Source organism: Limosilactobacillus galli (genome assembly GCF_947381495.1).
GTDB classification, from domain to species: Bacteria; Bacillota; Bacilli; order Lactobacillales; family Lactobacillaceae; genus Limosilactobacillus; species Limosilactobacillus galli.
Genome location: NZ_CANCWK010000011.1, coordinates 1 through 43799 on the forward strand (window position 1 = coordinate 1; position 43799 = coordinate 43799).

37 protein-coding genes, 1 riboswitch and 1 other annotated feature are annotated in these 43799 nt (G+C 54.0%); of the genes, 17 read left to right on the top strand and 20 right to left on the bottom strand.

What is annotated here, in order from left to right:
* Positions 1–139: 139 nt before the first annotated feature.
* On the top strand, positions 140–1534 hold the full coding sequence (locus tag QOS10_RS03740; protein ID WP_283593819.1) for an amino acid permease: 1395 nt from the start codon (positions 140–142) through the stop codon (positions 1532–1534).
* Between the two features lie 46 nt (positions 1535–1580).
* On the opposite strand, the gene QOS10_RS03745 is transcribed toward QOS10_RS03740, so the two are convergent.
* The 6 genes from QOS10_RS03745 to QOS10_RS03770 all read right to left on the bottom strand — a co-directional run bounded on the left by QOS10_RS03745 (position 1581) and on the right by QOS10_RS03770 (position 7173).
* Entirely contained in the window at positions 1581–2525 is a 945-nt protein-coding gene (locus QOS10_RS03745; RefSeq protein WP_283593820.1) for a sugar-binding transcriptional regulator, read from the bottom strand.
* A gap of 63 nt (positions 2526–2588) precedes the next feature.
* Positions 2589–3242, bottom strand: coding sequence for a deoxyribose-phosphate aldolase (gene deoC / locus QOS10_RS03750; protein WP_283593821.1), 654 nt, complete (start codon positions 3240–3242; stop codon positions 2589–2591).
* Positions 3243–3387: 145 nt separating this feature from the next.
* Positions 3388–4461, bottom strand: coding sequence for an ABC transporter substrate-binding protein (locus QOS10_RS03755; RefSeq protein ID WP_283593823.1), 1074 nt, complete (start codon positions 4459–4461; stop codon positions 3388–3390).
* Positions 4458–5276 carry an ABC transporter permease gene (locus QOS10_RS03760; protein ID WP_283593824.1) on the bottom strand — a complete coding sequence of 273 codons (819 nt, stop codon included), beginning with the start codon at positions 5274–5276 and terminating at the stop codon, positions 4458–4460. The genes QOS10_RS03755 and QOS10_RS03760 overlap by 4 nt, the downstream gene beginning before the upstream one ends.
* Entirely contained in the window at positions 5273–6082 is an 810-nt protein-coding gene (locus QOS10_RS03765; protein ID WP_283593825.1) for an ABC transporter permease, read from the bottom strand. Before QOS10_RS03765 ends, QOS10_RS03760 begins: the two co-directional genes overlap by 4 nt.
* The gene (locus tag QOS10_RS03770; protein WP_283593826.1) at positions 6082–7173 is read right to left on the bottom strand and encodes an ABC transporter ATP-binding protein; all 1092 of its coding nucleotides are present in this window, start codon (positions 7171–7173) and stop codon (positions 6082–6084) included. Before QOS10_RS03770 ends, QOS10_RS03765 begins: the two co-directional genes overlap by 1 nt.
* 142 nt (positions 7174–7315) lie before the next feature.
* On the opposite strand from QOS10_RS03770, the gene QOS10_RS03775 reads away from it, so the two are divergent.
* The 4 genes from QOS10_RS03775 (at position 7316) to QOS10_RS03790 (ending at position 14360) form a co-directional block, all read left to right on the top strand.
* Positions 7316–9724, top strand: coding sequence for a Xaa-Pro dipeptidyl-peptidase (locus tag QOS10_RS03775; RefSeq protein ID WP_283593827.1), 2409 nt, complete (start codon positions 7316–7318; stop codon positions 9722–9724).
* Between the two features lie 62 nt (positions 9725–9786).
* A complete protein-coding gene (locus QOS10_RS03780; protein WP_283593828.1) occupies positions 9787–10698 on the top strand; it encodes a proline-specific peptidase family protein in 912 nt (303 codons plus the stop codon).
* A gap of 249 nt (positions 10699–10947) precedes the next feature.
* Positions 10948–13602 (top strand): HAD-IC family P-type ATPase, encoded by a 2655-nt coding sequence (locus tag QOS10_RS03785; RefSeq protein WP_283593829.1) that lies wholly within the window; start codon positions 10948–10950, stop codon positions 13600–13602.
* A gap of 116 nt (positions 13603–13718) precedes the next feature.
* Positions 13719–14360 (top strand): HAD family hydrolase, encoded by a 642-nt coding sequence (locus QOS10_RS03790; protein ID WP_283593830.1) that lies wholly within the window; start codon positions 13719–13721, stop codon positions 14358–14360.
* 83 nt (positions 14361–14443) lie between these two features.
* Here the strand turns inward: QOS10_RS03790 and QOS10_RS03795 are convergent, their stop codons facing one another.
* On the bottom strand, positions 14444–15526 hold the full coding sequence (locus tag QOS10_RS03795; RefSeq protein ID WP_283593831.1) for a DHHA1 domain-containing protein: 1083 nt from the start codon (positions 15524–15526) through the stop codon (positions 14444–14446).
* Positions 15527–15678: 152 nt separating this feature from the next.
* Between QOS10_RS03795 and QOS10_RS03800 the strand changes: the two genes are divergently transcribed.
* Positions 15679–16944 carry a DUF2325 domain-containing protein gene (locus QOS10_RS03800; RefSeq protein ID WP_283593832.1) on the top strand — a complete coding sequence of 422 codons (1266 nt, stop codon included), beginning with the start codon at positions 15679–15681 and terminating at the stop codon, positions 16942–16944.
* Positions 16945–17010: 66 nt separating this feature from the next.
* Positions 17011–17254, top strand: a binding site (T-box leader).
* Between the two features lie 83 nt (positions 17255–17337).
* The gene (brnQ, locus tag QOS10_RS03805) at positions 17338–18717 is read left to right on the top strand and encodes a branched-chain amino acid transport system II carrier protein (protein ID WP_283593833.1); all 1380 of its coding nucleotides are present in this window, start codon (positions 17338–17340) and stop codon (positions 18715–18717) included.
* Positions 18718–18773: 56 nt separating this feature from the next.
* Here the strand turns inward: brnQ and QOS10_RS03810 are convergent, their stop codons facing one another.
* From QOS10_RS03810 to QOS10_RS03820, 3 genes are all read right to left on the bottom strand, one after another.
* On the bottom strand, positions 18774–19367 hold the full coding sequence (locus tag QOS10_RS03810; RefSeq protein ID WP_283593834.1) for a glycoside hydrolase family 73 protein: 594 nt from the start codon (positions 19365–19367) through the stop codon (positions 18774–18776).
* A gap of 103 nt (positions 19368–19470) precedes the next feature.
* Entirely contained in the window at positions 19471–20250 is a 780-nt protein-coding gene (locus tag QOS10_RS03815) for a putative ABC transporter permease (RefSeq protein ID WP_283593835.1), read from the bottom strand.
* A 12-nt stretch (positions 20251–20262) separates the two neighbouring features.
* On the bottom strand, positions 20263–21807 hold the full coding sequence (locus QOS10_RS03820; protein ID WP_283593836.1) for an ABC-F family ATP-binding cassette domain-containing protein: 1545 nt from the start codon (positions 21805–21807) through the stop codon (positions 20263–20265).
* Between the two features lie 263 nt (positions 21808–22070).
* Between QOS10_RS03820 and QOS10_RS03825 the strand changes: the two genes are divergently transcribed.
* From QOS10_RS03825 to QOS10_RS03840, 4 genes are all read left to right on the top strand, one after another.
* Complete coding sequence (locus tag QOS10_RS03825) at positions 22071–23111, top strand: C40 family peptidase (protein WP_283593837.1); 1041 nt, start codon at positions 22071–22073, stop codon at positions 23109–23111.
* Between the two features lie 311 nt (positions 23112–23422).
* Positions 23423–24412: a tryptophan ABC transporter substrate-binding protein gene (gene trpX / locus QOS10_RS03830; protein ID WP_283593838.1), complete on the top strand. Its 990-nt coding sequence runs from the start codon at positions 23423–23425 to the stop codon at positions 24410–24412.
* A complete protein-coding gene (locus QOS10_RS03835; protein ID WP_283593839.1) occupies positions 24409–25305 on the top strand; it encodes an ABC transporter permease in 897 nt (298 codons plus the stop codon). Before trpX ends, QOS10_RS03835 begins: the two co-directional genes overlap by 4 nt.
* Positions 25298–26062, top strand: a complete 765-nt coding sequence (locus tag QOS10_RS03840; RefSeq protein WP_283593840.1) for an ABC transporter ATP-binding protein — start codon at positions 25298–25300, stop codon at positions 26060–26062. The genes QOS10_RS03835 and QOS10_RS03840 overlap by 8 nt, the downstream gene beginning before the upstream one ends.
* A 271-nt stretch (positions 26063–26333) precedes the next feature.
* On the opposite strand, the gene QOS10_RS03845 is transcribed toward QOS10_RS03840, so the two are convergent.
* The 5 genes from QOS10_RS03845 to QOS10_RS03865 form a co-directional block, all read right to left on the bottom strand.
* Entirely contained in the window at positions 26334–26603 is a 270-nt protein-coding gene (locus QOS10_RS03845) for a hypothetical protein (protein ID WP_283593841.1), read from the bottom strand.
* A 199-nt stretch (positions 26604–26802) separates the two neighbouring features.
* Positions 26803–27120 carry a thioredoxin gene (trxA, locus tag QOS10_RS03850; protein WP_283593842.1) on the bottom strand — a complete coding sequence of 106 codons (318 nt, stop codon included), beginning with the start codon at positions 27118–27120 and terminating at the stop codon, positions 26803–26805.
* Positions 27110–27877 (bottom strand): TerC family protein, encoded by a 768-nt coding sequence (locus QOS10_RS03855; protein ID WP_283593844.1) that lies wholly within the window; start codon positions 27875–27877, stop codon positions 27110–27112. The genes trxA and QOS10_RS03855 overlap by 11 nt, the downstream gene beginning before the upstream one ends.
* A 32-nt stretch (positions 27878–27909) precedes the next feature.
* Complete coding sequence (locus QOS10_RS03860; RefSeq protein ID WP_283593846.1) at positions 27910–28824, bottom strand: RluA family pseudouridine synthase; 915 nt, start codon at positions 28822–28824, stop codon at positions 27910–27912.
* Positions 28825–29802, bottom strand: a complete 978-nt coding sequence (locus QOS10_RS03865; RefSeq protein WP_283593847.1) for a choloylglycine hydrolase family protein — start codon at positions 29800–29802, stop codon at positions 28825–28827.
* Positions 29803–29959: 157 nt separating this feature from the next.
* Between QOS10_RS03865 and QOS10_RS03870 the strand changes: the two genes are divergently transcribed.
* Positions 29960–30877 (top strand): magnesium transporter CorA family protein, encoded by a 918-nt coding sequence (locus QOS10_RS03870; protein ID WP_283593849.1) that lies wholly within the window; start codon positions 29960–29962, stop codon positions 30875–30877.
* Between the two features lie 62 nt (positions 30878–30939).
* Here the strand turns inward: QOS10_RS03870 and QOS10_RS03875 are convergent, their stop codons facing one another.
* On the bottom strand, positions 30940–31965 hold the full coding sequence (locus tag QOS10_RS03875; protein WP_283593851.1) for a cation diffusion facilitator family transporter: 1026 nt from the start codon (positions 31963–31965) through the stop codon (positions 30940–30942).
* 127 nt (positions 31966–32092) lie between these two features.
* Positions 32093–33526, bottom strand: a complete 1434-nt coding sequence (locus tag QOS10_RS03880) for a C69 family dipeptidase (protein ID WP_283593852.1) — start codon at positions 33524–33526, stop codon at positions 32093–32095.
* A gap of 191 nt (positions 33527–33717) precedes the next feature.
* Positions 33718–33815, top strand: a riboswitch (purine riboswitch).
* Between the two features lie 93 nt (positions 33816–33908).
* On the opposite strand from QOS10_RS03880, the gene QOS10_RS03885 reads away from it, so the two are divergent.
* Positions 33909–35219, top strand: coding sequence for a nucleobase:cation symporter-2 family protein (locus QOS10_RS03885; RefSeq protein ID WP_283593862.1), 1311 nt, complete (start codon positions 33909–33911; stop codon positions 35217–35219).
* 383 nt (positions 35220–35602) lie between these two features.
* Positions 35603–36976, top strand: a complete 1374-nt coding sequence (gene nhaC, locus QOS10_RS03890) for a Na+/H+ antiporter NhaC (protein ID WP_283593853.1) — start codon at positions 35603–35605, stop codon at positions 36974–36976.
* A gap of 39 nt (positions 36977–37015) precedes the next feature.
* On the opposite strand, the gene QOS10_RS03895 is transcribed toward nhaC, so the two are convergent.
* The 3 genes from QOS10_RS03895 to QOS10_RS03905 all read right to left on the bottom strand — a co-directional run bounded on the left by QOS10_RS03895 (position 37016) and on the right by QOS10_RS03905 (position 40349).
* Positions 37016–38137, bottom strand: coding sequence for an aminotransferase (locus tag QOS10_RS03895; protein ID WP_283593854.1), 1122 nt, complete (start codon positions 38135–38137; stop codon positions 37016–37018).
* Between the two features lie 11 nt (positions 38138–38148).
* Positions 38149–39567, bottom strand: coding sequence for a basic amino acid/polyamine antiporter (locus QOS10_RS03900; protein ID WP_283593855.1), 1419 nt, complete (start codon positions 39565–39567; stop codon positions 38149–38151).
* A gap of 128 nt (positions 39568–39695) precedes the next feature.
* Entirely contained in the window at positions 39696–40349 is a 654-nt protein-coding gene (locus QOS10_RS03905) for a histidine phosphatase family protein (protein ID WP_283593856.1), read from the bottom strand.
* 172 nt (positions 40350–40521) lie between these two features.
* On the opposite strand from QOS10_RS03905, the gene QOS10_RS03910 reads away from it, so the two are divergent.
* The 3 genes from QOS10_RS03910 to QOS10_RS03920 all read left to right on the top strand — a co-directional run bounded on the left by QOS10_RS03910 (position 40522) and on the right by QOS10_RS03920 (position 43720).
* Positions 40522–40785 (top strand): hypothetical protein, encoded by a 264-nt coding sequence (locus tag QOS10_RS03910; RefSeq protein ID WP_283593858.1) that lies wholly within the window; start codon positions 40522–40524, stop codon positions 40783–40785.
* A gap of 120 nt (positions 40786–40905) precedes the next feature.
* Positions 40906–43038, top strand: coding sequence for an LTA synthase family protein (locus QOS10_RS03915; protein ID WP_283593859.1), 2133 nt, complete (start codon positions 40906–40908; stop codon positions 43036–43038).
* Between the two features lie 160 nt (positions 43039–43198).
* Positions 43199–43720 carry a GNAT family N-acetyltransferase gene (locus QOS10_RS03920; RefSeq protein WP_283593860.1) on the top strand — a complete coding sequence of 174 codons (522 nt, stop codon included), beginning with the start codon at positions 43199–43201 and terminating at the stop codon, positions 43718–43720.
* The last annotated feature ends 79 nt before the right edge of the window (positions 43721–43799 follow it).

The following is a 43799-nucleotide window of genomic DNA, read 5'->3' on the forward strand; positions in this document are numbered from 1 at the left end:
GACTCCTTTTTTAGTCTACTTTGAGTCTAACCTTGTTAGGCTTTTTTTGTTAAATGTTACGAACTAGCAAATCGCGTAATAGATAAATAGTGACTTTGAGCACTACACATTAATTATAACAAAGAAAGGTGGTTTAGCGATGGGCTTAAACATTCTCCGTAAGGAAAGTCTCGACCGTTACTTAGGGGCGGACAAAAAGTTTGTTAAGACGATGACCGCTAAAGATTTAATGGCGATCGGCATTGGTGCGGTGATTGGGACCGGGATCTTCATTCTTCCCGGAACAATCGCCGCGCAATCAGCTGGTCCGGGGGTGACCCTCTCATTCTTCCTCTCCGCCGTCGTCTGTGCCCTCGCTGCGATGTGTTACGCGGAGTTCTCGTCCGCGCTGCCCGTTGCCGGGAGTGCCTATTCATACGGTAACATTGTCTTCGGTGAATTCTTCGGCTGGTTGCTCGGTTGGGCCCTGGTCCTGGAATACATGCTCGCGGTGGCGACTGTTTCCACCGGTTGGGCCGCTTACTTCAATTCATTAATCGGTTCGTTCGGTCTTCACCTGCCCAAGGCCCTGAGTGGTCCCTTCGACCCGGCCCACGGCACCTACGTCAATATTGTGGCGGTGGTGATCGTTCTGCTGATCGCACTGATGCTCGCCCACGGGATGCAGTCATCGATGCGGATCAATGACTTTGCTGTGGTCTTAAAGTTAGCAATTATTCTGATCTTCATTGGGGTGGGGCTCTTCTTCATCAAGCCAAGCAATTACCACCCATTCATGCCATACCACCTCAAGGGCGTCATCCACGGGGCCACGCTCGGTTTCTTCGCCTACTTAGGTTTTGACGTGGTCTCCAGTTCGGCCGCCGAGGTTAAGAACCCGAAGAAGAATATGCCGATTGGGATCATCGGGACCCTGGTGATCGCCACCGTCCTCTACATGGGAGTTGCGGCCGTCCTGACCGGGATGGTTAAGTACACCAAGCTGAACGTCGCCAACCCGGTGGCCTACGCGCTGGAACTGGTGAACCACGGCTGGCTGGCGGACCTGCTGTCAATTGGGGCCCTCGTGGGGATGTTCACCATGATGATCTCCATGATCTACTCCAGCTCTCGACTGGTCTACGCGATCGGGCGGGACGGGCTCCTTCCTTCCAAACTGGCCCAATTCGATGAGAAGCACCACTCACCGCAGATTGCCCTCTGGGTTGTTTCAATCATCGTGGCTGTCATGGGAGGGCTGGTCCCGCTGGATGAGTTGACCAGCCTGGTTAACATCGGGACCCTGTTCGCCTTTACCCTGGTATCGTTCGGGATCATCCCCCTGCGGCACCGGAAGGACATTGGCAACCGTGGGGGCTTCAAAGTGCCGCTCTACCCCGTCTTGCCGATTCTCTCCGGTTTGGCCTGTCTGGGGATGATGACCCAGCTGTCCAAGACCACCTACATCGGTGCGGGAATCTGGTTCACCATCGGGATCATCATCTACTTTGCCTACGGTTACCGGCACAGTAAATTGAATAAGAGTCGTGACTAAGTGAAAAGCTTCGAGGAAACTAATTGTTTCCCCGAAGCCTTTTTAATTATTCGTCGATTAGGTGCAGCGCCACGTTGGTATCGGTCACCAGAACATTGGCGTACCTGCCGGCCAATGCGGCCCGGATTGCTGGCAATTTGGCCATCCCCCCGGCAACCAGCACGGCCTGACGCTTCTCCTTCAGCTGATCAATCGGCAGGGCTACCGTACGAGCCGTCAGTGCCGGATCGACAATCTGACCGTCAGCGTCGACAAACTGGGAGACAATGTCCCCAACCGACTCCTTCTGCAGCTTAGCGATCTCTTTCTTATTCAGGTAGCCCAGTTCAAAGAGGGTGGCATCGGGGGCAGTCGTCCCCACCGTAAATAGGGCCACCTGGGCCTGCTGGGCCGCGGTTAAGATACTGTGAATAAAGCGGTCCTTGACGACCATCTTCTTGATATCCTGGTTGTCGAAAATGACGGGCAGCGGCAGAATTTCCGCCTGGGTGTGGTAGCAGGCGTTGAAGTGCTTGGTCACCTCAACGACGAAGTTATTATGGGTTGAGTTGGCCACCGTCCCTTTCAGGTAGACCACCTGGACGTTCTTACGGTCACTTGGCTGGAGGTGTCGCGCCACGGCAGCCAGAGTCCGACCCCAGCTGACCCCAATCGTATCGTTATCTTGAATAATCTGCGGCAGGTAAGCGGCCGCGGCCTGGCCTAGCAGGTCGAGGTCCTCCTGGTAATTTCCTGTGGGGCCTACATCGGCGATCACCACATCGTCCAGCTGGTACTTGCGTTGTAGCTGGGCCCTGAGGTCGTCGACATTGCTCAGCGGGTCGTTCACCTGGATGTTCACGATGTTGTTATCACGGGCGTACTGGAGGGCCCGCGAAATGGTCGGCCGCGACAGGTTCAACTGCTTAGCAATCTGGGCCTGGGTCGCCCCCTCCAGATAGTAGAGCTGGCTGATCGTCACCGCCTGTTTGATCTGATGTTTTGTATCCATCTGACACCTTGTCCTTCTAAAGCAAAAAGTGGTTGGTAAACACGTGACCAACCACTTTCTTTACTATTCCTTACCGATAACCTTCATACTGTGGCTAACCCCAAGCCGGGTCGCACCACCATCAATCATTGCCTGAGCTTCTTCTGCAGAGTGGATACCGCCAGAAGCCTTAACCGCCGTGTTCGTGCCCTTCGTTGCGGCAGCCATCAGTTCAACGGCGTGCACCGTTGCCCCTTCCGTGGAGAAACCAGTGGAAGTCTTAACAAAGGCCGCCCCGGTCTTGGCAACAATCTGGGAAGCCTTGGTGATCTCGTCATCCGTCAACAGGCAGGTTTCGATGATGACCTTAACGACCTTGCCCGCCTTGTGGCCAGCATCAACAACGGCCTGAATGTCAGCCTCCACCTTGTCGTAGTGCTTGGACTTCATCTCACCGATGTTCATCACCATGTCGAGTTCGTCAACCCCGTTGTCAATGGCGTCCTCGGCTTCGGCGACCTTGATCTTGGTCGTGTTGGCCCCGAGTGGGAAACCAATCACGCATGCCGTAACCACGTCAGTGCCTTCCAGCGCCTGGTGGACCTTGGCAACCCAGTACGGGTTAACCATTACCGTGTGGAAGTGGTTGTCGATGGCCTGCTTGATGACCGTGTCGATCTGTTCTTCAGTTGCGTCGGGTGCCAATAAGGTGTGGTCGATGTACTTGTTAAATTCCATGATTAATTCCTCCTCTTTGTTTACAAGTTAATTATACCGCTCGTTTTACATATGTTCAAATGCTTTTGAAATATTGCAAAATTAATAGCAAATTAAAAAGCGTCCTGCGTTCGGTCAGAACACTGGGCGCCTTATTTTAATCAAGTCACTTGGCAAACATCTTAAATTCGAGGAAGAGGTCATTGTACTCCCCCAGAACATGCAACGGCAGGTCACGGTAGGTCTGCAGGTGCCTCATGGTGGTCCGCGGCGGGTAGAAGGCCCGGTCCGCGGTCACCTGTTTCGGCAGCAGCTGCCTGGCCCTTCGATTAGGGGTCGCGTAGCCAACGTAACGGGCGTTTTGCGCCGCGTTGGCTGGTTCGAGCATGAAGTTGATGAACTGGTAGGCCGCTGCCTTGTTCCGCGCGGCCCTGGGAATCACCATGTTATCAAACCAAATATTGCTCCCCTCGCTCGGCACGACATAGTGAAGGTGGTGGTTGACGCTCATCATCTCGCGGGCATCCCCCGAGTAGGTCACCCCGACTGCCGCCTCGTTTTGTTCCATGTACATCTTCATCTCGTCAGCAATAATCGCCTTGACATTGGGCGTCAGTTGCTTGAGGTGGCGCTGGGCTTGCCGGAGCTGGCGGTAGTTGGTCGTGTTGACCGGGTCCCCCTGGGTGATCAGGGCCATGGCAAAGACGTCACGGGCGCTGTCGATCAGCATCACGTTGTTCTTCAAGCGGGAATTCCACAGCTGGGACCAGTGCTGGACATCGCGGCCGTTTACCATCTGGTCGTTATAGATGATCCCCAGGGTCCCCCAGAAGTACGGCACCGAGTAGCGATTGCCCGGATCAAAGGACCGGTTCAAAAACTGGGGATCGATGTAGCGTAGGTTCGGCAATTTCCGGTGGTCCAGGGGCGCAATCAGGTGTTCCTTTTTCATCCGCTGGACCGTGTACTCACTGGGAATCACCAGGTCATAGTTGGTCCCGCCCTGGCGGATCTTCGTCAGCATCGATTCGTTGCTGTCGAAGGTCTCATAGTCGACGTGATAGCCGGTCTGCCGTTCAAACTTGCTGATCAGGGCCGGATCAACGTAGTCCCCCCAGTTGTAGATGGTGACCGTCCGCCGACCGCCCTGGTTGGTCTGCCGGTTCAGGGCGTAGTCACCAAAGGCCAGCAATAGGCAGAGGGCCAGGATCCCCACCATTGCCGCAAACAGCTTTTTCATTGGGCATCCCCCTCCTTTACGGTCACGATCCGGTTGCGCCGGCCGCTATGCTTACTGATGAAGTAGTAGCCGATCACCAGCAGCAACGAAACGATGAACATCAGCGTTGACAGGGCATTGATCTCCAGGTTGATCCCCTGCCGTGCTCGGGAGTAGATCTCCACCGACAGGGTTGAGAAGCCGTTCCCGGTGACGAAGAAGGTCACAGCAAAGTCGTCCAAAGAGTAGGTCAGGGCCATGAAGTAACCGGCAAATATCCCGGGCGCAATGGCCGGCAGCACCACCCGTGAGAGGGCCTGCCAGCGCGAGGCACCCAGGTCATAGGCGGCGTCAACCAGGGTCGGTGACAATTCGTTGAGCTTGGGCAGCACCATCAACACCACGATGGGAATACAAAAGGCGATGTGACTGAGCAGGACCGACATGAAGCCCAGGCGAATCCCGAGGACGGTGAAGAAGATCAGGAAACTGGCCCCGATGATGACGTCAGGTGAAACCATCAGGACGTTGTTTAAAGATAGGAGGCTGTTGCGCCAGGTACCCCGGCTATCCTTGATCACCAGCGCCCCCATTGTGCCGATGATGGTCGCAATCAGTGACGCCAACAGGGCCACGATCAGCGTGTTGATGACAATCGTGATCATCCGGTCATCAGCGAAGAGGTCAACGTAGTGCTGGAAGGAGAAGCCGTGGTACTTCTCCATCGTCTTGCCGGCACTGAAAGAGAAAACCATCAGGTACAGGATTGGGGCATACAGAATTACGAAGACCAGGGCCAGGTACAGGCCCCCCCAGGTAAAATGGTGTTTTTTCATCTGCAGTGTCCTCCCTTCTGCCGGCCTTCACCGGTGATAAACATGACAATGAACATCGCTAGGATCAGGATCACCCCGATCGTCGAACCCATCCCCCAGTTCTGGGTGGTCAGGAAGTGTTCCTCGATCGCCGTCCCCAGGGTGATGACCCGGTTGCCCCCGATCAGGCGCGTGATCATAAAGAGGGAGAGCGACGGAATGAAGACCGCTTGAATGCCGGCCTTGACTCCCGGCAGTGACAGTGGCCAGATAACTTTGGCGAAGGTCTGCCACTGGCTCGCTCCGAGGTCCTTGCTGGCATTGATCAGCGACGGGTTGATCTCGGCCAACGAATTGAAAATTGGCAGAACCATGAAGGGGATCTCGATGTAGGCCGCCACGAACATGAAACTGGCATCGGTGAACAGGAGCTGGTGGCTGCCTAGACCGACAAAGCGCAGGAACTGGTTGACCGTCCCCGTCTGGCTGAAGAGGCCGATGAAGGCGTAGGTCTTCAGCAGAAGGTTAATCCAGGTCGGCAGGATCACTAAAAGCAGCCAGAACTGCTTGTTGGGCAGGCGGTTCAGCACGTAGGCGGTCGGGTAGCTGATCACCAGGGTTACTAGGGTGATCAAGAAGGCGTACCAGACCGAGTTGAGGGTCATCTTCAAATAGACCCGCGAAGTCAGGTAGGTCGCATAGTTCTCCAGCGTGGCCTGACCATCAATGTTGAAGAATGACTGGTAGAAGATCAGCACAAGCGGGGCGATGACGAAGAGCAGGATCCAGAGCGCGTAGGGGATGGTAAAGAGTACTTTCTGCCGCATCAGTCATCCTCCTCGTAGCTATCCAGGCGGGCATCAAAGTCCTCCTCACTCTCGTTGTAGCGCATCACGTGAATGTCCTCGGGGTCAAAGGCCAGGCCAACCTGGGCCCCTACCATAGTCTTGTGGATGGAGTTGATCCGCCATTCGTGGTTCCGCTGGTCGTGGGCCGTGATCTGGTAGTCAACGCCCCGGAAGAGCTGGGTGTCAACGGTGACGGTTAGCTTTCCCTGGTCAACCGTGGTGATGTCTAAGTCCTCGGGCCGGATTACGACCTCGACCCGTTCGTTGGGCCGCATCCCGGCATCAACACATTCGAAGTCCTGCCCATCGATGGTCACCAGGTAGTCGGCCTTCATCACACCAGGAACGATGTTGCTCTCCCCGATGAAGTCGGCGACGAAGTGGTTCAGAGGCTCATCATAGATATCAACTGGGGTCCCGCTCTGTTGGATCGTCCCGTCGTTGATGATCATGATCTGGTCACTCATCGCCAACGCCTCTTCCTGGTCATGGGTGACGAAGATGAAGGTGATCCCCAGGCGCCGTTGGAGCTGACGCAGTTCCGTCTGCATCTCCACCCGGAGTTTGTGGTCCAAAGCGGACAGGGCCTCATCCAAGAGCAAGAGCTTGGGTCGGTTGACAATCGCGCGGGCGATCGCCACCCGCTGCCGCTGCCCACCGGACATGGCGGTGATCTCCCGCTGGCCGTAGCCATCTAGCTGGACCAGGTGGAGGGCCTCCTTCACCCGCTGGTCAATCTCGCTTTTCTTGACCCCTTTGATCTGCAGGCCGAACGCCACGTTCTCAGCCACGTTCATGTGGGGGAACAGGGCGTAGTCTTGAAAAACCGTGTTAACCTGGCGGCGGTTGGCCGGAACGTCATTAATCCGCTGGCCGTCAAAGTAGATCTCCCCGCCGGTTGGCTGGTCAAAACCGGCAATCAAACGCAGGATCGTCGTTTTCCCGGAGCCGGATGGGCCCAGCAGGGTGTAGAACTTGCCGGCCTCAACCTCAAAGTCAATGTCACGCAGGACTACGTTGTCACCGAACTGCTGGGAGACGTGTCGAAACTCCATGATGTTATTTCTCATTGCTGCTCACCATCTTTCCTATCTAAAACTTTGCAAACAGATAAATTATACCCTTTCTGGCCCGGAAAAGCGCCCGCCAAAACTGATTAATTTCACCATCAGTGCGATAATAAGGATAGAAAACTTTGCGAGGTGTTTTATTATGAAAATCAATCAGTTCAGTATCGCACCAACCAGTCCCGCCCAGCGGCAGGCTGAACTCAAGCAATTGCGCCTGCTCAAGGGCAATGAGGAGAACCAGCTGAATGCCAAGGAACTGTTCGAAACGCTCCTGGCCCGCACCCACCTCTCCTGCACCACCCCACTGACCAGCAAGGAGTGGCTCCACGACCTGTTGGCCACCCCGACCGTGGCCGTTGATGACTGGCTCGCCAATGACCAGCCCCTGACAAGTGACGTCTTCTACCGGGTCGCCCTGCAACTGCTGGAGTTCGAACCGGGCGTCGACTTTAAGCTCGATGTACCCCTAGCAGCCTGGCACAAGCTGGGGCTGCCGATCGAAGAGCACGACCAGTGGACCGCCAGCGACGCTATCAATGCCTACTACCTCCTCTTAAACACCCGGGGAAAGGGCGGCCAGATCTTTATCGACCAGCTGACGGCCGAGGGTTTCCTGGCCTGGTCATACCAGCTGCCGGCCGACCAGAAGCCGCTCTTCTTCAACGGTAAGCCGCTAGCCAGCTTCGACCCTGCCCGGTTCATCCGGGAGGTGGTCTACGTTGAGACCGACATGGACACCGACTTCGATGGTCAAGCCGACCTCGTCAAAGCCGAGATCATCCGGCCCGTCGAGTCCAACCAGGGGTTGCGCGTTCCGGCCGTCTTTACCGCCAGTCCGTACAATCAGGGCACCAATGACGAGTGGGGCGACCAGGCTACCCACAAAGTTGACCACCCAATCACCCATAAGGAAGCGGGCCAAGATGCCCCTGCTGAGATGGCATTTCCGATTGAGTTCAGTCACCGGCAAGTGACCGGCCATGCCCAGCAGGCCACCCAGCACTTCAGTGACAGCCCCGCCTACACTCTCAACAACTACCTGGCCGTCCGCGGCTACGCGATCGTCTACTCTGCTGGCATCGGCACCAAGGATTCCGACGGCCTGCAGACCTGCGGATCCCCCGAACAGACTGATTCGATGAAGGCAATCGTGGAATGGCTCCACGGTGACCGCCGGGCCTTCACCGACCGGACCGGCGGCATTACCATCGCTGCCGACTGGTGCAACGGTAACGTCGCCATGACCGGCCGTTCCTACCTTGGAACCCTGGCTACCGCCGTCGCCACCACGGGAGTTCCCGGCTTGAAGGCCATCATCAGTGAGGCCGCAATTTCCAGCTGGTACGACTACTACCGTGAAAACGGTCTGGTACGGGCTGCCGGGGGCTTCCAGGGCGAAGACGCCGACACCCTGGCCGACGAAACCTTCAGCCGCACCAAACATTCCGCTGACTTTGCCCGGATCAAACCTGTCTATGACAAGTATGTTCACCAGCTGGCCAAGGCCATGGACCGGGGAACCGGGAATTACAACGCCTTCTGGGACCGCCGCAACTACCGGAAGGATATCAAGGAGGTCAAGGCGGCCGTCATGATGGTTCACGGACTGAACGACACCAACGTTAAGCCGAGCAACGTCAAGGCCCTGTATGACGCCCTCCAGGACCTGCCCGTCGAAAGCAAGCTGATTCTCCACCAGGGACAGCATATTTACATCAACGCCTTTCAGTCCCTCGATTTCTCCGAGATGGCAAACCTCTGGCTGGCCAATAAGCTCTGGGACGTCGCCAACCAGGCTGACCAAGTGCTCCCGAAGGTCCTCGTCCAAGACAATGCCCAGCCCGAAACCTGGAATGCCTACGACCACTGGACAGCAGGTCAAGCCCTGACCCTCCACCTGGACGAACACAGCTTGATCGACAGCGACGTCCACGTGGCCAAGGAAGTCATCTTCAACGACCACCACGATGACGACACTTACCAAGTCTGGTGCAAGGATCCGGCCAAGTGGCAGGCCGCCCTCTTTGCCGACCCTGGCCACTTCAGCCACCGCTTTACTTCCCAGCCCGTCAAGCAAGACCTCCTGTTGCGGGGAACGCCGCGGGTTAGTCTGAGTGTTGCCAGCTCCAGCGATCACGGCCTGCTCAGTGCAGAACTCATCGACCTCGGCCACGACCGGCGGCTCACCACCTCCCCCGTCATCATCAACCGCGGCGGGATCCGGCTGGGTTACCACTGGGCAAGTGATGACCTGCGTGAGTTCCGCTTGCAAAAGAAGGCAACCGACTACAAAGTGATTGCCCGCGGTCACATCAACCTGCAAAACCGGCACGACCCGGCCACGGTTGACCCGCTGAATCCCCATGAACTGGTCAACGTTGCCTTTGACCTTCAGCCGCTTTTCCACCGGTTGACTGCGGGGCACCGGCTCGGCCTGATTATTTATGCAACTGACTATGCATTTACCCTCCAGGGGAACGAAGACATCAACTACCAGGTTAGCCTTGAAAACGCTATTTTAACGGTCCCTGGCGTTAATTACTTGAACTAGCGTTTGAATCTGCGTTAGAATAATCTTAATATTTGCTTAGTAAATATTAAGGAGAATGAGATTTGAAACAAGGAACCAAAATTTTAACGTTGGATAATGGCTACCACCTCTGGACAAACACCCAGGGCGAAGGTGACATCCACCTGCTCGCCCTGCATGGCGGCCCTGGCGGCAACCATGAATACTGGGAAGACGCTGCAGAACAACTGGCCAAGCAAGGGCTCAACGTCCAGGTCACAATGTACGACCAATTGGGCTCCCTCTACTCTGACCAGCCGGACTACTCTGATCCTGAGATTGCCAAGAAATACCTCACCTACGACTACTTCTTGGATGAAGTCGAAGAAGTGCGGCAAAAGCTCGGTCTGGACAACTTCTACCTGATCGGTCAGAGCTGGGGCGGTCTCCTGGTTCAGGAGTACGCTGTCAAGTACGGTCAACACCTCAAGGGGGCCATCATTTCATCAATGGTCGATGAGATTGACGAATACGTTGAGCACATCAACGCCCTGCGTGATAAGACCCTCTCCCCTGAAGCGGTGGCCTTCATGAAGCAGTGTGAAGCCAATAACGACTACAGTAACCCGAAGTACCAGGAATACGTCCAGGTCATGAACGAAAACTACATTGACCGGCGCCAGCCATCGAAGCTCTACCACTTGAAGGACCTCGGCGGCGACGCAGTCTACAACGTCTTCCAGGGTGATAACGAATTCGTCATCACCGGTAAGCTGAAGGATTGGCACTTCCGCGACCAGCTGAAGAATATCAAGACGCCAACCCTGATTACCTTCGGGGAACACGAATCAATGCCCCTGGCAACTGGTAAGAAGATGGCCGAACTGATTCCAAACTCTAAGTTCGTCACCACGCCAAACGGTGGTCACCACCACATGGTCGACAACCCGGACGTCTACTACAAGCACCTCGCCGACTTCATCCGGCAGGTGGAAAACAACACCTTCAACAAGTAATTTTTGACGACTCCTTTCTACCGGAAAGGGGCCGTTTTTATTTTTAAAATGTTTGTGAATTATTTCTTAAAAATACCTTAACTTCGCTACTTCAGCATGTGAAGTATGATATGATATTCTTACGAAAAATAAGAAGGATTGATTAAAGTAAAAACGATTTGGCTTCACTGATGACGGTCCCTTGATGGGGTATCAATTTACGGGACCATGGCTCTATTACTACTAAGGATTTCAGAAAAAAGGTGACAAATGAGACAAGATTACCAATTAACAAAGGACGAGATAAAGCAACAATACGGCCTGGCAAAATTTACGACCGGGCTGAGCAAGCAGGAGGCGCAGGACCGGCTGCAGAAGAACGGTCCAAACGTCTTAGAGGTCAAGCCCACCCCGAAGTGGAAGATCTTCCTGCGCCAATTCAACAACATTGTGATTTACATTCTGCTGGTAGCGACGGCCCTGACCATCATGATCGGCCACTATACCGACGCCATCGTGATCGCCGCCGTGGTGCTCCTGAACTCGCTGATCGGCTACTTCCAGGAGACCAGCGCGGCCAACGCCCTGGCCAAGATCAAAGGGATGATGGCCCCGCGGGCAACCGTCTACCGCGATGACCAGCGGCAGGACATTGATGCCGCCGACCTGGTGGTGGGGGACGTTGTCTTCCTCGAGGCCGGTGATAACGTGCCGGCTGACCTGCGAATCGTTTCGGCCGATAACCTGCGAATCGAGGAATCGGCCCTGACTGGGGAGACCAACTCGGTGATCAAGACCGATACGGCCCTCCCCGATGACAACGTTCCGTTGGCTGATCGGGTCAACATGGCCTACGCCTCAACGATGGTTACCAGTGGGAGCGGTATTGGGGTCGTCGTGGCAACCGCTGAAAACACCGAAATTGGGAAGATCTCCCAGGAAGTGGCCCACATCAAGCAGAAGAAAACGCCGCTGACGCAGGAAATTGACCACGTCGGCAAGGTGGTTTCATACATCACCATCACGGCCTCCGTGATCGTCTTCATCGTCGGTTTCATTCTTCAGATCTACTCCCTGCCGGCTCTGGCCCTGGCTATAGTTGCCATGCTGGTGGGTTCGATTCCTGAAGGTCTGCCGGCCACGACTTCCGTAATCCTGGCGTTCGGGGTCAGCAAGATGGCCAAGAAGTATCAGACCATCATTAAGTCGATGCCCGCCGTGGAAACCCTGGGTTCCGTCGACGTCATTGCGACCGACAAGACCGGGACTCTGACGAAGAACGAGATGACTGCGATCGAGCTCTGGGTTGGCGACGACCACTACACGGTGACCGGAACCGGGTACGCTCCGGACGGCCAGATCCTGCAGAACGGTCAACCAGCTGAACTGACGGACCAGCTCAAGCTCTTCGTGGAGGCCGGCTACCAGGCCAACGATACCGTGTTGAGTCATGAGGATGACAAGTGGCACATCAACGGTGAACCGACCGATGGGGCCTTCCTAACCCTCTACCACAAGGCCTTTGGGGCTGACTTCAAGTCCCCGTACAAGGCCCTGGACCTCCTGCCGTTCGATTCCGACTACCGCTACATCGCGGAGCTGACGGCAGATTCACAAACCGACCAGCAGGTGATCTTCGTTAAGGGGTCCCCGGATAAGCTCTTTGAAATGGCCGCCAAGGAAGACCCGCACTTCGACCTTAAGAAGTGGGAGCAGCGGGTTGACCAGTGGTCGAAACAGGGGAAGCGGGTCATCGCCGTTGGTTACCAGCCAGTGCAGGGTGAACACCTGGTGGAAGTTAAACACGACCACCTCTACCAGGGAATCCACCTTCTCGGGCTGGCTGCCCTGCAGGATGCACCACGTGAAGAAGTCATCGTGGCCCTCAAGCAGATGAACCAGGCCGGGGTTTCCGTCAAAATGATCACCGGGGACGACCCGCAGACAGCCCGGGCGATTGGTAAGCAGCTCGGTTTGACGAACGGACCGATCCACGCCATCACTGGTGCGGAATGGGATGCCCTGGATGTTCAGGACCGCGGTGACGTGGCCCTGAACACCCAGGTCTTTGCCCGGACAACCCCACAGAACAAGCTGGAGATCATCGAAGCCCTGCAGGATAAGCAGCAGGTAACTGCCATGGTCGGGGACGGGGTTAACGATGCCCCCGCCCTCAAGCGCGCCGATATTGGGGTGGCCATGGGAATCAAGGGGACTGACGTGGCCAAGGACGCCGCGGACATGATCCTCGGGGATGATAACTTCGCCACGATGTCCGCTGTAATCAAGGAAGGGCGGCGGATCTACGACAACATTAAGAAGAGCATTCTCTTCCTGTTGCCAACCTCGTTCTCCGAAGGGTTAGTGGTGGCCTTCTCCATCCTGACCGGACAAGAAGTACCGCTGATGCCAGCCCAGCTGCTGTGGATCAACCTGATCGCCGCCATCACGATCCAGTTTGCCTTCGTCTTCGAAAGAGCTGAAAAGGGCATCATGGAACGGGAACCCCGGCCGGTCACCCAACGGCTGATGGACCGGCACGACCTGATCCAGATGGGGTACGTCTCCGCGCTGATTGCGATCTTCTCTTTGATCGGTTACGAGTGGTTCATCAACTCGGGTTCCAGTGTCGTTAACGCTACGACCATGATGATCAACACCATCGTTATCAGCAAGATCTTCTACTTCTTCTCCATCCGGACCGACCAGTATGCTTTGGGACAAATCAGATCGATCAGCAACAAGGCCTGGGGCGTCATTGCCCTCCTGATCGTCTTCCAGCTGATTCTGACCTACGTACCGTTCATGCAGACTGCCTTCCACGTCTCAGGGATTAGCCCGCTTGAATGGTTGGCCGTGGTCATCATCTCAGCCCTGATCATGCTGTGCACGGAATTTGACAAGCTGATCCGCTTCCAGCGGTAGCAAACTACGAAAGTCAAACCTGGTTAATTAAAAAGGTGCGGACCCAGCCTTGAGCCCGCACCTTTTTTTGCTACAATTGACTTAATAATGTTCAGTGAACGAAAGGAAGCTTCCTAATGACGAAGAAAATGCAAAACTTTATTTTTGATATCGACGGTACCCTGATCGATACCCTCGACATGTACATGCCAGCGATGATTGAAACCCTCCGCAAGCACGGTTACCACGTGGCTCCCGAGGACGAGGAAGAAACGATGCACCGCCTATTCGGGATCACCGGGGTTGACGCCTTGCGGATCTTTGGGGTTAAGGAAGAAGATATTGCTCCGATGGTCAAAGAATGGTTTGCCCTCTCCTATCAGCGGGAAGACCGGACCAAGATCCTGCCCGGCATCCCCGAAACCTTGCAGTCCCTGGCCGACCAGGGCAAGAACCTGGCGGTCGCTACGTCCAAGCTCCAGTCAGAATACGACCACTTCAAGCAGCAGTTTGCCTTCTCCAAACTCTTCAACACCGTGATCACCTCAGACGATACCAGCAAGCACAAGCCGGATCCGGAACCAATCCTGGCGGCAATTGACAAGATGGGGGCCGATCCGGAAACGTCCGTCTACGTCGGCGACACCATCAACGACCTCAAAGCCGCCAAGGCCGCGGACATCAATTTTGCTGGCGCCCTCTACGGTTCCGCCAACCCGGACGCCCTCAAGGATGCCGACTTCCCGTTGACCACCCCAGCCGACCTGTTGAAGATCTGATAGCAGCATATTTTTATTAAAAGAGGACCCGCCTGCACACTCGCAAGCGGGTCCTTTTCGTCCTCAATCATGCTACTTAACTTTTAGTCCTTGTTCTTGAACAGGGCTGCCATCTTGGCTGCCACGGCCGGATCGAGGTTGTCAGCCAGGGTACTCTCCGTGTGCTGCTGTTCCTCCTGCTGGTTCTTGACGGTCTGGTTCAGGTCATCAATCACGGCCTGTTCGCCGACCTGAACCGGATTGACCGTCAGCCGGCCACCCGCTGCATCGGCGTGACCGCCGCCATTGAAGTATTTCTCCGCAAACTTGGCCACGTCCAGCTTACCGTTGCTCCGCAGAGAAACGCTGACTGGGCTCACCACCAGCGCCGCTTCTACATCCGGATTCTTTTCCAAGAGCTCGTGGGCAATTTCAGACTTGTAATCATCCGCGTAGACCACCCCAAAATGGTGCCCAGCAATCGTCGTCTTGATCAGGTCTTTAAGGTGACTCTTCAGGTACTTGGTCCGGCGCTCATTCAGGGTATGGATCAGCAAGCGGTTCTCCTGCTGGTACTTAGGCCAGCCCGCTGCCAGCACATCCTGGACAAACGATTCGGAATCCTGGAGTGGATAGAACCAGAAGAGCTGGTCCAGGTTGTCGGCCGCGGTCCGTTCCTCCGTACCCATGTCCGGGTCGTTTTGCCAGTCCCAGGTATCGTAAGCTCGGATCAGCTCGACCAGGTAGGACAGGTCCTCTTGCCGCTGACTTGGCAGCTCATTAAAATGCGGCTGCTGCTTCAACCAGTCCCAGACGAGGCTGGTAGCACTCGGGTTGATGCTGGCATCGGTTGCCGTCACGCTGTTAGCTGCGTACTTGCTGCGCAAGGCCTCCTCGCTCTCGTGGTGGTCAAACACCAGCCAATGGTTGGCGAAGTTGGCGTTGAGCTGTTGGAAGGTGTACTCGCTGTCGGGCGTCATATCCATGATGTAGACATCCGTAAAGCGGCTGGCCTCGGGGGTCCGCATCCAGCGGGCAAACTCGTCGTCAATCCGCCCAGCCCCGCAGTTGGTCATGTCAAACTCGGTGTCGTCAAACATCACCGGCTGGACGGCCTTCAGTAACAGGGGGGCTCCGAAGCCATCCAGGTCATTATGGGAAAATAATTTTATCGTGCGTTTTGCCATTCTATTCGCCTCGTCCTTATCAAAAGTTTATCCTACGACTCATTATACAGGATTTCCCCACTATTTCACCGTCCGGATGACCGTTTGAACTGACATCCACCAGACATCTTGTTATTATTGAGATAGTCATAAATTGAAAGGAATCGACAAGTATGAAAATTTACGATTATCGGCAAGAACTAATCACCTTGCTTGAAAATACCGGTGATGATCAACGTAGCCTCCAACAAACCCTGCGTAGTCTCTCTACCGTCATCAACATTCTCAACCACTACGACGACCAAGACGCTGAGAATGAGCAGCACCACTACGAAAGAAAGCCTGTTAAGCACCGCTACCAGGCTCGGCAACGAAATGAGCAGCCAATCTCATCCACGGCCCGCCATACACTTCATTCTCTCCTGACGGGACCATCCAATCAAGCAAAGGAGACCCCTACCCCGAGAAATGCTCCTACTGTGGTCCACGTACCGGCCGAACCAGAAGCGCCTAAGGAAATCAGTGCCGAGGAACGCCTGGCAGCCGATAACATGTATCTGGTTCACCGGAAGCTGAGCGGGGCTGAGATCAACCACCGTTACTACTCGGAAGCTATCCTGCACCAGCTCCACTTCCCGGTTGAAGATGGTGATATCGTTGAACTCGATCCCCACCAGTTGGTCCGTGGCTTGCCAAGCATCCGTCGCGTCACCAGTGACCACCTAGACGACTACGAACCCGTCAAGATTAACGTAATCGAGTACGCTGAACTGCGACCCGTTCCGGGCTCCGATGTTCTCCAGATCGCCAGCACTATGAAGGGTGATTCGATCCTGGATCAGGCCCCGGCCAACACTGTCGTTGTCGACCCCTTCAAGTACCCAGGTCGTGACCTGAAGGCCGGCATGGTAATTGACTTTGCCTACTTTGATCACGGTAACGGCCTGAAGGATGCCAGTGCAGGTAGTATTCGCTGGATTCACGAAAAGCAGGACTACGACACTACCCGACAACCTGCCAAGCCAAAGACGGTCAAGAAGGTCACTAACACCAAGCACGACTATGAGAAGAAACTGGACTACGACCTCAAGCAGCGGACCGTCCTGGTAATCACCGGGGTTCGTGATAAAGTCCAGGGTCTCAAGCCGGTCATTGCCAAGCACCACGGGGTCTTCCACGGTCTCGATGCCTCAGCAGAAGAGAAGGTTTCCAGCAGTAAGATCAAGCGGGAGATCCGCGATGCCGACTTTGTCATCGTCTGCATCGACGCCATTCACCACCGGATCAGTCAGCTGGCTAACCACCATGCTAAGCGCTATGACAAGCCACTAGCTATCGCTAACGTCACCTCCAACACGGCGGTAGAACGTGCCGTGGGCCGGGCTTTAAATGGTGACCCAGCCTACGCTACCTCCAGTGAGAAGATTAGTCAAAACTAAAAATATTAAATTTTGCGTTGACTTTTCTTAAAAATTGTTTAGAATAATAAACAACAATTTAATTATTCGATCGCAATGAGAAAGAAGAGTAACCCGTCAAGAAGCTTCAGCGAGTCCCGTTTTGGTGTGAGGGGACAGTTATTTTTGCCCGGTGAAAATCACTTTCGAGTCCGGTTCTTAAATCCAGTAAGTTCCGGTGGTTACACCCATTATCGTGTCAGCGTATCGTCGCCAGGCGGCCGTACGTGGAAGGTACTGTCAGTGATGACGGTACGAACATAGGGTGGTACCACGCTAAAGCGTCCCTTAACCAAAGCAATTTTGGTTAAGGGACTTTTTTGTTGTGATCAGAGCAATTATTTCGAATTTTCTATTCTTAGGAGGAAGAGTTTCATGCAAGATCTCACATCACGAAAATTAACGTGGAAACAATATCTCGTCGTCGCCTCGCTGCTCTTTGGTCTGTTCTTCGGTGCTGGAAACCTGATTTTCCCACTCCACCTGGGACAATTAGCCGGCGCCCACTGGGGAACGGCGGCTGTCGGTTTCTTAGTCACCGGGGTTCTGCTCCCCTTGCTATCCGTCCTAGCCGTTGCCGTCACCCGGGCCGAGGGGGTTTATGATATCGGTCGGCCGCTCGGCGCTGGCTTCGCCCTGGTGTTCATGGTCCTCATTCACGCCACCATCGGGCCCCTCTTCGGAACGCCCCGGACCGCAACGGTCTCTTTCACGGTCGGGGTCGCACCTTTCCTGCCTAAGCAGTACACCACCGTTGCCCTCCTCGTCTTCTCGGCCCTGTTTTTCCTGGCAGCCTTTGCCTTTTCCTACCGGGAGAACAACATCCTGGCCAATGTCGGCAAGGTTTTGAACCCGGTCTTCTTAGCCCTGTTGTTCCTGGTCTTCGTGGTGGCCTTCGCAAACCCGCTCGGTAACCCAGCTGCCGCCCCGGTAACGACCGCCTATGCTCATGATGCCTTGTCTAACGGGTTCCTCGAAGGTTACAACACGATGGATGCCCTGGCTGGTCTAGCCTTCGGGGTCACCGTGGTTACCGCCGTTCGTTCCATGGGCCAGCGGCGGGCCAGTGACGTCTCCCGCGTCGTTGCCAAGTCGGGGGTCCTCGCTGTCAGCGCCATCGCTGTTATCTACCTGCTACTGATCGTCCTGGGGGCAATGTCCCTCGGTCAGTTCAAGGTCTCCGCTGATGGCGGGGTGGCCTTCACCCAGCTGGTTAATGCCTATGCCGGCGCCTTTGGTCAGGTTGTCCTGGCCTTCCTGTTGACGGTTACCTGCCTGACCACCGCGGTTGGCCTGGTGGCGGCCTTCGCGCAAGACTTCCACAAGCACTTTCCAAAGGTCAGCTACCACACCTGGTTAGCCCTCAGCTGCTTGGCCTCATTCCTGACTGCCAACTTTGGCCTTGACCAGATCATCGCTTGGTCAACGCCAATGCTGATGTTCCTTTACCCGCTGGCAATGGTCCTGATCCTCTTGTCCGTCACTTCACCGCTCTTCCACCGCGATGGGGTTGTCTACCTCTTCGTTGTCCTATTCACGGTTGTCCCAGCCCTTGGTGATATGGTGGTGGCCTTTCCAGCCGTCGTCAGCCAAAGCCACTTCGGCCTCACTGTTGCTGCTTGGCGATCTCACATGCCGCTCGCCGCAATGGGACTCTCATGGCTGGTTCCAGCCCTGGTCGGTGCGGTTGTCGGCCTGCTCTTCCACTGGTTCCGCCGCCAGCGGGCAACATCCCCACAAACCGATCTTGATTAGCTGCTGAATAGAAAAGGGACGATCACCGCCATGATGATCGTCCCTTTCTTTTGGGCTTATTTGTCATACTTATTGAGGTGGAACTTTTGGATCGCGTAAATCAGTTCGTTGGCGTAATTCGGATCAGTTGCGTACCCATTCTTTTGGAGCTCGTAGGCTGCCTGTTGATAATTCTTTGCCGTCTGAACCCCGCGGAAACGCCGGTGATTATCGGCCGTACCGCGCACAATCAGATAGGTGTGGGACTTGATCGAGTCGTTCCAGCTATCATAAACCTGGAAGTACTGTTTGACCTCCTTATTCTTGCCGTTGATGTTTTCAGTCGTGTACATCCGCACCCGGTTATGCTTGGAGTTGGCCTTAATGCCAAAGAGGTTGTTGTACTTGTAAGCCAGCTTGCTGCGGCCCCAGTTGGACTCAGTACCGGCCTGAGCAATAGTGATGCTGGCCGGAATGTGGTACTTCCGTTGCTCCCGCTGGGCGGCCGGAGCCACCTGCTTGATAAACTGGTTAACGGTAATCTTGGCCGAGTGGGTCTCCCGGTGGTGTGGCGCCGGCTGGCTACTAAACTCAAAAGCCCCCAGCGTAATCGTGATAGCCAGGATAATTCCGATCGCGGCCGCAATAGTTATTGATAGGCGTTTTTTCATCAGCTCGCCTCCATTCATTCAGTCTCCTCATTATAATTATTTTTCAGTAAAAAAGCGAAACTTCCGCGCCATCTTCACGAAAGTTTCGCTTTTTAATCGCTGATTATTCTTTCTTCATTAAGTCCTTCTTCAACTCATTGAAGTGTTTAGCATCCAAAACCTTAAGCTTTGGGAAGCTCTTAACCAGCCGCCGCTCATTCCAATTCAACCGGCGAAGGCGCAATTCCGCACGCCGTTTCACCAGGTCGGTGTGCCAATTAGCCAACCGTTGGGCCAGAGCAGGCTGCTCCTCGGGCAGGGCCGTAGCCAGGCGCTGCTTGAGCTTCTCCCGGTAGGCCACTGCCCGTTGCTCCCACTGCTGAGTAGTGGTGTGGAAGTGGCGGACACTGAAAATCGTCAGGACAGTATCAGTTCCCATCACTAGAACAACCAGGAGGGTCAGCATTCCGTGCGTATGAGCCTCTTCCCAGTTGATTACCCGCTGGATAAAGGGTTGGATAAACCGTACCAGGAGAACCACCCCGATCCCCCAGAAGAACGAGATCTGCGGGGCGACCCGGCCCTGCAGGTTACCCCAGAGGTGGGAATAGTCCCAAAGTTTCATGTGAAACACCTTTTCCAAGAAGAGGCTCGCTACATATTCAAAGACCGTAGCGACGATGATTCCGACCAAGAAAAGGAGGATTAGACTATGCTGAACCCGGTAGGTTGCGATCAAAATTGTGGTCACCGCAAAACCATACACCGGGCAGTAGGGTCCAAACAAGAAACCCCGGTAGGCAAAGTGGTGATCCTTGATGGAGCAGTAAAATGTTTCCCATAACCAGCCCACCACCGAGTAGGTGAAGAACAGGACAATAATTTCAGAGATAGTAAAGGGCATGATTCCCTCCCGTTATGACTTCAGACTCAACTTCTCGACATTTAAGATCTTATCCAGCCAACCGGTGTAGAAGCTCTCCTCGTGGCTGACCAGAATCAGGTTCCCCGGGAACTCTTGGAGGGCCTTCTTCAGCCCGTCCTTGGTTTCATCATCCAGGTGGTTGGTCGGTTCATCCATGATCAGAAAGTTGCATGGCGTCAGCTCCAGGATCGCCAGCTTAACCTTGGTCTGCTCACCCCCGGAAAGCAGGTGGAGCGGCTTCATCGTATTGGCAGCGTTGATCCCCGCCTGCGCCAGCTTCGTCCGGATCGTCCGCGGCTGCATAGTTGGGAACATGTTCTGAATGGTCTGCAGTGGGGTCAGTGATGGGTCATCCCAGACCAGGTCCTGATCGAAGTAGTTAATCTTAGCTGATGGTGAGAAGGTCGCTGTCCCGGATAAGGCCGGGATCTTCTTCAGGATCGATTTAATCAGGGTAGACTTCCCCACCCCGTTGAACCCGGTGAAGAGGAGCTTTTCGCCCATCGTCATCGAGAAGGTCACCGGTGCCAGCAGCGGCCGCCCGTAACCGACGGACAGGTTCTCTACCCGCAGCGCGTTGGCCGAACCGGTATTTTCGTATGGAAAGTGGAAGATGGCCTTCAGGTTATCCGCCGGCGGATCGATCTTCTTCATCCGGGCCAGCATCTTCTCCCGGGACTTGGCCATGGTGGACTTGGAACCCGCCTTGTTCTTCCGAATAAAGCGTTCCGCCTTCTCAATCACGACCTGCTGCTTCTCGTATTGACGCTCCTGGGCTTCCTTGCGTTCTTCCTTCTGACGCATGGCCTGCTGGAAGCTTCCCCGGTACTTGGTGATCTTGCCAAATGAAACATCACAGATGGTGTTCGTAACCTTCTCCAGGAAGTCGTAATCATGGGAGATGATCATGGCGGCGCCGTCAAAGTCGTTGAGGTAGTCGGTCAGCCACTCAATGTGGGCAGTATCAAGGTAGTTGGTCGGTTCGTCGAGCAGGATAACATCCGGATTCTCCAGAAGCATCTTGGCCAGGATGATCTTTGACCGCTGGCCCCCACTCATCTCGGAGACAACGTGATCCTTGCCGATATCAGTCAGGCCCAGCCCATTCATCACCCGTTCGATCCGCGTTTCGATCTCGTAAAAGTTGTTGGCGTCGAGTTTCTCCTGGATCCGGCCCGCCTTAGTCAGGAGGCTGTCATCCATCTTATCGGCATACTCAGCGTAATACTTGTTCATCTGGTCATTTAATTGGTAGAGCTCCTGAAAGGCCGTGTGCAGGAACTCAATCAGGGTCATTCCCGCCGGAATATCAACGTACTGGTCGAGGTAGCCGATCTTGACACCTTTCTGCCACTTGATGCTGCCGTCGACCGGCAGGACCTTGCCGATCAGGATCTTGATCAGGGTACTCTTACCGGCCCCGTTTTGGCCGACGATTCCCATGTGTTCGTGTTTTTCCAATTGAAAGCTGGCGTCTTCATAGAGCTTCTTGTCGGCGTAGCTCATCGTCAGGCCTTCAACATCTAACACTGCCATTATTTTCACCTCATCTTATGAATAAACTGTGTTCAATGGTATCACAAAGCGCACCATTCCAGCAATCCAAACCCTTTGTTACAATCTGCTGACAATTTTCATCGTCATTCTTTCAGAGTCTCTTCATATTAATTTCACATTCTCCCCATATAGTTAAGATTGTACTAAAGTTGTCCAAAGGATTTTAGGAGTGAATTATTATCAAAAAAGCAATTATCTCGAAGACATTAATCGCAACCCTGGGGGCTGCTGGTGCCCTGGCCATGGCTACCGGTGCTAGTGCCGATACCCAGGTTCAAGTCCAAGCTGGGGATACCGTTTGGGGATTCGCCCAACAGTACAATTCCACTGTTGACGCTATTGCCCAACGCAACCAACTGGCCAACCCCAACCTCATTCAGGTCGGCCAACAGCTGATCATTCCAGACTCCGCTACCAGCGCGGTCAGTCAGGCAACCAGCGATACTGCCGCCATTGCCAACAATGCTCCGGCCGCTAGTGCTGCCAACACTGTCAATACTTCAATGACACTGAACAGCACGACCAGTGACGCTACCAACACAACTAATTCTGCTAGTAACACCACCGTCTCTCCACTGAGTGCCACTAACACGGTAACCCTGACGAACGGCAGTGCTGCACCACTGAGCTCAGCTGCTATAAACAGCAACAGCGCATCCTTGGCTACCGGTCTGGACCAGGTTACTACCCTCAGCAATGCCACGACTAACGCTGCCGTGGCGGCCACTACCAATAATGCAAGCAGCGCCGCCACGAGCCAAACCAGCTACGAGGCCAACTCCGCCGCTGCCCTTCAATCCATGAGTAATTACGCCATTTCATACGGAACAGTGGAAGAAACGGCTGCCAACCACAACACGACCAGTCAAGCATCCGCACAGCCAGCCCAGGCCGCTGACAATGCCACTCAATCCAGTGACACTGCTAGCGCTAACACCTCCAGTGCCGTGGCTACTGCACGGTCAATGATCGGGGTTCCTTACGTCTGGGGCGGTAACACGCCAAGCGGCTTTGACTGCTCTGGCCTGGTTCAATACTCCTACAACTTGGGGCCAAACTACCGGACCACCTACCAACAAACTAACCTGGGTCAACACAAGTACGATGTTGAAAACGCCCAGAGCGGGGACCTCTACTTCTGGGGAACGGAAAGCGCACCATACCACGTGGCAATTGCTGAAGGTAACGGTAATTACATCCAAGCGCCAACCCCTGGTCAGAACGTTCAGGAAGGTAATATTCAATACTACCGGCCAAACTTCTACATCAGCATGAACCAGTAAAAATTAGAAACTTTTAATAAAATCATTGACAGCCTCCCCGTCCTTAGTTATACTAAGTGCAACAAATGACAAGGGAGCAAGTACAATGAACCAATTTCAACTTCACAACGTTAACACTCGTTGGCAAAGCCGGTAATTCGGGTTGTTTCGGCATCGATGCAACCTGAGAGCAGATTGCATCTGTGCCGGCTGAAGTTGAAATGGCATTCAGTCCGCATGGATCCACATGCGGACTTTTTATTTGGCTAACCAAAGCGAGAGTCCTAATGTGGGCCCTCGCTTTTTTGTTTGGAAAGGTGTGAAACTTTAAGATGAAGAGAATATATACCCTCATTGCAATTATTTTTGTTTTCCTCGGGGTCGCCTTCTTCACTGAGAATAACCAACTCAGCCGTCAAAGGATCCCCAAAGTGGGTGTTCTGACATTGATGCACCACCCTGCCCTCGATCAGATCTACAAGGGCTACGTCGATGAGCTAGCCCGCGAAGGCTACCATAACGGGAAGAACATCAAGATCGAATACCAAAACGCTAACGGTGACCAGAGTAACCTCAAGACGATGGCCGCCAAGCTGGTGGACGACCATTCCAGCGTAATCTTCGGGATCACGACCCCGGCTGCCCAGGCAGTTGCCAACTCGACCAGCCGGACGCCGATCGTCCTCGGGGCAGTGACGGATCCGAAGGGGGCTGGCCTCGTCAAGAACAACCAGCATCCCGGAGGCAACATCACCGGGGTCTCCGATCAGGCGCCGATCAATGAACAGCTCCGCCTGATCAAGGAGTTCATGCCCCGGCTGAAGACGCTTGGGGTGATCTACACCTCCAGCGATTCCTCAGCGGTTGCCGGCTACCACCAGATCGCTCGGGAATGCAAGAAGATGGGAATCAGTCTCAAGGCCTACTCCATCGCCAATAGTAACGACCTCAACCAGGTTTCCGAGCAGATGCTCAGCCAAGTCGATGCGGTGATTGTTCCAACCGACAACACGATTGCCGGCGCTATGCAGACGCTGGTCAAAAATGCCAACGCCGCCAACAAGCCGATCTTTCCGGCAGCCGGAACCATGGTCAAGCAGGGTGGTGTCGCCACCTACAGCGTTAACCAGTATGATCTCGGGGTCCGCGGCGCCAAAATGACCGTTGCCATCCTGAAAGGGAAGAAACCCGGCAACATGCCGATCGAGTTCGTCCGGCACGGCCAGCCAATCCTCAACCTCAAGCAGGCCCGTAAGCTCGGGCTCAACGTCCCGCAACACTTTGAACATGAAGCTAGAACCAAAGGAGTGATCTACAAATGAATCTCGTCGTTTCCGCAATCGGTCAGGGGCTCTTATGGGCACTCCTCGGTTTGGGCCTCTACCTGACCTTCCGTATTCTCGATTTCTGTGATATGACCGTCGAAGGAACCTTCCCGCTCGGCGCTGCCACCGCGGTGACCGCCATCACCAACGGGGTCAGTCCGCTACTCGCCACCCTTCTCGCCGTGGTGGCCGGGATGATCGCCGGTCTGGTCACCGGCCTGCTTTACACCAAGGGCAAGATCCCGAGTCTGTTGGCCGGAATCCTAACCATGACCGCCATCTACTCCGTTAACCTGCGGATCATGGGCAAGTCCAACATCTCGCTCTTAGGCCAGCCAACCCTCTTCAACGGCGCCCTCCGCGACCTTCCCCAGTACTTCGACAGCGTGACCCTCGGCTTCATCGTCGTCGTGATTATCACCGTCCTGATGGTCCTCTTCCTGGCTACCGACTACGGCCAGGCCTTCATCGCTACCGGTGACAACCCGACAATGGCCAAGTCGTTGGGGATCCACACCGATAAGATGGTAATTGTCGGCTTGATGATCTCCAATGGAATGGTCGGCCTCTGTGGCGCCTTGATCGCTCAAAACAACGGTTATGCCGACATCAACATGGGGATCGGAACCATCGTGATTGCCCTGGCATCGATCATTATCGGTGAAGTCGCCTTTGGAGAACTGACCCTAAACCAGCGGCTAGTCGCTGTGACCCTCGGCAGTATCATCTACCGGATCATCCTGCTGGCCGTTCTCCAGCTCGGCTTCTCCGCAAACGACCTCAACCTGATTTCATCCATTGTTCTCGCCATCTGCATGATGATTCCGCAATTTGAACAGCGGCTCAACATCAAGAAACCAATTCTGAAGGGAGTCCGGCCACATGAGTAAACCAATTTTGGAACTGAAGAACGTGCAGACCCTGGTAAACAAGGGGACTGCCAACGAGACAATGATTCTGAAAGGGATCAACCTGCAGATCAATGCCGGTGATTTCATCACGATCGTCGGGACGAATGGGGCCGGGAAGTCCACCCTCTTCAACGTCATCGGCGGGAACCTGCGCGCCGACAACGGTCAGATCCTCCACAACGGTCGTGACATCACCCGGACCAGCGAGGAAGACCGGACCTCCTTCCTCGCACGGGTCTTTCAGGATCCCAAGCTGGGGACGGCTCCCCGGATGACGGTAGCCGAGAACATGCTTCTGGCCACAAAGCGTGGTGAACACCGCCACTTAGTTCTCCGCAAGCTTAAGCAAAACATGGACCGCTTTACCAAGCTGGCGGCTACCATGAACAACGGTCTGGAAAACCGGATGACCACGGCGACCGGCGCCCTCTCCGGTGGACAGCGGCAGGCGTTGAGCTTCTTGATGGCGACTCTGAAGCGACCAGACATCCTCCTCTTGGATGAACACACCGCCGCGCTTGACCCCCACACCAGCCTGAACCTCCTGCACGCTACAAATGAGCGGATCACCAAGGACCACCTGACGGCCCTGATGATCACCCACCACCTTGAGGACGCCCTCACCTATGGCAACCGACTGATTGTCTTAAAGGATGGGCAGATCAAGGCAGACTTTGCGGGTGAAAAGAAGCAGGCGCTGACTGTCGATAAGCTGTACCAGTACTTTGAAGATTAACAATCTGAAGAAACTCCCTGGATGAAAATCACCCCGGGAGTTTCTTCTATGTAACGCAATATTACAGCCCGCAAAATCAAAAAAGATAATTTGGAGGATAAAATTGGCCAAATGATGGTCAAACGACTGCGGATATCCTCATTTTACTGTCATCTGGACACAAACAAGGCCGAAACACGATCAAACGCTTGCTTCTTATCATAAATTAAAAAGGACACCCTTTCAGGTGCCCGCTTCTGTATTCGCTTTGTCCTCAACAGGATCATTTCAATTAAGCAGCCTGCCACTTGTCAAGGCGGCGAAGGTTGGTCCGAAAGCCTTCGGCTGCCCGGTGAATCCACCGGCCGAAGAAATACTTCCCCAGGCTCAGCGGCCGGGTCTTCTCCTCGCCGTACTCATTGAGGTAGCGGTTGCCATACCGGTCCAGATAGCCGAAACGATGATCGTCGATTTCAAAGACATCGGCCGTCTCGCCCTTCTTCTCCTGATCAATCGTTACGTGGTTGTTCTTCATGATTGTCATTAAATCCTTGCTTGTCATTACTTCACCGCTCCCTTCTTTTTTCCATTGTAGATCGTATTTTGTTAAACGTTAATAATGCAGGCACCGCCGGGACTCCCTACGCAAAAAGCCTTCAGCAACTTAGGACCTTGCTGAAGGCTTTTGTGTTTGTCATGTACCATGCACTCGACAATGTATCTCTATGTATATTAGAGCATGATTTAGATATTTGCCTAATTTATTCGGCGATTTTACGCTCAAAGTAGTGGGCTAGCTTGGCTTCCGGGTACACCCCGGTTACCTTTTCCTTAGCCTGCCCGTCACGGAACAGGACCAGACTCGGCACACTCATGACGTGGTAACGCTGGGCAATATCCTGGTTACCATCAACGTTGAACCGGACAAACTTGATCCGGTCACCATAAGTTCGCTCGAGCTTCTCCATGATCGGGTCCATCATCTTGCAGGGACCACACCATGGTGCCCAAAAGTCGACGACCGTCAACGGACCAGTCACCTGCTGGTCAAAACCCGTCGCCGTTGCTTCAATTGCCATTATCGTTTATTCCTCCTTTAGTCCTGCGCCGGACAAAGTGAATAATGATTGTCAACGCGAAGACTGCTAGCATGAATATTCCGAAGATATTGGATGGGATCTCGATGTCGATTGCTGGAATCGTCAAGAACAGCTTAATCGCGATGATGAAAATCAGCACGTAAGCCATCGGTTCCAGTTCCGGAATCTTCCGCATCAAGCGCATAATAATCTCCGCGACCCCCCGCATACAGGCGATCCCGATCAGACCCCCGATCAGGACAATCACCGGGTTAGGCGAAATTGCCAGCGAGGCCAGCACGGAGTCGACAGAGAAAATGATATCCATGAATTCAATTTGGGCGACAACCGACCAGAAACGTTTTCGCCCCGTCAGACCGGCTGCCTGGTTACGAACCTTACGCTTTGATCGTTTGCCAAAGAACTTGTTATGGAAGAAACGGTAAACTAAGTAAATCAGGTAGGCTGACCCGATAACCTTAATCTCCCAGAAGTTGATCAGGTAGGTTCCAATCCCAATAATCAGGAAACGGAAGAGGTAGGAACCCCAGATTCCGTAGAACAACGATTCTTCCTGTTCCTTCAGCGTCGGTAGTACTCGTGTTTGGGCAGCTAAAACGACCGCATTGTCGACCGACAGTAGGCACTCGATCATTACCAGCGAGAAAATGATCAGCCAGTCCTGGCCGGATGTGATAACAGCCGCCCAGTTATGTGGATCAAAGAATGGTCCATATAACTTTTCTAAAAGTGACAATTAGTGTCCCCCTTTGAATAAATTTTATCTACCTATCTCAATTTGTATTTTAACAGATATTCTTCAAAATATGTTGGTAAAGGAGCCACTATTTTACGCTTTTGAAAAGTAAAGGGCAACACCAGCTGCTGACATGTCCCATGGAGAAGCATTTGCTCATCAGAGTCGCGATTGTAGATCGGGTCACCAACAATCGGGTGTCCGCTGTGGGCAAGGTGGACCCGGAGCTGGTGGGTCCGGCCCGTCGCCAGCCGCAGGTGAACCAGGGAACGCTGGTCACCTGCGGCCAGGTTGCGATAATAAGTCCGCGCCGACTGAGCGTGGAGGCCGTTCACCGCCCGCCAGCGGGGATCTTGGGGGTCACGACCGATCGGCCAATCCCAGCAGCCATCCCCTTCCAAGCGGCCCTCAACCACCGCCGCATATTCCCGATGGATCTGTCCATCGGCAATCAGACGGTTCAAGACCGGCACGACGATTGGGTTCTTGGCCACAATCATGGCCCCGCTGGTCTGCAGATCAAGCCGATGCACCATGTAGGCTCCGTCATTGCTCCCCGTCAGATAACCAGCCACGTCGTTCATCACCGTTCCGGTTTCTCCGGCAATGTTGGGATGGCTCTTTTGTCCCCGCGGCTTATTGACCACCAGCAGGTCCCGGTTTTCAAACAGGACAGCCAGGTGTGGGGCAGCAGTGGGCCGGTATTGATTAGCCGCCGGGGTGCGCACCTCATCTCCGTTGAAGAGCATGTCAACCCGGTCACTGGCATGAACCGGCACGTTCATCGTTTGGTACTGACCGTTGACCAGGACGTGCCGGCGCCGGCGCAGGTAGTGGATCAGCCGGTCAGGCAGTAACCACTGCCGATGGAGCAGGTCGCGCAGTGAACAGGCCTTTTGGTCAGCTGACAGGGTCTCGGTGAGGTGCCAGCGAATTGCAGCGGTCATCTACTTCACCTCCCGAACGGTCAGCCGGTCGGGCACGTGGTAGACCTTGGGCTTGGTCCACTCCAGCATATCATCCGTCAGCTGGAGCTTGGTAATGTCACCCCGGTGGTAGGACTGGAAGTAGTAGCTCCGGCTCTCCGCCACCGTCACGGCCCGGTAAACGGAGTAGGTCTTCTGGTGGCGCCGGTTCTGCGGAACGGTCACACTATCCAGGAGGTGCCACTCGCTGACCAGCCCGGCAACCTCATCAGCCGGCACATCTGATCGTTCCTTCAGGTAGGCCGCCCGTACAAACCGGGCACTCGGGGAATAATAGCCGGGCGGGTTCGTCTTGCCCGAAAGCCGGCCGGTCGTTACCCGCGGGGTATTGAGCGGTACCCGGCCGTCCTTGAATTCCGGAGTAAATTCCACGTAACGTTCCATCTGGGCCAGCTGCCGTCCAAAGTCGGGACTGTTAGTCACAACCCCCAAGGGATTATCGATCACCTCTAATGGCGTTTGGCGCGGCTCAATCACCACCACCCGGCCAGTCCGGTCAGCCAGGGCAAAGTGGAGCTCCGGATTGCCGTACTTGGTATCGCTGTTCTTCTCACTCATCAGTTCCACCTCGTCCAGGTGGTCAATCAGGTCCTGGACCGAGCGAAAATTGCCCAGTACCCAGAAGATGAATTCGTAAGCGGCCAGTTGAACCTTATCAGCCCGGCGCTCGTCCTGGTAGTGGGCCCCATTGTCAAAGGTCAGTTTCTGCGCCATCAGGCCATGTTCATTAACCCCATCCGAAACGTCAATTCGACTGGCAGACAGGCTCCCCCCGCCAATCATCGCATACCGGTTTTCATACACCCGGTGGTCAAAGGCCGTCATCCACCGGAAGCGCCGCGGCACAAAGAGGGGCGAGACGGCCAGCACCGGCCAGTCCATGGTCCGGGCCAACAGGTGGGTGTGATCGTGAGTAACCTGATAGATACTGGTACACATTACAACTCATTCCTCCCATCAGATATTTTCTCTATTCTAATTTATTTCCCGGGAAATACGCCAGCATTTTACCTTCCACTGCTGAGTTGCCTTTACTTTTCCGGGCAAAAAGAGTTGAATAGTAGTATAAGATTGTGAAATAAGAAGGTGAGTTGCGTTGTTGAGTACCGAAGAAATTAACGACCGTAGCAAGTGGATCAGTGTTTTCGAACCCCTCCCCCGTGAGCGTGAAGACCTGATCAAAAAGTATGAGGTTACTAAGGAATTGCTCGACTACGCAATTGACCCTTACGAAAAGGCCCGGGTCGAAGTTGACCAGGATGCTGGGGTCACCCTGCTGATCTTCGACGTCTATGTACCGACCCACGCCGTCACCGCGCCACAGACCGCCCCGATTGGGATCATGCTGACGACGAACAACATCATCACCTTTACCAATGCCAAGACCAATTTCGTCAACGGGATCATCGCCAACCAGTTGCGGATCCTGAAGCGGCGGGCCCCGATCACCGATAAACTTAACCTGGTTTTCCCGATCCTCTACCGCTTGTCCACCAACTACTTCGGGCCACTGCGGCGGGTCGACCAGCAGCGCCAGCAGATCCAGCGGAACCTGCAGCGGCGAACCGGGCGTAAGGCGATCAGCGAGTTCATGGAGATTGAAACCGGCCTGGTCTACATTCTGACCTCGCTCAAGGGCAACGTCTCCCTACTGGAAGAATTCAAACGCCGCTATGCCGACAAGATGTCGACCCGGCAAAACAACGACCTCGATGACGTCATCGTCGAAGCACAGCAGGGGTTGGAGATGGCCCAGATGACCTCGGACGTCTCCGAACGGGTCTCCAACGCCTACAGCAAGGTGATCGACAGCGACCTGAACCAGACGATGAAGTACCTGACCATCTACTCCATCGTGCTTTCGGTCCCGACCATCGTTTCCGGATTCTACGGTGAAAACGTTAAACTCCCCCTCGCCAACGGCCCATATTCGTGGGTGTTCACCATTATCGTCACCCTCGTTCTGATGGTCCTATCAGCCCTCTTCATGATCAGCCGGCACTGGTGGAAATAAGCAAAAGCCCCGCACGTTCAGCAAAACGAACGTACGGGGCTTTTAGTATCCTGTCATTAAGTTTAGAAATGGCCGCTGACGTCGTGATCTGAGAACGAGTGCGGGTCGGGCATAAACGAAATATCAACGTCAATGATTCCAAACTGTTTGCGAAGCATCCGCTCAATCTTCTCCGACAGCTGGTAGCTTTCCAGGACCGTCATCTTGCCGTTAACAATCAGGGTAGCATCCAGTGAGACGACGTTCCCGTTGTAGTGGGCCTTGAGTTCGACGATTTCCCTAACCTTCTTCACCTTCAAGATCGCATCGTGGTACTGTTGCTCCGCCTTGGGGTCGAAGTAGTCCGCCAGGTTCAGACTGGTCTCGAAGAAGATCTTCAGGCCAGAGTAGAGGATAAAGAAACCAACGACAATACTGGTAACCCCATCTAGCCAGGTCAGGTGGAAGAGCAGGGCGCCGGCAATGGCGACCATGGTTCCAATACTGGTAAAGGCATCGCTCAGACTATCCTGGGCCGAGGCAAGCAGGGCGGCATTAGACAGCTGGTGCCCCGTCCGCCGGTTCATGTACCAGACAACCAGCATGATTACGGAGGCAATTCCGGCCCCGATGATGGCAACTGGCTCTGGAACAACCCGTTTGGCCGGATTGAGTAGGCCCTTAATCCCGTCACCGATAACACTCAGGGCGATTGAAATCATCACCACCGCCGTGACCAGCGAGAAGACAGTCTCGTAGCGCCAGCGGACGAACTGAATCCGCTGGTCACCGCCGAGTACTTTCTGGTACTTGCTGTCGGGGAGTTTGACTCCGGCGATATCATCATCATGAATGTCCTGGGCAATGTGCAGCCCCATCATTAATAGAACGGTCGAGATGATCCCTGACAGGTTGTTGAAGGCATCCGCCCGCAGGGTTTGCGACTGACTGATAGCCGCCAACCAGTACTCGAGGACTGAAATTGCGCAGTAGGCCACCACGTTGTAGATCAAGTGGCGCTGGGCAGTCCGGATCTTGGTTAATTCGTTGGCTTGACTCTGCTCCCACTGTTTCATTTCCCGCGTAACGTGTTTCTTTAGCTTACTCAAATTAACTACTCCCCAATGAAAAGTCTGCCCTCAATTCTAACACTAAAGAAGCCCGGTCGTGCGGGATCTCCTAAAACAATTGGAGATTTCGCACAACCGGGCTCATTTTAATTAGATTAGCAGGCAATTAAAGATTGTCGCCCCGTTCGAACTGGAACTTGGAGTTCAAGAGGGCCTGGTGAATCAGGCTGCTCATCAGTTGGTGGGTTGCTGTGGTGACATGGGCGGCTGATTCCTTATTGGCAGCGGTCAAGTAATCCGTCAGCCCGGCCCCTTGCTTACCGGCGGCCCCGGCGGTGATGGCATCGACCCGGCCGACACCATAGCTCTGGCAACCATCACGGAAGTCGTTCACCTCGTTGATGAATTCGTGGTAGCGGGGTTCCACGATCACCTCCAGCAGCTTGTGCAGCCAGTAGGCACTCTTGGCTGGATCGGCATCGTCGGTTGCCACCTGGTAGTTAGCCGGCGTGTCATTGATGTTAGTAAAGAACGGCACGTATGGGCTGTAGCAGTAGAAGCCAAAGTTGATCCACTGAATGGCGGCGTATTCTGCCGGAACGTCATTCCGAATCTGCAAGATGCAGGAGCTCTGGTTCCGGTCAAGGGCAATCGAACGGAACTTCCGCTGTTCTTCCGGTGTTCCGGAGGCGTAAGTCCCCATTGGATCGTACGGAGTGCCGTTGTAGTGTGATGACAGGAACTGTTCGACGTCCTCGACTGCGATCTTCTTCTCAGCATGTTGGATGAACGGGATGTTCTGGCTGGTGGGATCCTGTTTTAAGGATGGGGTGAAAAGCTTTTGACCATACCAGGAACGCGGTGTGTTGTAGTAGGCGTCCGCCTCGTCCTGGGTACCAAAGATGTTCCGGAAGTTAAAGCTGCCCGGGTTCGGGTTGAGGTGGAACTTCTCGACAAATTCCCGAATACCGCTGGCATACATGTAATTGTCGGGATCATCGAAGTCGATCTCCTCAATACACATGATATTTGGCGCAATGGCGTAAGCATCATCGGGAATCCGTTGCGCAACCCACTGGTGACCACCAGCGGTTTCCAGGTACCAAACCTCGTCGTGGTCACTGAAGGCAATCCCATTGGTCTCACCAGTGCCGTACTTTTCAATCAGGTGCCCCAGGCGTTGGACCCCTTCCCGAGCACTCTTGATGAACGGCAGAACCAGGTATAGCATCGAGTCCTCATTGACCCCGTCCTTAACCAGCGGATCGTGGCCGAGAACCCGGGCGTTGGTCATCTCGGTCTCGGTGGAACTCATGGCCACGTTATGTTCGTTGATTCCCTGTTCGTCCCAACGGCCCTCATCGGGAACCCCATTAGGCGTCGCTGTGAACCGGCAGCCCTGGCCTTCCATGTCAACGGTCAGGCCGTTGTACTTGGAAACATAATGCTCACCGGTATAGTCCTTGGCGGGGAATACCTTGAAGGTCTTGGGATTAACCCCATCTTCGGCATCTTCGTCCCGCGCAATGATCGTGGACCCATCAATTGTTGCGTTCTTGCCAACCAGCATTGCCGTACAGCTGCTCGTCTTTTTCTTCATAATGCTTTTCGCATCCTCTCTTCTTACTTGGCAAATCAACTAATCACTTTCTAATATAATACCACCTTATCTAATTTACTCCTAATTTAGTTAAATTCTAGTGAACAATCCCAAATTATCCGAGTAGCAGCCTAGGCAAAAGCCGAACGAGCGTCTTGCATCATTACCGATTCCATGTTAGGATAACAACACTTCCAATGAAATCAATAGCCTATATAATGCCGTAATATGGACGGTAGTTCCTACCCAAAGCCGTAAACTTTGGACTATAAGCGAATTGAACGTCAGCTCTTTTTGCTTTACTTGGCAAAAAGAGCTTTTTTATTTGGCTGTTGATCGAATTGACCATCAATATTAGGAGGAATAATTTGTGAAACAACCAATGACTGTCACGACCCACGTCCACCACTTGAACTTCGCGGACCAATGGAAAAACTTCGTCCTGGGTTTCCAACACCTGCTGGCAATGTACTCCGGGGACGTGCTCGTGCCGCTCTTAATCGGTCAATACCTGCACTTCTCCACTCTGCAGATGACCTACCTGGTTTCAATTGATATCTTCATGTGCGGGGTGGCAACGCTCCTGCAGCTGCGGCGGACTGCCATCACCGGGATCGGCCTCCCCGTCGTCCTGGGCTGTGCTGTCCAAGCCGTCACCCCGCTGGAGTCTATCGGGGGTAAACTCGGCATCACCTACATGTATGGAGCCATCATTGCCGCGGGGATCTTCGTCTTTCTGATTGCCGGCTTCTTTGCTAAGCTCAAGCGCTTCTTCCCACCGGTAGTAACTGGCTCTTTGATCACCATCATCGGTTTCACCCTGGTGCCAGTCGGTTTCCAAGACCTCGGTGGGGGGTCCGCCACGGCACATACCTTTGGTAACCCGTCCAACCTGCTGATCGGTTTTCTGACCATCGTCATTATCCTGGTCTTTAACGCCTTTGGCCGCGGCTTCATCAAGTCCATCGCCATCCTCTTGGGAATCCTGATCGCCTCCTTCATCGCTAGTGCCATGGGCTTTGTCTCCTTAAAGCCCGTCAGCGAGGCGGCCTGGTTCCACGCCCCGCAGCTGTTCTTCTTCGGGGTACCCAAGTTTAACGTCAGCGCCATGGTCACCATGATGCTGGTTTCCCTGACCACGATGATCGAGTCCACTGGGGTCTTCTTCGCCCTCAGCGATATCACCGGCCGCAAGCTCACCAGCAAGGACCTCGAACGCGGTTACCGGGCAGAAGGGATTGCCGCCATCCTGGGCGGCCTGTTCAACACCTTCCCATACTCCACCTTCTCCGAAAACGTCGGCGTCCTGAAGATGTCCGGGGTCAAGACCCGGCGGCCCGTTTACTACGCGGCCTTCCTGCTGCTCCTACTCGGTCTGCTGCCAAAGGTCGGCGCCCTTGCCACGATCATCCCCACGCCGGTCTTGGGCGGTGCCATGATCGTCATGTTCGGCATGGTGGGGGTCCAAGGTGTCCAAATCCTCCACAAGGTTGATTTCTCCAACAACGCCAACCTGCTGACGGCCTCGGTTTCAATTGGCCTCGGCCTGGGCGTTACCATGTACCCGCATATCTTCCAGTACCTGCCAACTGAAATTCAGATTATCCTGGGTAACGGAATTGTTGTCACCAGTGTCTCTGCCGTTCTGTTGAACCTGCTCTTCAACCACCGCTGGGCACGGGAAAGCAACTAGCATTCTCATTTTCCTTTAATTTATGTGTTGACATTCTCATTTCAGCACGATATTATAATTGCAACAATTATCGTTTCAGTAGACATCCTGTTGGGCGTAAGAGAGCCGGTGGTGAGGTGCGAACCGGTCAGGCAGGAATGTTTGAATTATCGCGAGGATATTAATTGTCCGGCCATATTCAGTGCCGTTACCACCTGATACGAGTGCACACAATGTGTATACTGGGTGGTACCGCGGTTTATAAATCGTCCCGTTGATTGATTCAACGGGGCGTTTTTTATTTGAGAAAGGAGTTTACCATGCAAGATTTCGGTGGAATTGTTCGATATCTTAAGAGGGCGTAGTTTTATTCACTAAGTACCATTTAAGAAGGAGAAATAATTATGAAAAAAATTGGTTTCGGTGAGTCCATCACCATCTTAATCATCATGCTGATCATCCTGGGGACATCAGTTATTCACTTCGGGCTCTCCCCACAGATCCCCGTCCTGTTTACCATCGCCCTGCTGGTCTTCTGGGCAAAGTTCCGCGGCGCTTCCTGGGACGACATCCACAAGGGAATCCAGGACGGGATCGGTACCGCCATCATCCCGATCTTCATCTTCATCCTGATCGGGGCCCTGATTGCTGTTTGGATTCAGGCGGGGATTATCCCGTCCATCATGGTCGCCGGCCTTAAGCTGATCAGCAGTCGCTTCTTCGTACCATCCACCTTCATCGTCTGCTCCCTGGTTGGCCTGTCCATCGGGAGTGGTTTCACCACCATCTCCACTATTGGGATCGCCCTCTTCGGAATGGGCATGGCGATGGGCGTCAATCCTGCCCTAGTTGCCGGGGCGATTATCTCCGGAGCAATCTTCGGGGATAAGATGTCACCGCTGTCCGACTCAACTAATCTGGCATCTGCCATTGCCGGCAGCGACCTCTTTGCTCATATCAAGAATATGATGTGGTCCACCATCCCGTCATTCATCGTTTCCTTCATCCTCTTCTGGATCTTGGGAAACACTAACGATCACATGAGTGCCGCCAAGATCAACCACACCATCGCCATCCTGCAGACCCACTTCACGGTCAGCTGGTGGGCCCTGCTGCCAATCATCCTGATGTTTGTCTGCGCATGGCGCCACATTCCGGCCATCCCCACCCTGTTCATCAACATTCTGGTAACCGTGGGCATGATCTTCGTCCAGAAACCCGGCGAGTCCTTGAAGGCCCTGACCAACCTGATCTCCGAAGGTTTCGTCGCCCACACCAGTGACTCCGCCGTCAACGCCCTGCTCTCCCGGGGCGGGATCACCAGCATGATGGGGACCGTCTCCCTGATCATCGTCACCCTCTCCCTCGGGGGAATCCTGATGCAGTTTCACGTTGTTCAATCCGCTATGGAGCCGCTGGTCAAGCGCCTGCGCAAACCCGGCCCGCTGGTTACAACTACCATCCTGTCCGGGATCGGCATCAACCTCTTCGTCGGGGAACAATACCTCTCCGTCATCCTGCCCGGGAAGGCCTTCAAGCCGGCTTTCCAGCGAATGGGGCTTGCCCCACTGGCCCTCAGTCGGGTCCTCGAAGACGGTGGTAGTGTTATCAACTACCTAATTCCATGGGGCGTGGCCGGTTCCTTCGCCGCGGCCACCCTGGGGGTTCCTGTCCTCCACTTTTTGCCATTCGTCTTCTTCAGCCTCTTCTCACCCGTCTTCTCAATCATCAGCGGGTTCACCGGGATCGGCCTGAAGTGGGCAAAGAAACAAGCATAGTAAAAAAGGATCGCGCAACACGATCCTTTTTTATTGCCATTAATCATACTGGTGCATGTACTTTGAAAGCCGCTTCAGTCCTTCACGCAGCGTGGCTTCAGGAGCACAGTAGCCCAGCCGGACGTGCCCAGGGGTATCAAAGGCATCCCCCGGTACCAGCAGCACTCCTTCATCCTTCAGCAGGTTTTCACAGAAGGTGTGGATATCGACCGGCACATCCAGCTTTAGGAACGAGGTTGAGACCGCCCGCGGCATTACCACACTAGCCCGGTCCTCATGTTCAATCCAGTCCTTGTAGATTGCCAGGTTACCGAGTACCAGCTTACGGTTCCGGTCCAAAACCTGGTCCCGGTGCCGCAGAACATAGGTAGCCAACTGGTCATTGAAGACCCCGCCACAGATCATGGTGTAGTCCCGGAATTTCCGGAAGACGTCTGCCAATTCAGCATTTGTGGCTGTCCAGCCGATCCGGACCCCCGGAACGGAGTAGGTCTTCGACAGTGAGTTGGTCGAGATCCCCTTGTCGTACAGGTCAACGATCGGCGTAAAGTCCTCCGGGTGGTCAAGCGGCAGGTAGACCTCATCGACCAGGATATAGGCCCCCACCGACTTAGCAATCTCAACGACCTGTTCCAGGAAGTCCCGGTCCAGGATGGTTCCGGTCGGGTTGTTGGCGTTGTTCAGACAGATCATCTTGGTGTCCGGGCGAATCAATTGCTTCAGTTCAGCGAGGTCCGGATACCAGTTGTCCTCCTCGTGGATGTGCCAATAATCAACATCCGCCCCCAGCGACTTCGAAATATCGTACAGCTGCTGGTAGGAAGGGTATTCGGAAATCACGTGGTCCCCGCGGTTGATCAGCGCATAAAGAGCCAGGATGTTGGCCCCGGTCGCCCCGTTGGTCTGGAGGATGTTCTCGGGATCAACGTGCTGGTAAAGTTTGGCAACCTCCTGCTTGAACTCTGGAGAACCCTCGATCCAGCCGTAGTTCATCTTCTGCTTGTCCAACATTGCGTAGAATTCCTGACCATTGTGACCGTCCAGGTTAAGCAGCTCGTGCATGCTCATGGATGCAATTGTACTCTGCGAAATGTCGTAAGTAGCACTCTTTTCCCACTTGTTAAGCCATGATTCAACGCCAAATGGTGCAATTTTAACCATAATAAAGCCTCCTAGTTAATTGAAATCGTTCCGTTGGCAACCAGGATCAATGAAGCCACCGCAAAGATAGCGATCAGGGCCATGGCCCACTTCTCCTTGCTGGTGACCTGGTGACCGAACTCCTTGCAGGCCTGCAGGTAGAAGATGAAACCGGGCAGGAAGCCGACTGAAACCATCATGACCTGCTTCCAGCCGGATAAGATCATCGCCATCAATTCAAACAGGGTGGCGATCAGACCGATCGTAAACTGGCCCCAGTCCTGTTGCTGCCAGCTGTACGTCATTTGGTAAATTCCAACCAGCAAGTAACAGATCAGGATAGCCGCCGTGCACAGGGTGTAAGCAAAGTTGTAGGCATAGGACGTGAACAGCAGGGAGAACAGGAACAGTGACTGCAATACTCCGGTGATGATCAGGGCCCGGGTTGGCGCCTTCTTAGCGTTGACCTTGCCCCACGAACTCGGCAGGGTCTGGTCATCGGCCATCAGCATCAGTGATTCGGCAGGCAGCATCGTCCAGGAGAGCCAGGAGACCAGGACGGAGATAATCAGCCCGATACTGATCAGAGCCGCACCCCAGTTACCAACCAGGTGCTGCATGATGGCCCCCAAGGCCGGTTGACCGCCGGCAGCCAGTTGGGCCCGCGTCATTACCCCATAGGGCAGGACGGAAACCACAATGTAGATCGTCAGCAGACTGACCAGCCCCAGAATAGAGGCCTTTTCAGCATCGGAACGGGTCCGGGCCCGACTGGAAAGCACGGATGCCCCTTCAACCCCGACGAAGAGCCACATCATAACCATAATGGAACCCTTGATCTGGTCAAAGATGGACCCGGACTTAGCGCTGTGCGCATTTTGGGCCACGTTGCCCCAGAAGTCCGCAGTGAAGATCCGGGCCTTAAATCCGAGGATTACACAGATGACGAAGACCACCAGCGGAATAATCTTGCAGATCGTTCCAATTGAGTTGATGAACGCCGCCGACTCGATTCCCCGGTTAACCAGGAACGTCAAAACCCACGTTAGAATAATTGCAACGATGATTGAAAAGAGGTTTTGGCCGTTCTTGAAGAGCCTGGGGAAGAAGGTCCCCAGAGCACTCATTGTGATGGTTGCGAAGGCGATGTTGCCCAGCCAAGCTGAAAGCCAGTATGCCCAACCAGAGACAAACTCGCCCAGCGGTCCAAAAGCCGCGGCCGCGTAACTAAAGATCCCGGAATCGAGGTCCGGCCGTTTCTGCGAAAGGTTATTCAGCGACAGGACCAGGGTCAGGACCCCAATCCCAACGATGATCCAGGCAATCATGGCCGGGCCGGGGGCAGCGGCACTTGCCAGGTCGCTGGTGATCCCAAACGCCCCCGAACCGATCGTCGAGCCAATAATCAAAAGTGTCAGTTCACTAGTATTAATTCCCTTTTTCTCATTCATTCTCTTTCCACCTCACGATCAGTTATAGGAAATTATGGCCTTATTATAGCAATTTGTGAAAACGCTATCAATGGGAAGAAAACAAAAGACTGACAAGTTATTAATACTTTGTCAGTCCTGTTTAATACTTACTTATCATAATCAACAATCTTAAAATTATTATCCGTTAGAGTGGCCGTGGTTAGGCTGCCGTTCTTCGGCCGGACAGTGACATCATACTTACCGCCACCGAAGCGTTCCACCAGGCTCAACAGGGTGTTGCCGTGACTAACCCAGAGGACGTTGGCATCATCGGGCAGGTCGGTATTGCGAATTAGAGCGATCCCTTTGTCCATCCGGGCCCAGTACTCGGCGTTATTTTCGGCGTCGTGGAACGGATCGGCATCCTTCAGCCAATCCTTAGCGGTCCCGATGGAGTACTTGGTAACGATGTCGTGGAAGTTCTTGTAGCCATGCGGGGCCCCAGCATTGTACCAGGCAACGTCCATGTTGGTGCCCTCGTAAGAGCCGTAGAACTCTTCGCGGAAGTACGGCGAGGTCACCGAGTGCTTGACCGAGTCCGCCTGGTTGAGATCCAAGATCGTCTGGATCGTCTCCATGGCCCGGGTCGTGTCGCTGCAAAAGGCCGCCTCGAAGTGGATGTTCTTGAGCCGTTCGCCAGCATCACGGGCGTTCTGCTTTCCCTTTGCGGTCAGCGGTGAATTGCTCCAGCCTTGCAGCTTATTGTAGATGTTAAAGTAGGTCTGGCCGTGCCGGACCAGGTATAAATTGAGTTTTGTCATCGAAGTCAGCCTCCTAATTCGCTATTTTCTTCATTATACCGCTTCCAATCGAACGGTTGTAGCAATTTTAGCTTAATTCTTTCTTAATGATATTTAGCCGGCCCTTAAGTGTTTAGTCACATTTTCTTCATAACCGTCCCTTAGACTGAAAGTATGGAAGGAAGGAATTAACATGACACTAAAAGACACCAGTAATGCCGATATCGTCGCCGCACGGATTGTGGCCGTCAATGGCAAGTCAGTCAAGGTCGTCACTGAAGATGGCCAGAAGCTAAGGATTCCTCTCACGAAACAATACCGCCAGGATAAGAGCTGGTTGGCATCCTTAAAAGACATTCTCAATGCGGGGATTTGGATCCCGGTCAACCGGCATCTGAAGCGGCTGTTCAGCTACGACTGGCTGACCGGACCGGCAACGGCCCCGGTAAAGAATTAAGTTTTCCCAATGATTGATCCAAAAATCATGTTTCGCGCTAATCTGTGATAAAATATTTCTGATTTGCTAAATTTATTCTGGCAAGTTAAACAAACACTTTGATTGCGAGGAACATTCCTAATGAAAAAATTAAGCAAATTTGTGGACACTAGGATTGGCTTTTTCGTCCTCCTAGTTGTCCTTTTTTGGTTCAAAACCCTGTTTGCTTACTTTACCGATTTCAGCCTCGGGGTCGAGGGAATCTTCCAGTTTCTGATCCTGATTTTCAACCCCCTGGCAACCACCGCACTAATTTACAGCCTTGCCTTCTATTTCAAACGGGCACGATTCTTTTACCCAGTGATCATGGGGCTGGACATCGCTAATACTCTCTTGCTCTACCTCAATGTGATCTACTACCGGGAGTTTACCGACTTCATGACCATCGCCACGATGACGGGTTACTCCAAGGTTAACCAGGGACTCAGCGGGAGTTCGCTGGCTTTGACCAACTTTCATGACATCTTCTACTGGCTCGACATCGTAGTCATCCTGCTCCTGATGCTCTTCAGGAAGATCCACTTTGATCCCCGGGCAATCGGCAGCCGGCTGGCCTTTGCCTTCACCTCAATGTCGCTGGTCCTCTTCGGCTGCAACCTGGCCTTTGGTGAAATGAGCCGGCCGCAGCTGTTGGGGCGGACATTCGACCGTAACTACATCGTCAAGTACCTGGGGATCGACGCTTTCACCGGCTACGACCTTGTTAAGTCCCAGCACATCAACGATATGCGGCAAAGCGCCACTAAGTCCGAATTGGAGAAGGTCAAGAAGTTTACGGATAAGCACTATGCCAAGGCTAATCCCCAGATGTTTGGGATCGCCAAGGGCCGCAACGTGATCGTCATCCATCTGGAGAGCTTTCAGCAGTTCATCATCGACAAGAAGATCAACGACCAGGAGGTTACCCCATTCCTCAACTCGCTCTACCACAGCAACGATACCTACGCCTTCGATAACTTCTTCCACCAGGTTGGGCAAGGTAAGACGAGTGATGCGGAGAACATGCTGGAGACCTCTACCTTTGGGCTGCCGCAGGGGTCGTTGTTTGCGACCCTGGGCAGCGACAACACCTTCCAGGGGGCCCCGGCGATCCTCAACCAGCGGGCCGGCTACACCAGCGCGGTCTTTCACGGTAACGTCGCCAGCTTCTGGAACCGGAACAACGTCTACAAGAACCTCGGCTACCAGTACTTCTTCGACGCCAGCTACTACGACACCTCTGGTGATAAGGCCACCGGCTACGGCTTGAAGGACAAGCTGCTCTTCAAGGATTCGATCAAGTACCTGCAGGCACTGCAGCAGCCGTTCTACGCTAAGTACATCACGGTTACCAACCACTTCCCGTACGACCTGGACGATGAGGATAAGGATCCAAACTTCCAGACCACCGATACCGGGGACAGCAACGTTGATAACTACTTCGTGACCGCCCACTACCTCGACCAGTCAATTCAGGAATTCTTCAACTACCTGAAGAAGAGCGGCCTGTATGACCACTCCATCATCATGATCTACGGGGACCACTACGGAATCTCCAACAGCGAGAACACCTCCCTGGCCAGTGTGCTGGGAAAGAACGCCGATGACTGGACCGACTTCGATAACGCCCAGCTCCAACGGGTGCCGCTGATGTTCGTCATTCCAAACTCCGGGGGACACGGTCACATCGACCATACCTATGGCGGAGAAATCGACGTCCTGCCGACCCTGCTCCACCTACTGGGAATCTCTTCCAAGCGTTACATCCAGTTTGGAACCGACCTTTTCTCCAGCCAGCACAGTCAGGTCGTCGTCTTCCGCAACCAGGACTTTGTCACGCCGCACTACACCGTGATCGGGGGAACGGTCTACGATAACCGGACCGGCAAGGAGGCCGAACTGACCAAGAAGCAGCAGGAACGGATCAAGAAGGACCATCAGCTGGTCAACACCGAGCTTAGTCTGTCTGATTCGCTAAACGAAAAGAACCTCCTGCGCTTCTACCATCCGAAGGGCTTCAAACCCGTTAACCCAGCTGATTACAACTACTCCAACGGGTTGAAGCGAGCCGAACGAATCGAACGCAAGAAGGGTAATAAGTCGACCAGTCTCTATTCTGAGAACCATGACCAGTCGACAGAGAACGACTTCAGTACTGATGCACCGGAGCAGAACCATTCTTCAACCGATTCTAACCGGATTAAGATCACCAACCCGGATGCCAATAACAAGTAAATATCGTAATTTGAGGGCCGTGATGGGTTAAAAATCTCATCACGGCTCTTTATTATTTCCCGGGAAATTAATCCTTAATAATCTCCTAAGTTTAATTGGAATGGCAGGCAGGCCAGCCGCAATTTGATAAAATAATTACAAATACACGGGAGGGATATACTTGACTTTAACCGTTAAACCGCTAAAACCAAGTTTGCCTGAATATCGCCAGGTTAAGGCGCTCTATTACCGTGCCTTTCCTGAATACGAACAAGAAGCCTGGAGCCGCCTGCTCTTCAAGCGGTTGTTTCGGCGGGCCGACTTCCTCGTCTTCTATGACCAGGATCAATTTGTCGGTCTCTCATACATCATCCACCATCACGGGATCCACTATGTTCTCTACCTGGCCGTCAATGACCGGATTCGTTCCAAGGGCTACGGGAGCCAGATTCTTGCCCAGCTCAAGCAGCGTTACACTCCCGATACACTGATTTTAGACATTGAACAGCCCGACCCGGTGGCAACTAATAACCACCAGCGTTTGCGGCGGCTGCGCTTCTACCGGAAGAACGGCTTCGACCTGACGGACCGGTTGACCAGGACGCCAGCCGTCACCTACCAATTGCTGTCAACAAGAGCGGAAATTGACCACGCCAAGGTCGATAACATGTTTACCTGGTTCAACGGCCGAACATTCGAATAAGAAATCGAGTAGGAGGTAATTGATTATTTCAATTACCGACCTCTCACACCACCGTACGTACGGATCCGTATACGGCGGT

Coding starts and splice junctions, on each gene's coding strand:
- QOS10_RS03740 (WP_283593819.1), top strand. CDS start 140: ATGGGCTTAAACATTCTCCGTAAGGAAAGTCTCGACCGTTACTTAGGG.
- QOS10_RS03745 (WP_283593820.1), bottom strand. CDS start 2,525: ATGGATACAAAACATCAGATCAAACAGGCGGTGACGATCAGCCAGCTC.
- deoC (WP_283593821.1), bottom strand. CDS start 3,242: ATGGAATTTAACAAGTACATCGACCACACCTTATTGGCACCCGACGCA.
- QOS10_RS03755 (WP_283593823.1), bottom strand. CDS start 4,461: ATGAAAAAGCTGTTTGCGGCAATGGTGGGGATCCTGGCCCTCTGCCTA.
- QOS10_RS03760 (WP_283593824.1), bottom strand. CDS start 5,276: ATGAAAAAACACCATTTTACCTGGGGGGGCCTGTACCTGGCCCTGGTC.
- QOS10_RS03765 (WP_283593825.1), bottom strand. CDS start 6,082: ATGCGGCAGAAAGTACTCTTTACCATCCCCTACGCGCTCTGGATCCTG.
- QOS10_RS03770 (WP_283593826.1), bottom strand. CDS start 7,173: ATGAGAAATAACATCATGGAGTTTCGACACGTCTCCCAGCAGTTCGGT.
- QOS10_RS03775 (WP_283593827.1), top strand. CDS start 7,316: ATGAAAATCAATCAGTTCAGTATCGCACCAACCAGTCCCGCCCAGCGG.
- QOS10_RS03785 (WP_283593829.1), top strand. CDS start 10,948: ATGAGACAAGATTACCAATTAACAAAGGACGAGATAAAGCAACAATAC.
- QOS10_RS03790 (WP_283593830.1), top strand. CDS start 13,719: ATGACGAAGAAAATGCAAAACTTTATTTTTGATATCGACGGTACCCTG.
- QOS10_RS03795 (WP_283593831.1), bottom strand. CDS start 15,526: ATGGCAAAACGCACGATAAAATTATTTTCCCATAATGACCTGGATGGC.
- QOS10_RS03800 (WP_283593832.1), top strand. CDS start 15,679: ATGAAAATTTACGATTATCGGCAAGAACTAATCACCTTGCTTGAAAAT.
- brnQ (WP_283593833.1), top strand. CDS start 17,338: ATGCAAGATCTCACATCACGAAAATTAACGTGGAAACAATATCTCGTC.
- QOS10_RS03810 (WP_283593834.1), bottom strand. CDS start 19,367: ATGAAAAAACGCCTATCAATAACTATTGCGGCCGCGATCGGAATTATC.
- QOS10_RS03815 (WP_283593835.1), bottom strand. CDS start 20,250: ATGCCCTTTACTATCTCTGAAATTATTGTCCTGTTCTTCACCTACTCG.
- QOS10_RS03820 (WP_283593836.1), bottom strand. CDS start 21,807: ATGGCAGTGTTAGATGTTGAAGGCCTGACGATGAGCTACGCCGACAAG.
- QOS10_RS03825 (WP_283593837.1), top strand. CDS start 22,071: ATGGCTACCGGTGCTAGTGCCGATACCCAGGTTCAAGTCCAAGCTGGG.
- trpX (WP_283593838.1), top strand. CDS start 23,423: ATGAAGAGAATATATACCCTCATTGCAATTATTTTTGTTTTCCTCGGG.
- QOS10_RS03835 (WP_283593839.1), top strand. CDS start 24,409: ATGAATCTCGTCGTTTCCGCAATCGGTCAGGGGCTCTTATGGGCACTC.
- QOS10_RS03840 (WP_283593840.1), top strand. CDS start 25,298: ATGAGTAAACCAATTTTGGAACTGAAGAACGTGCAGACCCTGGTAAAC.
- QOS10_RS03845 (WP_283593841.1), bottom strand. CDS start 26,603: ATGACAAGCAAGGATTTAATGACAATCATGAAGAACAACCACGTAACG.
- trxA (WP_283593842.1), bottom strand. CDS start 27,120: ATGGCAATTGAAGCAACGGCGACGGGTTTTGACCAGCAGGTGACTGGT.
- QOS10_RS03860 (WP_283593846.1), bottom strand. CDS start 28,824: ATGACCGCTGCAATTCGCTGGCACCTCACCGAGACCCTGTCAGCTGAC.
- QOS10_RS03865 (WP_283593847.1), bottom strand. CDS start 29,802: ATGTGTACCAGTATCTATCAGGTTACTCACGATCACACCCACCTGTTG.
- QOS10_RS03880 (WP_283593852.1), bottom strand. CDS start 33,526: ATGAAGAAAAAGACGAGCAGCTGTACGGCAATGCTGGTTGGCAAGAAC.
- QOS10_RS03885 (WP_283593862.1), top strand. CDS start 33,909: ATGACTGTCACGACCCACGTCCACCACTTGAACTTCGCGGACCAATGG.
- nhaC (WP_283593853.1), top strand. CDS start 35,603: ATGAAAAAAATTGGTTTCGGTGAGTCCATCACCATCTTAATCATCATG.
- QOS10_RS03895 (WP_283593854.1), bottom strand. CDS start 38,137: ATGGTTAAAATTGCACCATTTGGCGTTGAATCATGGCTTAACAAGTGG.
- QOS10_RS03900 (WP_283593855.1), bottom strand. CDS start 39,567: ATGAATGAGAAAAAGGGAATTAATACTAGTGAACTGACACTTTTGATT.
- QOS10_RS03905 (WP_283593856.1), bottom strand. CDS start 40,349: ATGACAAAACTCAATTTATACCTGGTCCGGCACGGCCAGACCTACTTT.
- QOS10_RS03910 (WP_283593858.1), top strand. CDS start 40,522: ATGACACTAAAAGACACCAGTAATGCCGATATCGTCGCCGCACGGATT.
- QOS10_RS03915 (WP_283593859.1), top strand. CDS start 40,906: ATGAAAAAATTAAGCAAATTTGTGGACACTAGGATTGGCTTTTTCGTC.